Genomic DNA, 57,671 nt, shown 5'->3' with positions numbered 1-57,671 from the left:
GCTGCTGTAAACTTAAGTCACATTGAGCAACACCAAAGTGCGCCCAAGAAAGCTCTTTGTTCTCCTTGAGCACTCCCATGTAGTGTATTTTGGCTGCTTTATAGTCTGCTCTAGAAAGTAGCGATTCCCCAATTGCCTTTAGGCATAAATTGCGATATTGGGGATATTTGTTCATGATGCTTTTGGCTTCTTTTTCCATCTTTTCATAATTGTCGTTGTTTCGACTTTCATACACAGACGAAAAGATGCTCTTTTGTTTCTTTATACGGTCTAGTCTTCGATGCAACGTTGATGGCGTGAAGGGTTTCACCATATAGCTGTCAGGTCTGTGTTCTAGGGCGCTCGCCACGCTATCATAACCTGTGTCTGCGGTGATCATGATGAAAATATTGGAGTGGCTGAGCAGATTGTTTTTTCTAGATATTTCTAACACTTGTTGACCGTTAATTTGGCCACCAAGGTTATAATCAGAAAGAATAATATCAAAGCTTTTCGCTTCCATGCGTTTAAGCGCGCTTTGCCCAGAGGCTTCAAGTTCTATGTTTGTATAGCCTAAAGAAAGCATCATAGATTTCAGCATTAGGCGCATTTCATTCATGTCTTCAATAATTAAGACGGTCTTCTTGCTGACATCTTCTTTGACCGCTTTGGCATTTTTTGTGGGTGTACCTGTCACAGATTAACTTTCCCTAGCTTGAGTGCTTACAAAACAACGTGAATATTTACAAAAAGTTACAAGCGGCGTTTTATACCACGTTTTAGGGGAGCTACAAAGCACTTTAGTTCAGTAAAGTTGGAAAATTAAGGGTCTTAAACCTGTTCATTATTTAATGCACTATATTTGCTGTGAGAACAAAAATATCCATGTATCCCAATTCGCCATTTATGGGCTTTATCGCCTGTGCGCTATGGAAGAATTTACGGTCGTTCAGGACAACAAATTCGCCATGATCAAAGTTATGGCTCATTAATGCTGGACTGTTTTCTGTTAGGTGAACATTGATATTACCGCCTTCAATATTATGGCGCTGCATGACGTAAATACCGATTCTATCAAAGCCATCTTGGTGGATACCTTCAGGGGCGACTTCTGCACTTTTATGATCGGCAAAAATACGTAATTGGTGTACCTCAATTGGCGTACCATCAGACACACTGGCCATTTGCTGAAAATAGTGAAATAACTCAATAAATGCTGGGTCGCACGCAGTCTTGTCATCTATTTCTTCATATTGACGCACAACATTGCCTTGAAAATGATTAATGCTTTCATCTTGTACAAACGCTTTTGCTGGAAGGCGCTGTAGCGAACCGTGTTCTACCGTAAAACGTGAATAGCGACGTAAGCGAAACGTGCCATCAGCATATGGATTGGGTGGTAACTGTTCAAAGGAAGGAGTTAGGTGGTTAACGCTTTCAGGGCTAAGTTGGCCAAGTTCAAGATAAAAAGGCTCTGTAATGAGTTTATTCGTCATCATGGGGTAGTCCTCATGCTAATCGTCGGCAGATCGTGCACAACGTTATTTATTGTTATTCGCTTTGTGGGCGATTTTTTTAGTGTAGCCCTAACGTGAGAAAAACGCTGGGAATGATATGTAAAAATTAATGTTAGGGATGCTTTATGTCTGTCAAAGCCGCTTCACCAAGGTTGCTGGTAGACGGTTCTGCAGTATTAGGGGATACGACTTTAGTCTTATGGGTCTCGTTTTGTATTGACCTTACTTTGTTGTCGTTAAACACTAGAAAATAAAAATAACAATTAAAATAAGGGATGATGATGGCTTATTTCCGATTTGGTGGAGCATTAGGGCTTTTGGCTCTGTTTGTTTTTGGTTTCTTGCAAGGCTCTATACCGCAATACTTTGCTTTAGTTGGCATTATCTTATCCGTCTGCTTACTTATTCCGAATTTTGTAAGTGATCGTAATCGCTCTCATCCCAGATCTAATGAATCGCATGAAAAAGGTAAGACATCTGAGAATGCACTGTCAGAGATGAGTCAGAAAGTGACTCATGCAACCTCTAAAATGGCGATGGGAGCCGCGGAAGTTTCTTACTTTGTTGATACCTTAAGTAAAGACATTCACTTCACTAGTGATGACAGCGAGCAGATCACGCAAGCCGTTGTCACCCTTTCAGAAACGGGGTTAACCTTATCAACCAATCTGGGCCAACTGGCTGTCACCATGACTGAAACCGCTAAATCTAGCCATATTGCCCAAAATGCTCTGTCGCAAAGTGCCGAGCAAATACATGAGCTGACCGAAAAGGTACAAACTGCCAGTGAACAGCTGGCTCTATTAACCAAAAGTGCTGATGACATAGACAGTATCACCGCTGTGATAAAAGCCGTTTCAGAACAAACCAATCTATTGGCGCTTAATGCGGCTATTGAGGCAGCACGTGCAGGTGAGCAGGGCCGAGGTTTTGCGGTGGTGGCTGATGAAGTGCGATCATTAGCGGGAAAAAGTGCCGATGCCTCAGAACAGATTTCACGATTATTGACCGATGTTCGTCAAAATAGCCAACGAACAAACCTTGAAATGTCGTCATTAAAAGAACTAACAGAATCTCTATCGTCGACGCTCTTAGGGGAAACTCAGCGTTTTATATCGTTAACAAAAGAGGTGCAGCATGCTTCTTTAGTACTGTCTGAAGTGGAGAGTGCAGGTGAAGAACTAGGGACGGCGAGTACTCAGATCAACGGGTCTATTTCTCGTATTAGTCACTCTTTGCATGATATTTCAGTGCGCAGTGATCAATTAACAAAAGAAGCGGCAGGCCTAAGTAATGGTGCAGAAGTCGTTTTTCGGGAATTAGATAAAGTAAATGATTCTTTGTTTTTCTCCACATTGCTTAATGAAGCCAAAGCAGCAGCGCACGCTATTGGCCGTCTATTTGAAGAGGCGATTGAAAAAGGTGAATTGACTCAGCAAGCCGTGTTTTCCAGAGATTATCAACCTATTAGTAATACGAATCCACAAAAGTACAGTACATCTTATGATGCATTTAGTGATCAGTTTTTCCCTACGGTGCAAGAGGCCTTATTAGAAAAATATCAGCAAGTCATGTTTGCAGGGGCGGTGGATGTGAATGGTTACTTCCCGACCCATAACAACAAATTTAATCAGCCATTAACTGGTGATTATGAAAAAGATTTAGTGAACAACCGTTCTAAGCGTATTTTTAATGATGCGACTGGTAGCCGATGTGGCGCTCATACAGACAGCTTCTTACTGCAAACCTATAAACGCGATACCGGTGAAATCCTCCACGACCTCTCTGTGCCTATTTTTGTAAATGGAAAACACTGGGGTGGTTTTAGAATGGGATTTAAGCCTGAGCCTTGAGGCTTATAGGCTCTTTAAAATCGGCCGATAAATACACCGCGATAGGCGCAATGAAGTTCGTTGCTCGCGATGGATAACCCGGGTGTCTGATAAAGCACTTCTAGGTCGCTGTTTGCGTCTGGGAATGGCACGCTAAGCGGTGAATCATCATTATAGAATACGATCCAGAATGTATTTGAGTGATCAGAAGGCGTGAGTGTGAGCGCAATAAAGCGACGTTGATCGTCAGCCCAATTTTCGATCGTCATTGCTTCGCTGTGTTCGTTGAGCCAGTGAATCTTGTCTGCTGATGTATGCTGATAAAGCGGGTCGTCTTCTAAGCGTATTTCCGCCAAGATCGGGTAGGTTTTGCGCAAGGTTATCAAGGTTGATATGGTGTCTTGAATGGCTTTTCTAGCATCCGTTATTTCGCTGTTAGCGTCCTGCCAATGCTGCCAAGTGATCTCGTTATCTTGGCAATAAGCGTTGTTATTGCCTTGCTGTGTATGAGACAACTCGTCACCACCCAAAATATGCGGAGTGCCTTGGCTCAACAATAATGTTGCCATATAGCAAAGCTGCTGATTTAGGCGTTTTTCTTGAATCGCTTTATCATCTGTTTCACCTTCCGCGCCAAAGTTCTGGCTAATATTATCGCCATGGCCATCCCGATTTTCTTCCATATTGGCGAGGTTGTGACGGTGATGATAAGACACTAAGTCTTTCATTGTATAGCCGTCATGGTAGGTGATGTAATTGACCGAATTAAGCGCGCTTTTTTGGCCTTTATGAAAGTAGTCTCTTGATCCCATTAGGCGAGTAGCGAATTCAGGAACGGAGCCACGGTCACCACGCCAAAAACGGCGAACAGTATCCCGATATTGATCGTTACATTCCAGAAAACCTCGTGGAAATTGCCCTACTTGATAGCCATTTGGACCAATATCCCAAGGTTCCATTACCAAGCAGGTTTCGCTTAAAACAGGGTCTTGCAGAATGGCTTGCAGCAAGGGGGCTTTTGCTGAAAATTCATGGTTAGTTCGGCCTAGGTCAACGCCTAGATCAAAGCGGAAACCATCCACACCCATTATCTCAACCCAATAACGCATACTGTCGCAAATCAAACGGATGCTTGTGGGGTTATAAGTATCAACACAATTGCCACAGCCAGTGTAATTCAGATATTGTCCGTCTTTATGTCGATAATACCGAGCATTGTCTAAACCTCGATAACATACGCTAGATTGGTCAAGTTCGCTTTCCGCTGTGTGGTTGTAAACCACGTCTAAAATCACTTCAAAACCCGCTTGTCTAAGTCCGTCTATCATTTGTTGGAATTCAGTAATAGGGTCTTTTATTGCGTAACTGGGCTCCACTGCAAAAAAGCTAATCGGGTTATATCCCCAATAATTGTTGAGCCCTAATTGCTGAAGATGACGCTCTGTCATAAAGCTAAAGCATGGCATCAGCTGGATGGTGGTGATATTTAGATTTTTTAAATGCTCGATACCAGCCGAGGAGATAACGCCTAAATAAGTCCCTTGTAGTTCGCTTTCAATCGGCAGGTTTTTGCTGAATCCTTTGACATGCAATTCGTACAAGGCGCGGCTAGAAGGGGTGACATTGACGCGAGCAGGGCGCTCCGGCAGCGGTTTGATATTTCGTACAATGGATTTAGGTACGCAATGGGCGGAATCGCTTTGGTGTACTTGGCCCTCTTTGGTGATCGCGGCTTGGTCTTCGTGCCAGATAAGCTTTGCGCTAAGCGCTTTCGCGTAAGGATCAATCAGTAGCTTTTGTTCATTGTATAGCAGCTGCTGTTCTGGTTTGAAGTCACCTTTGGCTCGTAGCCCATACTGTTGACCTTCCTTTAAGCCAAGCACTTCCATGTGCCAAATACCTTTGTGCTTATTGATAAATGGTATTGGCTCTTGTTCTTTGCCATCTGGGTCAAATAAGCATAGATACAGTTGATGAGCATCTTCAGACACAACAGCGAAATTAACGCCATGCTCCGTGACCGTTGCACCTAAAGGAAAAGAAGAGCCATTGGAAACTTGGTACGCTTGGTTCATGAAGACCTCTAGATGCTATTTGGGTTACGGTTGCTTGGTGTTGCTTTTACGATTCGCCCAGCCATTTTAACAGTACGCCAGAAAGTGGTGGTACTTGCAGCTCAATGCTTTGATCACGACCGTGGCTAACAGAAAACTCGGTGTTGTACTCTTTAATTTGAGCATAACCACTGCCAGTGTAGTGCGTATCATCAGTATCCATAATAACTTGATAGCGACCAGCTCTAGGAACGCCAATACGGTAGTTACCATGTGGGGTCGGGGTAAAGTTAATGATAGCAACAGTATGCTCTTCACTGTCTTTTGCTTTACGAGCAAAGGCTAAAATACTGTTGGCACTGTCGTCGTAGCTGATCCACTCGAAACCATGGTGAGAGTGATCGTACTGTAGGCTTGGCTCATTTTGGTACAGGTGGTTCAAGTCTTTCGACAAGGATTGTTGGGCTTTATGAAAATCAATATCCAACAAGTGCCAATCCAAAGAGCGTTCATGGCTCCATTCTTGGCCTTGAGCGAATTCATTCCCCATAAAATTGAGCTTTTTGCCTGGGTGAAAATACATATAAGCCGAGAAAGCGCGCAAGTTGGCGAATTTTTGCCAAGCATCGCCGGGCATTTTTGCAATCATCGACCCCTTACCATGGACGACTTCATCGTGAGAAATAGGCAAAACAAACTGTTCATCGTAGGCATAAACCATACTAAAGCTGAGCTCGCCTTGATGGTGTTGACGATAAATTGGGTCTCTTTTTATATAGGTAAGAGAGTCGTTCATCCAGCCCATATTCCATTTAAAGCCAAAACCTAATCCATTCATGTAAGTAGGCTTAGAGACACCCGGAAACGCTGTGGATTCTTCAGCTACTGTAAAGCAGCGAGGATGATTTAAATACACGGTTTCATTTAAACGACGTAAAAAATCAATGGCTTCGTAATTGTGGTTACCACCGTCTTTGTTTGGAATCCATTCGCCGTCTTCACGGGAATAGTCGAGATAGAGCATGGACGCAACGGCATCGACACGTAAGCCATCAATATGGAATTCCTCAAGCCAGTACACGGCATTACTGATGAGATAATTCACGACATGGTCTTTACCAAAATCGTAAATTAAAGAGTTCCATTCAGGGTGCCAGCCTTTTTTAGGGTCTGGGTATTCGTATTGTTTGGAGCCATCAAAGTTCGCTAAACCGTGGCTATCGGCAGGAAAATGAGCGGGAACCCAGTCCATAATCACACCGATATTGGCTTGGTGCAGCGCATCGACTAGGGCTTTAAAGTCTTCAGGTGTACCAAATCGAGAGGTAACCGCGTACAAACCGACGGGCTGATAGCCCCATGAACCATCAAATGGGTATTCAGTAATCGGTAAAAGCTCAACATGGGTGTAGCCCATTTCTTTAACATAAGGCACCAGCTGGTCTTTGATTTCAAGATACGTCAGCGGCTGATTGTCACCACTGCGACGCCATGAACCAATGTGCAGCTCATAGATACTCATGGGTTTTTCGTAAATGTCTTCAATTTTACGGTTTACCCAAGCGTGATCTTGCCAAGCGTGTTTATCATCAAAGCAAGTGACGCTGGCAAACGACGGGAACTGTTCGATGCGTTGTGCATAAGGGTCACTACGATGTGGAAGAACGTCACCGTTTTTGGAGCGAATTTCGAATTTGTAGCGAGCGCCATGGTTCACATCAGGAATAAATAAGCGCCACACACCATCGCCATTACTCGACATTGGATGAATTCGACCATCCCAAGCATTAAAGTCCCCCACCACAGAGACTGAGCGCGCTGCAGGAGCATAAACGGCAAACCGTGTTCCTTGGATAGTAATTTGGTCATTCACTTTAGCGCCAGCACGAATAGCACCTTGGCTTTTGTATAAGCTGGCTTGATGGTGTTCTGGGTCTACAAAGGTGGTGTTAGGAAATTGATAAGGATCAACGAGGGTGTATACGCTGCCATCTTTGTAGGTGATTTCGAGACGATAATGAAAGCGTGTGGTGGTTTTTGGCCATTCAGCCAGAAAGAGGCCTTGATTATCGGTCTCGCTCATTTTGGCAAGCTCTTTGTCTGAATCGATAGCCAATACTCGTATAGAGGCGGCTTCTGGCTGCCAGACGATTAACGATAAACCTTTCTTAGAAGGCGTCTCTTGTAGTCCCAAACAGCCAAATGGGTCTGAACATCGAGTGTTCAGTACATCATTTGTTAGGGCGTTTTTGATTAGATCCATTCACTTCTCCAGCAAGAGTGAGCGTATTAACTCGATGAGTGTTGGTGCTGATGACTGTGAAGCTTGCTCACTGCCCAACGCAAATATTGGTTTACTTTGTTCGGTGTTATTTGTGCGAACTCATCTAGAGCCGCCTCGACCCTGCTGTCCTCTGGATGTTCTGCTTGGTGTTGCTTGGCATGATCCAGAGCGGCTTGGGAAACAAGAACCGGTAAGTTTATTTCTTGCTCAAATTTACAATTTTTATGTTGCTGGCAGAATCGTATGAAGGCGTACAGCCCTTCAAAAATAAGACTCTTATACCAGCTCGGATGAATATCGGACGTCAGTGTTTCTATTAAAAGGGCGAAGGTGTCTTCACCGGGAGTCATTGAACTTAGAGTGCGTTTACAGTCTAGCGCGGTGTTACTTTGCACATCGCCAAAGACGATCGTATTGGCATTACTTAAACTTTCCCAGAGTTGCAACAGCATGGATTCTGGTAACTTGGTAATCATGCCTTGTTCTGAGCGCCAATCGAACCAATCCACATCCTTCATTTTACTCTGCGCATCGGTCGTATTGTGATAACGCATGGTATTGGCAACATGTGCGAATTCATCGTGCTTTTGTTGTAACACTTGTTTGAGGGCTTCGTAAAGCTCGCTTGGCGAAACCTTTGATAAAGTGTCAAAAACAGGTGCGTCGTCTTCAGGGTCAAATTGCCGCGCGCAAAGCATCGCTAAATTGTGAATACGGATTGTGCGCACACCAGAGAAAAACTCTGGGTGAACCTTAATCAAGGTCCCAGCTATCGCCACCAGTTCATGACAAATCACTAAGCCAATAGGGGACGATGAGACGCTTTTTAGCATGTCTAAAATAACGTCTTGATGCAGCGGTGAACTGATGTCCAGCTCGGTTTCAGGCGTTTCTCCGATGACCAGTAAACGCTGTCGAACGGTAATATCCGCAATATACGTGGCCAAGTCTGTGGAAGGTTTAAGAACCAAAGAATACAAGCGTCGAGCTGAGTGCCAGTCTTCGGCAAGAAGTGCTTGAAAATAAACACTATTTAAGACTTTATAGGCGGTAGCAGCAGGGTTGGAATTAGGTATGGTATTCATCAAGGCCCTGCGAGCGCCCAATTCCATAAGGCAATCAATTGCCTCCGCCATACTTGGAGTGTCAGTCAATCTTGCCAATAGCGTATTGGTTTCGGCTGTTTTTATTTCGGCGGCATCGTAAGGTTTGGGCTTGTCTGATAACGGCCAAGGCGAACCATGAACCGGCAATTTTGCAGATAAGGATTGCTGGTTAGTGGCATTAATAATAATGGATCGACGGTTGCCTGACTTGAACGCATTCTTAGCGGATTGCGGAATAACACGAAACTCTTCATGTTCTCGTTTTTGTAATAAACGGATAAATTCAAACAGTTCATCGCTGCCTTGCATATCACTCATAGCTTCGTCTATGAGTATGCTGAAAACCGCATTGGCTTGGTAATACCAATGCTCGGCAATGATCTTAAGCTCGTTACGAATATGCGCTTGAAAAAGAGCTGGGTCCACTTTTCGGTAGTCTTTGTCTTCGTTCTGAATCCAAGACAGGCATAAGTAGCTTTCGCCATCGATATTAAATGCCTGAGACGTGGCCAAACTATTTAATGCGCGATTTGGACGACCTGTTAAACCTAGCGCCTCAGAGTCGCCAAGGTGTTGATAGGTTTCAACTAACTGATCTGCACTGATGGCTTTAAGTGGGGCAATATCCTCCAGTGTTTGGCATAGACAACCCGCGTTCAGTAGCTTTTGTTTTACTTTGTCATTTTGTGCCAATATCACCATAGAGGTGGTGACTTTGTTTGGGCGATATTGAATACGATGAAGCCCAAGCGGGTCTAGGTCATCCGTAGTTATCAACTCTTCATCAAGCATTTTACCCACTAGAAACAGGCTTTGCGCCCATACTAAGGGCAAGTTGTCATTGGGTAAGCGTTTTTGTGACCCCGGTTTTTCTTTCTCCGCTAAAATACTTTCTTGTGGTACATAATACAGTTCAGGAAGCAGCATTTGGCCGTCTTTTTCGACCATGAGAGACTCAAGCTTATGACGGTAGAAGTTGGCGCTTTCCCAGTCTCTGGCAAACAAACGGTCAATATAAAGGTAAGTAAAGAATAGCGGCCATTCTGATTCGATATGCTCGAAATTAATCAGCTCATCGTGTTCATAATAAATACGGCTTTGGTCTTCCAATTCGGATTGGTGCCCATCTAGCAAGAAGCGTTTACAACCGTATTCACCACCCAGTTTATTAATGATTTCTTTACGTGTGCGGCGGGTGAGTTTTTCATCGTTTACAGCAAAAGCGGGGAAGCCAATAATGCTGAGAATGGCGCTGTCGACTTCTTTGGAACGTGACTCTTTTGGTAATAGAGATTGGAGTACTGAGCCAGCTCGAGCAACCGCATCGGCAAAAGAATGAACCACAGCCCATTCCGGACCATCGTTACCAAACAGATTCAATCCATCCATCGCTTCCATAGCGGCTTTTGCCATGCCTACCGAGCTGGCGTTTATTTCTGCTTTGCCGTTGTTTACTTTATTTCCTCGCTCCCAAATACCGTAATCTGGGGTTCGATAGGTACGGGAAATATAGTAGATAAGGTTTTGAATGAAATTAAACTCATCGCGTGAAAAGATAAGTTTGCTGCCTGCTTTAGTCATTTGGGCAAGCATCAGCAAATAAAAGCTGGTGGCATCAATTTGCAAATGTCCCCAGGCATCGTCTGCAACGGCTTCTAAACCTGTTTTTGTATCGTACTTGGCGTGTAAAGCATCTTTGGGATCAAGGCTGTGTTTGAACGCCTCTACTTTGTGGGATTGACGCATCATGGCGAATAGCAAGCCACGCATCATTTTTACACAGGCAAATTCAAGTTCATGCGCGCGTTTATGTGGGTTAGAGGCGCGTTTATAGGCTAGATGTAAAGCCCAGACTGCCTGAATGCTGTAAACGTTATCTCGCACCCAAGCATCGGTATAGTTGCCGTGATTATTAATGCTAGTACTTGCTGGAAAGAGCCCTGTGACAGGATGCTGGCGGGATAAGATGACCGCTTGAATATGTTGATATAGAGAATCTAGCTTATCTTGGTTGTCAGACGCCATGTTCGATCCTTCAAAAACGTATCGTTAAAGACCTGTTACCCAATCCAAGCGTTGTGAATGGATTCGGTTTAAATCACTATACCCAAACTTAATCGGACTCACCAATAAGTTAAAGCAGTAAAAAGACTTCTTTTTTACATAGCGTATAAAAAAGTGGTGATTTTAACGAAATCCTATTTCTATGCACGATATCAGAGCAACAACTCAAGGCAGTGACTCATTTTAGGTACTGAACTGATGAACAAGTTGTCGAAGCTGACTGGCACATTGTTGCAGGTTATTAACAGATGCTTGAATGTCTTTTGAGTTGTGGTTGGTGTCTTCACAGATAATGGCGATATTTTCGAGTGTCTGATGCACGGTTTGCGAAGATTCAAATTGACGCTCAGCCGCTTGGCTTATGTCGCCATTGAGTTTAGAAATAGACAATACGCCATTGGCAATTTCAGAAAACGCCTGCCCAGCCTGAGAAGTTTGCTCTGCGCCTTGGTTTGCGGTATTGCGAGCAGATCCCATGACTTTCACTGTATCCAGTGTTTGCTGAGTCAGTTGCTCTATTAGGCCGCCAATTTCTGTTGCGGCCAATTGTGAACGTTGTGCAAGTTGGCGTACTTCGTCTGCAACGACAGCAAATCCTCGGCCTTGCTCGCCGGCGCGAGCCGCTTCAATGGCAGCGTTAAGAGCCAGTAAATTTGTTTGATCAGCCACTTCGCTAATAATGCCCAATCGATCGCTAATATGGGTCACGTCTTCTCTTAATTTTTGGATTTGTAATGCCGCTTCACCCACTTCCACAGACAGCTGCTGTATGTCTTGGTTTGCTTTGTTCATTACGCCAAGACCTTGTTTAGAATGTTGGCCAAGTTCTTGGGTAGTGGTATTAGCGCGCTCTGCAATAGAAAGGGTATCTTCTACTGAGGTCATCACACTTTGCATTAACTCTGTTGCTTGACCTGTATTCGATAGCTGTTTAGTAACGCCTTGGGCGGTTTTGGTGGTCGATTTATTGGTTTGATCAACAATACTGTCTAGGGTTTCACTGGAGTGGCTAACGTTACGAACTATGGATTGGAAATCGCTCATCATGCTGTTAAAGGCATGAGCCATTTCTCCCATTTCATCCTTGCCGGTAAACTCGACTCGTTGTGTCAAATCTCCAGAATGTTGTACCGATGTCATCGTTTTACAGAGTGATGTGACGCGACTTGTGACTAGGTGAATAATGTAAAGAGCAGAGCCTCCAACCACTACCGTTAATACACCCACAAGAATGCCATAATCCACCAAAGCAAGCAGAAAGAAATCTATAACAGCGTTCAGCGACGTGGTCGCAATAATGGTTATTTTCCATGGGGCAAAAGTTGACGCTGTGGCGATCATTTTATGTGTAACACTGTTATTGCCTTGGTACTCAAATTCGACTGGCTGATAGCGGTTAGTCGCTAAGGTGGATGCCGATCTTTTTAGTGCATTTTGCAAACTGGTTGGCGGTGTTGTGTTGTTATAGGAAGTAGGTGAGCTTAGAAGTGATTGGCTACCTTGATCCATTATCCAAAGGCTTTGCTGGTCTCCATATCTAATGGATGACAATAGTGTCAAGGCTTGTTGTTTAGCCTGGCTTTCTGTGAGTTCACCTGATTGTTGTTTTTCATAAAACGGCTGTATGGTGGTGTTGACGATTTTTAATATATCTTGAGTTCGATCTTTACGAGCATCCACATGACTGTTAAACAAGGACGTGAGTGAAACAAGAATAAGAGCGGCTGTTCCCATAGACATTAAGCCAATAATTGCCCATAGCTTATAACGAATTTTGATATCATTAACACGTTCCAGCATGCCTGCTCCGAATAGGTGAAATATTTAGATTAGTTTTAGTAGACCGAACCAGAGCTCAGATACAGTTTCTGCTCATTTAGGGAATGAATTGAATAGATAAACACGTAAAAACATTTTCCACAGACTAGATGTTTTTATGCAAATTGCCTAGTCAATAAAATTGAGCTGGATCAATATTTTGTTATTTAGAAAGTAATTTTCAATTAAGAGATTAGGTTGGCAATATTGTGTGGAGTTACTTATCGGTATTTCTCGTATCCTTTTTTTCGGCAACGATTTTGCCTATGGGATCAGAAGGGATATTACTTTATTATGCGAATGATACGACTTTATCCATATTCCTATTATGGGGGGTAGCCAGTCTAGGTAATACCTTAGGTGGCTTAACTAACTGGTTAATCGGGCGTTATTTAATTCGTTTTGAAGGGGCTAAGTGGTTCCCAATAAGTGCTGCCTCTCGTCAGAAAGCCGAGCATTTTTTCAATCGTTATGGCATGGTTAGTTTATTGTTTACTTGGCTTCCTATTGTGGGTGATGGGATTGCATTAGTATCAGGTGTGTTAAGAACGCCTATTTGGTATTTTTTACCCTTGGTTTTTATTGGCAAAGCAGCTCGTTATGCCTTAGTTTTGTGGGGTCAACACTTACTGTTTGCCTGATAATTCATAACTGGATTATTCAGCTGAACGTAAGCGAAAGCCTAAATAAAGTACATGGAGAATAGAATTATGGAAACATCCCAGAAAATACTTGTTGTTGCTATTGCCGGCTTGTCGCTTGGTGCTTGCTCATCAGTGGATGAAAAGAACACTTTCATGGCATATAACGACTTACAAGATAAGGTAATTGCTCATGACGAGCAATGGCAGGCAATTCAACCTAAATTAGATCGAATCGATGCCTTAGAAGCGGAACTTGCGGCATTGAAACAAGGGAATGCCGGTGACATGGAAGAGGTTGCACCTAAAGAAAACCTCATTTCGGATCAAAGCATGGCCGCTGTGAATGTGGCCCCAGCAGTAACGCCCACTTCAGAGACAGATGACACCGGCATGACGACAAGCGTTGCCATGGAAAGTTCTGCTGCCCCTGTTGTTTCCGCTCCGGTCGCTTCGGCACCAGTAGCGATGTCTAAATCAGAATACGGTGTTCAGGTTGCCGCTTATCTTAAAAAAGAAGACGCTATTACTGGCTGGCAAGCTATGCAAAAAAAATCTCCTACGTCGTTTCAAGGTTTAACTCCTCTAATTAATGAAAAAGAGGTGAATGGTCGAATGATGTATCAAGTCAAAGTAGGGCCATTTAATAGTAAGTCGTTTAGTTCGGATTTTTGCATGATGCTAAAAGAAAAGGGCGGAGACTGCTTGCTGACTCAATACAATGGACAAACGTTTAGCGTAAATTAATTGAGAGCCAAATGATGTTCGGGTAAACAAGCGGTGAATTGAAGCTGCTCTGAACTCATGTTTTACCGTTTATTTTAAAGTTGTCACTGTATGAATTTTGAAGAGTATTCTCAGATAGTTAAAGGTTTTGAACATCAAGCTGGCTTGTCATTAACAAGCCATTTTGATGACGTATGTAAGGCGCAGGATGCGTTAATTGCGCAGATCGTTGCTAAGGGCGCCACCATCGCTGGCTGGAAGATAGTTAACAAAGATGGGGTGATTATTCTTTCTCCCATTTTTGATTTCCAAGTATTTTCTTGCATGGGAGAGAAAATTTCTCACCAAGCGATTCGTGGTACAGAGCTAGAAGTGTGTTTTCAAGTGTCCGTTCCTGATACGGTGGATAGCGTCGAAAATCTTGTTGCATCACTGGATCCCTTGGCTGCGGTGGAACTGATTCGCGGTGAGATTCATCCCTCAAATCATTCGGCCTGCGACTTTTATTTTAACTACGGTGTCTTTGTTTCCTCTAAAGCGGTTGGCGCAAGCTTGACGTTTGAAGGTGGTAGCAATGACTACACTTTTTCAGCTGACATAGATGCACTCGTGGCTGAGAAAAAAGACATCGTAACGCAAGGGATACTTCAGTGCGTTCAACGTGGTTATGGTAATAAAGACTACTTTTTTATTACGGGAACCCTAAATGGACTAGTGGCTGTCGCGGATTCTTTAGGTGAGAATTGTGTTACCAATCAGGGTGATAAGCTGATTTGTTTTGATGTGATTTAACCTATATTGATATCGCAATAGGTAATGGGAATGCAGAGAAATCTGCATTCCCATTTTTGTTTTACGCTGAAGCTTTTGCGTTAATGCTTAATGCCATGGCTTCGGCGATTTTGATGCCGTCGATCGCTGCCGACATGATACCGCCTGCATAGCCTGCGCCTTCACCGGCTGGATACAAGCCTTTGGTGTTAATGCTTTCTAGGCTTTCGCTATCGCGTTTGATGTTGATTGGTGCAGAGGTACGAGTTTCTACGCCAGTCAATAATGCATCGTCAAATGCGAAACCACGAATTTTCTTATTGAAGGCTGGAATTGCTTCGCGTATCGCTTCAATACAAAAGTCAGGTAAGGCATCGGCTAAGTTTGTTAATTTAATGCCTGGTTTAAAAGACGGCTCGACCGTACCCAATTTTTCAGGTGTTTCATTCCGTAAAAAGGCGCCAACGGTTTGTGCTGGCGCATCGTAGTTGCTTCCACCCAATTCATAAGCCAAGCTTTCTAACTTGCGTTGGAATTCGATGCCTGCAAGTGGGCCGCCAGGGTAATCAGAAGGATCAATGCCTACGACAATGGCACTGTTTGCATTGCGTTCGTTACGAGAATATTGGCTCATACCGTTGGTCACAACGCGATTTTCTTCCGACGTCGCAGCAACCACAGTGCCGCCAGGGCACATGCAAAAACTGTAAACAGAACGGCCATTTTTACAGTGGTGAACCAGTTTGTAATCTGCTGCACCAAGAATCTCATTGCCAGCATTTGGGCCAAAGCGTGCTTTATCGATGGCGGATTGCTCATGTTCAATACGAAAGCCAACAGAGAAAGGTTTGGCTTCGATGTATACGCCTTTGTTGTGAAGCATTTCGAATGTGTCGCGAGCACTGTGGCCAATAGCGATGGCAATGTGTTTAGAGTGCAGTTGCTCACCATCAGCAAGTGTCACACCAGTAATCTGACCATCTTCAATATGCAGATCATCTACACGGCAGCTAAAACGAATTTCACCGCCAAGCTCAATAATCTGTGCACGCATTTTTTCGACCATGGCCACCAGTTTGAAAGTACCAATGTGAGGCTTACTGACGTAGAGGATTTCGTCTGGCGCACCCGCCGCAACAAATTCATTAAGGACTTTGCGGCTGTATTGTTTTGGATCTTTTACTTGGCTATAAAGTTTACCGTCAGAGAAAGTCCCCGCACCACCTTCACCAAACTGTACGTTAGATTCGGTGTTTAGAATTTTCTTACGCCAAAAACCAAAAGTGTCTTTGGTGCGTTCGCGCACTTCTTTGCCGCGCTCTAGTACGATTGGCTTGTATCCCATTTGTGCCAAAACCAAAGCCGCTAGCAAGCCACAAGGGCCAAAGCCGATAATAATCGGGCGTTCAGTTAAAGTCGCTGGTGCTTGTGCCACTGGATGGTATTCTAGATCTGGAGTGACTTTTACTTGCTGGTGTTCAGCGAATTGGCTGAGCAAAGCGTCGTTACACGTTGTTTCAACATCTAGAGTGTAGATCAACATGATGTTGGTTTTTTTACGTGCATCGTAACCACGTCGAAAGACATTAAAGCTAACTAGCTTGTCGGCTGTTATTTCAAGCATAGCTAAAATAGCGTTTTCTAATGCGCTGGCATCGTGATCAAGAGGAAGTTGGATATTGGAAAGTCGTATCATAGGAATCAATAATTAGAATGCTGGGTCAATGGCTAATAGCGTGGATAATACGATATTTTCGTTTAAAAAGCTGATAAAAATGAGCGATTAGGTTAAGGGATTTTCGACAATAGCTGCAAGCGAGGCAAAGAAGGTGGGTTTATGGTGATTCGTCCCTGTGGGGCTGCATTAGGTGCATTTGTTGATGACGTAAGTTTAGCGACACTAAACGCTGAGGTGTTTAAAGTGCTTTATAAGGCTTTTTTACAGTACAGAGTCTTGTTTTTTCGCGACCAAAGCTTGTCCCCAGAGCAGCACTTAGCGTTAGGAAAGCGCTTTGGTGAGCTTGAGCCTGCCCATCCATTTTTTCCACATTTAGCGCAACATGATCAAGTTGTCATCATTGAAACCAGTCCCGGTAATCCGCCTGGGGAGAGCTTTTGGCACACCGATATGACATGGCAAGCCATACCGCCTAAATGTTCTATTTTACACGCACAGTACGTTCCGCCCGTTGGGGGTGACACGCTTTGGTGTGACATGGCTGCGGTATTTGCAGACTTATCGAACGAAGAGCAAAACCACTTACGTACACTAAACACCATACATGCATTACATGCGTTTGAAGGCAGCCGCTACGATGCGGTAGATGCAAATGGGCAAAGCCGTGTAGCACAAAAGTCTCAGGCTTATCCGCCGATTGTGCGACCGATGGTGACGCGTCACCCCGAAACTGGGGATGAGGTGTTGTTTATCAATGAACAATTCACGCGTTCGGTGCAAGAATGGGAAGACGCGCAGAGCCAAGCGTTATTAGATCGGCTTTTTGCGATTGCCCGACAAGATAGGTTTCATGTTCGACTTAAATGGCAAGCAGGTACCGTTGCCATTTGGGATAATCGAGTGACGCAGCATTTTGCGGTGACGGATTATGGAGATCAACCCCGAAGGTTGCATCGGGTAACGGTGCAGGGTCTTCCTGATTGATCAAGAAGACCCTGAATTGTTTAGCGAAGGTTAACAGCGATGTCTTCGTCAAAACCTAACATGATGTTTAGGTTTTGTACGGCTGCACCAGAGGCGCCTTTGCCAAGGTTATCCAGTTTGGCAACCAGTATGCCGGATGTATTGCTTGGCTCACTTAATACAGACAATTCGATTTGGTTGGTATCTTCAAGTCCATGAGGAGTCAAAAATGGCGCTGCGCTATCAGCAATAGCATTCAGCTCATTAACCGTCACAAAGCGATCACCGGCGTATACTTCTGCCAGTTTCGCTTGTAGTTGCGCCATGGTGACACCGTCTTTCAGATGGATAGGCAAAAAGGTCAGCATGCCTTGGCGGAAGTTGCCCACGCTTGGTACGAAAATCGGTGCATTATCCAATCCAGACCATTTTTTCATTTCGGCTAAATGCTTGTGATTGAAACTCAAACCGTAGGCACCAAAAACCGGCACCTCGTTACCGCTTTCAAAGCGGTCAATTAGCGCGTTACCGCCACCACTGTAACCAGATACAGCGTTGATTGAGTAATCATAAGATGCAGATAACAACCCAGCTTCAATCAATGGTTTCAATAGCAAGATCGCACCTGTTGGGTAACAACCAGGGTTAGAGACAAATTGCGCGCCTTTGATTTTCTCGCGTTGCGTGACGTCCAGTTCTGGCAACCCGTATACCCAACCTTCAGCAACACGGTGAACAGAGCTGGCGTCCAGAATACGACAACCTTCTTCTTTTGCTAACACAACGCTGTCTTTTGCTGCGTCATCAGGCAGACAAAGTACCGTTACATCGGCTTCTTTCATCAGGCGGCGCTTTTCTTCTACGTCGCGTTTTTTATCCGGATCGATACTGATGATTTCAATGTGCGGGTGCTTTACAAGGCGGTCTTTTACTTGAAGGCCGGTAGTACCTGTTTCGCCATCAATAAATACTTTTTTCACAGCGTAATTCCTTACTGGGTGTCTTGTCTCAAAGTAAAAGCAGGCCGTTTATACGCATGATCTGCTTTTCTATCGAATAATTAAGAAGAATTCTATGGTTATAAATAGTGTAATGCATCAGGGTGCGACTGAATAGTTGATAAAAACGCTTAATCTTTAAAAAGTTTGTTTTGGCACTATTGTACTGACTGTCTTGGTCATGCTCTCACGACAGGTTACACTTTCACCTTACCCATTTTACCCTGTATTTTTATGAAGAAGTCTGACAAAAAAATCGATAACGCATTAAGAGGCGCCTTGACCAATGTATGCGAAACGGCGCTTGGTAACGTGGAGGGATTTGTTTGGTTAACGCACTTAGTTAATTACAATGCATTTCCTAATTCGCTAAAGATCGTTTGTGTTTTCGAAACCGATGAGGCCTTGTCTAAAGCCATTGACGCTAAGCAGGATGACTATTTTTACCAACTTATTAAGCGTGAGCTAAGCGCGGTGGATATCAGTCATCACAAATTACGTCAGCAGCTTAGCTTTGACACAGAAGAAGCCTGCGAGCGCTCCCATGGTGGAAAATGGAATGAACGACTTGCCAAGCTGCAATCGAGAGAGTTATTGCATTAATCGGCTTGTTTTTGAATGTCTTCCATGGCTTTTTTAAGTTGTGGATTCTTTTCTTCTAAATATTTTTTTAGTCGATCAATAAAGACTTTGTTTTCATGGGAGGGGACGCCGATTTGATGGGCATCGGCGACTTCTACCATAGACACTTTGTCATGCTGGCTAAAGACATCGATCATTTGCTCTGCTTTGTGATGAGCAATGCCCAGCGCCTCAAAGGCCGATCGCCCCATCCGTAAGCTACTGTCAAAGTTTTCACGAATAATGTCCCGACAACCTGATGCCCATAAATCGTAAACGTGATTGTTGTCGAAAGCCCTCGCTATGATGTGTACGTCTGGATGACTTTCTCGTACGTATTTGACGAGTTTGGTGATTTGCTCAGGATCATCAATAGCAATGATTAACAAGGATGCTTCATCTATACCGGCGGCATGCAGCAAGTCGGGTCTAGTGGCATCGCCAAAATAGTTTTTCACGCCAAATTTTTCTAGGGCTCTTAGTCGCTTAACGCTGAAGTCAATCACGGTAGAGTGGTAACCCGCTAATCTCAGCAGATTGTCTATTGTGCTGCCCATTCGCCCAGAACCGGCAATGATGATTTTATTATCATCAGGCATTTCTTCGTCATGGGTGCCCGCTGTTTGGTCTGAGGCATAACGTGGCGCGATGATGCGATCATAAATAATGAATAATATGGGGGTAAGCAGCATCGAAAGAGCCACGACTAGTAGCAACACATCGGCCACTTCTTGCGAAATCACGGCATTGCTGACAGTAAAAGACAGCAATACAAAACCAAATTCACCTGCTTGAGCGAGGCCGAGGGCAAACAGCCATTTGTTCGAGCCACGAATGTGAAACAGGCGCCCTAAGATAAACAGCGTGGTCGCTTTTAAGAAAATGAGCCCCATGGTTAGACCAAGAATAGAGGCGAAATCACTAAACAATAGAGAAAAATTAATGCCCGCGCCGACGGTCATGAAGAAGAGCCCGAGCAACAAGCCTTTAAATGGCGCGATATCACTTTCTAACTCATGGCGATAGGGTGAGTTCGCCAACACCACTCCCGCTAAAAAGGTGCCAAGGGCTGGAGACAAACCAACCAAAGACATGAGTAAAGTCGTGCCTATCACAAACATTAATGCGGTTGCGGTAAACAGCTCTCTTAATTGGGCCACTGAAATAAAACGGAAAATAGGTGTGGCTAAGAAACTACCGCCTAAAACCACAATCCCAATAGCGCCTATAGTGACGAGAGCCGTTTGCCATGCTTCTAAGTCATCTACCAAAGAGACAGAGTGACTATCACCTTGAGATGCGGCTGCCGCATCGCTTAAAGAAGCGATTAACTCTGGTGTCGCGAGTAGGGGAATAAAAGCCAATATGGGAATAACGACGATATCTTGAGCGAGTAAAACCGCAAACGAAGATTGACCTCCATCTGACTTCATCAAGCCTTTTTCGGTCAAGGTTTGGATCACAATGGCGGTAGAAGAAAGAGCGAGAACCAAACCAATAGCTAAACTGGTACGCCATTCATGGTCTAAAAACATTCCTATACTCGTAATTAAAAGGGCGGTTAGCGCAACTTGTCCGCCCCCTAAACCGAGTAATTTAGATTTTAACTCCCATAATTTTTTGGGATTCAACTCAAGACCAACAATGAACAACATTAAGACGACGCCTAGTTCGGCAAAATGCTGAATGGAAACGATATCCACTTGGAGCAGCGTCAACAGCGGGCTGATGATAATACCAGCTAATAAATAGCCTAAAACAGAACCTAAGCCAAGCCGCGATGCAATCGGGACAGAAATGACTCCCGCAACCAGAAAAATAAAGGTTAACAGTAAGGCATCAGTCATTCATCGTTTCCTTATTATGCTTTCAATAAGAGGATGCTCTTATCTCTATCAGGTGTTAGCGCTATTCGGTTGGCTGCATATCGCACACCGCTTGAGCGAATTGCTCAACGCTATTCCAATTAGTAAATTCCATATTGGTAGAAGGGTCAGTGGGTCCTTTAGTCATCCACATAATAAAGCGAATCATATTGCGATCTATGAAACTGTATTTTTGATAGTTCAGTTTACCTGCAAATACGCCTTGAACAGTGGGCTTCCAATTTAATTGTGCTAAGAATTTAATAATATACGGGTTAGTCGCGGGCTGGCATTTCTCTGGTTTACGAGCCACCAGATTGACGGTGAAAAAAGCACTCAGTTTACTTTCAAGCAGTGCTTTATTTTGCTCAATAAAATCCGCAACGCTTTTTTGGTGTTTACCATAGCGAATACTGGCACCGATTACGATTTTGTCATGGCTTGCTAGGGTGTCAGTTGTTACTTCGTCGACAGGTAAAAGCGTGACCGAATGATCTTGGCTCTCGATGATGGCTTGTATTTTTTTGCTGATCTTAGTGGTGTGGCCGTCTGTAGTGGAGTAAATCAATAGAGTATTAGACATGAAGATTCAGAAAAACTGCCTCAGTTAGAGTGGGGTAAAAATGAATTGAGGCCTTGTTATAAACACTCAGCGGCTTGCTGTAAAGGGTAGTGACATGGCTGGAGGCTTTTAAATTGTAGAAAACATAAAAAGCGAGCTGTTAAATACAGCCCGCTTTCTGTTTATCTGTATGACTCTGTACTAGATGTTACTCGGCAGAGCTGTGCTTTCTCGCGCGGATATCAGATTGCGCACTGCGATAGAACTTTTCTTGTGGCTTGGATTTAGTCACTTGATCGTCATCGCCGTCTTCATTGCGAAGTAACAAGAAGTCAGCGACGCGTTGTTCGTCAATCTGGTTTGCTTTTACAGCCGCTTTTATGGCGCAGCCTGGCTCACCTTCGTGGCGGCAGTCACTGAAGCGACAGTGCTTTTCTAGGGCAATTATATCGGCAAAGTTGGCAATGGTCGTGCCATCAAATTCGCTCAGTTGTAACTCACGCATACTGTCAGTATCTAGCAAAATAGCGCCAGAAGGCATGATTTTCAATGAGCCGGAAGTGCCAATGTTTACTGGTGACTTCGTGCTATCGCTGGTTTTCATCAGGGTATTGATTAGTGCTGACTTACCTGAGCCGACCGCGCCCAATAGAGCGATGGTTTTTCCTTTTTTAAGGAACGGCGATAAGCAAGTTAAGCTTTCCGAATCTAAGGCGTTAACTGTTTCTACGATGAGTAAAGGGTCCAGCTTTTCTACTTGTGCGCGTTTTTCCATTACGTCATCACAGGTATCTGCTTTCGTCAGGATAACAACAGCGTCAGCTTGTGCATCATGAGTCAGTTCTAGATAGCGTTTGATTAAAGCGAGATTGAAATCTTGGTTTAATGCGCAAATTAAAAATACAGTGTCTATATTTGAAGCGATATTTTCAAATGTAGAGCTCGATTCTAAAAGACGTAAGAAGTTGTTATCTGTATCGGCAACAATCCAGTCACCAACTGCCATATTTGGCATATCCGAATGGTCTTCTAAAGTAAAAAAACCAGACTCAGTAACAAGCTCGTAGTGACTGCCTGTTTTAGCGCAGATACGTGCAATACGGTTAGATTCTAAATCATCCAATGATAACTGTTGTTGGAAGTAAGCTTGCCAGCCTAGATCCAATAAAGTAAACGTGGAATCCATTGATATTACCCCAAGCGAAATACGCCATCGTAAATTAGAAGCAATGCGCTTCAATTAGTACAACCAAACATTAACTATTATGTTGATGTTCTAGCCAAAAATTACACAAAACACCAATGCATTACATTGCATATATAAAAGGTGTTACCTCTGCGAGATTAGCACAGTGGGAGTAAGCTACAAACAGAAATATTACCCTTATAAAAAAGGCGTATTCAAGCCTCTATAATATTGCTACCCAAGCAAAAAAATGTCGCAACGGGATAATCAATTAAACACTATTAAAGGCTATGGATTCGCTTTAACCACGCATTTCTTCGGCACTTGTTGAGTGATGCAATGAATGTTTCCACCACCTAATAATATATTGCGCGCGTAAACGCCGACGATCTGATAATCAGGAAACGCTGATTGCAGAATTTGTTGTGCCTGTTTGTCTGTACTAACGCCAAAGGTCGGAAAGACAATATGATTATTGGTTATTAAAAAGTTGGCATAAGACGCAGCCAGACGTTCTCCTGCCTGACGGTTCATTGAATCACTCTCTACTAGGTTTTTGGCTTCATCTTCTGAAACGAAAAGCGGCCCTGGTAGTGGAAGTTTAATAATCTCTAAAGCGCGACCTTTTGCATCATGACTTTGGCTAAGCACGTTCAGTGCCGCTTTGCTGATTGCATACTGTGGGTCGCTTGGGTCATCACAATCGGTTAGCGCAACAACACCAGGGCGGATGACATGCATGATGTTATCAACGTGACCATTGGTTTCATCGTTATAAAGGCCGTCTTTAAGCCAGATGATTTTTTCAACATTCAAATAAGTCTTTAGTAAGCCTTCAATGTCGTCTTTGCTTAAATTTGGGTTGCGGCTCGGGTGTAGCAAACATTCTTCAGTGGTATAAAGCGTGCCTTCACCGTCCACATGGATCGAGCCGCCTTCTAATATAAGAGGAACACAGTAGACGTCGTCTTCCGTAATGGCCGCCATTTTCTCTGCGACAGCGTTATCTTGCTGCCAAGAGTCGTATAAACCATCGAGTTCGCCACCCCATGCATTAAACTCCCAGCTATTGGCGCGACGTTCACCCTTGTCATTAACAAGGTAAGTTGCGCCTATATCACGCATCCAGCAATCATCTGATGGAATTTCAATGACGCGGATGTGGCTTGGTAATGCAGTGCGAGCCTCATCAAAATGCTTGGCGTCAACAATAAAAGTCACATCGGTTGCTTGAGCAATGGCGTTGGCCACCGCAACAAATTCAGCCTGAGCAGGTTTGCCGCTATCTCGCCAATTGTCCTCACGGGTTGGCCACGCCATCCAGACTTGCTCTTGTGGCTCGTGTTCCGCAGGCATACGAAACCCATCTAGTTTTGGGGTGGTAGAAAGCGACTGGCTCATAGGGAATCCTTCGTTAAACTTGATACCTTTTTTAGGATAAAGGTTTTCGCCAATTCTATGGTAGAGACGCAAACATTCAAGTGGATTTTTGTCTATTTTGCTGAGATTAGGCTGTGAGGGCCACATTTCTTCCGTCTTTACAATTGCTCGACGGAAAGGCTTACCGAGAGATTTTGTAAAAAATACTAGTTAGGTCGCTATAAAAGCCTCTTGGTTTTGCTGGTTAAATTTATTATTTTCTTATTTATCAATTAGTTATGATTTTTTTGAAAAACTGGCACGGCCTTCGCAATAGTCTAAGGGAATCAACAGCAAAGCCCGAACATAGTGAGCTGAGCTGATTGAGTTAATTAGTGAGTCGTCAGGCAATTTTGCTGAACGTACTCAATATCTTAGAAGTTAAATGGAGGTTATTGTTATGGCGATTAAACGTACTTTACTAAACACAGCATTGGTTCTTGTAACAGCAGCAACACTAGCAGCTTGCGGTCAAGATTCAGAAGACAACAATAAAGTAGAAGATGCAATGTCTAGTGCAGGTGATGCAGTCGAGCAAACTATGGATAACGCAAGTGAAGCCTTAGACAATGCTGGTAATGCAGTGGAAGACACTATGACAGATACAGGCAATGCAATGGAAGACACTATGACAGACACGGGTAATGCGATTGAAGATACCTGTGAAGACGTGAAAGAAGGCGTAGACGCAGCGAATACAAATTGCTAATCCTGCCAGCCACCAATAAGTCAGAGATGTCTTATTGGTGGCTTAATGATAGTGAAAGGCTTTAGGTTAATAAGCGTCAGATACTTACAATTCTTGAACGTATTCGTATTTATCTAGCTTGTTATAGAGCGTTTTGATGCTAATACCAAGTTGATTGGCTGTATCAGTTCGGTTGCCATCGTTATTTTTGAGCGTTTTTAAGATGGCAATTTTTTCGATGTCATCAAGGCGCATTCCAATAGGAATGCCGGATGTTTTACTGTTTTCAGCTTGGTCATTAAGCGCATTTGTAATTAGGTGTTCTGGGAGAATGGTTTGATCTGCCAAAATATAAGCGCGCTCGATAGCGTGTTTTAATTCGCGGACATTACCTGGCCAAGAATATTGGCTGATTTTTTCGAGACTGGAGGCGGAAAGTTGCTTTTGTTGACCATCTTGAGCGTTTCGGTAAGCCAAAAAGTGTTGTGCCAGACCGCAGGCGTCACCTTCTCTGTCTCTTAATGGTGGCGACATAATAGGGAATTGCGCAAGGCGAAAATACAGATCTTCACGGAAGACATCATCACGGATGGCATCGCTCAATATGCGATTGGTTGCGGCGACAATTCGAACATTGGTTTTTTTGACTTGTTGAGCGCCAACCGGTTTGTATTCACCACTTTCAAGGACTCGTAGCAGTTTTACTTGATACTCAAAAGGCATTTCAGTGACTTCATCCAAAAACAATGTGCCACCTTCAGCTTGTTCAAATACACCTTGGTGATCTTTATGAGCGCCTGTGAAAGCCCCTTTAACGTGACCAAACAGTTCGCTATCAATCAGTTCTGGACTTAGTGCGCCGCAGTTTATCGCAACAAATGGACCGTCTGCACGGTGACTTACTACATGCAGAGTATTAGCAATAAGTTCTTTACCTGTGCCGCTTTCACCAATAATAAATGCGTTGGTGTTTGTGTTAGCGACTTTACGAATGGTGCGGTAAAGAGAGTGCATAGCAGATGAAGACCCGACCAATAGGCCAAATTGATCTAGATAGCTGGCTTGGGGGTTATCGTATTGCTGCGGCACACTTAGCTCGTTGAATACTTCGTTAAGTGAAGATTCAACGGACTTAACATTGAATGGCGCTCGGTAGTGAAAACCAGCGCCTTTTTGAATAAGCTGATCCAGCATAGGTGCAGGTTCACCTTTACTGAAAAAAAGAAACTCGGTTTGAGAAAGCAGTGGATGATCAACTAGCCCTTGTAGTGAGTCGCTATCAGCAGAGCTCACTTCAATAATGGCGACATCACATTGGCTAATGGCAAGTTGTTGCAGCCAGCATTCTTCTTGATAGCTGACGTTCAATTCATATTGTTGAACGCCTTTTAGCGCTAGCAGGTCTGAAGCCAATAATGGATCTTGAACATGCAAAAAAAGCTTTGGTAAAGACATTATCGTTTTCCCTGAATGAATAGAGTGCAAATTTGTATGCTCATAAAATCATAGGGCTACTGGTGATCAAAGAGGGCAGCCCATGACTTTTCATGAAACACGGAATTAATCAGCGGTATTTGCACAAAGCTCACCCTTTTTTGAAAGGAGCCAATAGTGATAAACAATAGAGATTTAGCGACAAGGTCACTGTCTGATAAAGACACAGGGTTGATTTATGACATGATCTCTATGTGTTTTGATGGTTTTTTTGCCAACGCGACGTTGTCAGAACGGGTTGATAACACGATTGATAAGCATGGCTTTAAAAAGCTGTCTTATTTGTTTCGCCGCTTGGCTGATCGCTTGCTGTCTTTTGTTGGTAATGTGCTGGAAGACTCAAAGATGATGACCCAAGAGGCGGGTCATATCAGCCGTGAGTATTTGACAGCACTTGGTGCGGCGACAGGACAGAACCTCCTGAGTCTTGTGATGGTGATAAACGAGCGGAGTCTAAAAAGAATTGAGGTATTGCTACGACAACTAGGTGACAAGGTCTTTGCCAATGTTATCGCAGACTATTTGGTCTATTTACGTAGGGGATTGGATACGGTGAAGCAATGGCGAAGCAATGCTAAGGTAATTTAGTCGAGTGCTGGTGATGGCATTGCATGCCGCCCAACGAAAAATGGCCTAACTGTGGTGACAGTTAGGCCATTTTTTTAGATAGATCGTCTATTCGTCCTCTACCACTCTAAAGTCTAGCTTGCCAACTATTGAGCCTTTGTTGTCATGGGTAGGAACGGTAAAGTTCGCATCATTCTTCTCTCTGTTAGGATTGATTGTCGCAATAACCTTGTTATTAACGATCAACTGATAGGTTTCAGAGAAGGTGATGTTCAGGTCTTCTGATTTTGGAGCCTCAAACAAAATATTGTCTTTTAAACGAATGGCTCTGCTTTCCCCTCGAATCCATTGACCGACCAAAGGTTGAGCTTTAAATGATTGGTTATCATGGCTAACGGTCGCTTCAGATAAGAAAATCCGAATGATATCTCCGTTTAAGGCCACTTTTTGGCGATCTTCAACACGTGCATTCAAAGACGCTAGGGTAGAGTTCGTTTTGCTCACATAAGATCGCAGCTGTTGGGTTGCGTCATTTATCTGTTGATAAGACAAGCCGCTCACATTACCTATGCTTGGCAATTGTGGTGCTTTCCCCATGCGATTGGTTAGCTCAGCATAATTGGCTTTAGCCAATGCTTGTTGGGTTCTAAGCTGCTGAGTCAAATTATCAGTCGCACTCACCTTATTAACTGGGGTTGATGTGCTTTCGCTTGATGTATTGTCAGCCGTCGATGAAATAGGTGCGTCATCTGTAGATTGCGCAGAGTCTACCGGCGTGTTGTTGGGTGCGCTTGGTTCGACATTCTCTGTTTTGGAGGACGGTAAATCTTGTAAAATTGGCATCGAGCAGGCACTAAGTAAGAGCACTGCAAGTAAAAGGCCAGAACGAAGTATAAGCATTAACTAATCCTGAGATTAAAGGCGAAAAAATAGGCCACTAAGTATGAGGTATGGCGGGGGTTATGTCGAGAAAAGCGTAAGAGACAAGCAAAATACTTGCCTCTTACGTGAGTTTATTGCTGAGATTGATTCCACAGGATGCATTCGTCCAGTGTAACGCCTTGTCCGCCAAAAATATCCAAGGCACTACCAATGGTCAAATCAACTTTTCCTGAGGACAATTCACTGACCCGTTTAAGGTCAGATAAAGAGCGAGCCCCGCCAGCGTAGGTCACGGCCACCGGGCAGCCTTGACCAAGCAGTCGAACCAAATCTTCGTCAATGCCCGCTTGCAAACCTTCTACGTCGGCTGCGTGAATCAGAAATTCGTCACAATGATTGGCTAATTCAATGAGGTTTTCATGGTTTACTTGAGTAGACGTAATTGTTTGCCAGCGATCTGTGGCAATGTACCAGCCGTCTTTAGTGCGGCGGCAGCTTAAATCTAAAACCAGTCTATCTGTACCCGTTTCGCGTTTGATTTTATCTAGTCGGTCCCAGGAGAACTCACCATTTTCAAACAAATACGAGGTAACAATAACGTGAGAAGCGCCAGCTTCTAGATAGCTTGCTGCATTACTGCTGGTAACGCCTCCGCCAAATTGTAAACCGTTCGGGTAGGCACGTAATGCGCTCAGCGCTTCTTCTTGGTTGCCTTTGCCTAAAGCAATAACATGGCCGCCAAGTAAGTTATGTTCTTTGTACATGAGGGCATAATGTTCGGCGTTAAATTCGCTGATAAAGTTTTCAGTGGCGCCTTTGTCATTCAGACTGCCTCCTATGATTTGCTTAACCTTGCCTTGGTGTAGATCGATACAAGGACGGAACTGGGTCACAAAAAACTCCTATTAGGTCTCAAATTAGTCAGCGATTGTAACCGATAATGTACAGAGAAACGATGCGCCAAAGCAAACACTTCTTAAGCCTGTTACAATGGGCGATTAAAATAGATATTTAGATAGAATTAAGCAATCTTATGCTGCAAATCACTCGCGCCGTTGCCATCCCAGATCACGAAATAGAATTAACCGCTATCCGAGCACAAGGGGCTGGTGGTCAAAACGTCAATAAAGTCTCTTCCGCTATCCATCTAAGATTTAATGTGGCGGCATCGTCGCTGCCTGAATTTTATAAAGAGCGTTTGTTGGCATTAAACGACTCTCGATTAACGAAAGAGGGCGATATTGTGCTTAAGGCACAACAACACCGCACTCAGGAGTTGAATCGAGAAGACGCGTTAGCAAGACTTAAAGCGCTTATTCTTGAAGCGGTTCGTGTACAAAAAGCACGTAGACCGACCAAGCCAACACGCTCTTCACAGAAAAAGCGTGTGGATCAGAAAAAGCAAAAAGGCCAGATCAAAAGCTTGCGACGCAGTAATTGGGATTAATTACTTGGTCGCTTGACTGCAATAATGCCTCTGCCTTTCGTGTTTTCGTTACTCCAAATTTGTCATTTTTTTGTTTTTGTCATCTTTTTTACTACTTATTCCTTTCACTCTCTTTATCTTGATCTAACGCAATGTTTCAAATCAAAACAGCACTCATAATCTGGCCTTATAGTAAGCCTTGAAATTTTTTGAGGCTTCGGTGGGCGTTGGATAATAAGAGCACCGCGTAAAGCAAAGTGTCTGCGATCGCCTTTTTTTCTCAATCAAATGAATGGGTTGAAGCTATATGATTAACGAAGCTGTAGTGGATTTATCGCGATTTCAGTTTGCTTTCACTGCTCTGTACCACTATTTGTTTGTCCCTTTAACACTAGGGATGGCGTTCTTATTGGCAATCATGGAGTCTGTCTATGTAATTACTGGTAAGCAAGTCTACAAAGACATGGTGAAGTTCTGGGGAAAGTTATTTGGTATTAACTTTGCGCTGGGTGTAACAACGGGTTTGACAATGGAGTTCCAGTTCGGAACAAACTGGTCTTACTACTCTCATTATGTTGGTGATATTTTTGGCGCGCCTTTGGCCATTGAAGGCTTGATGGCTTTCTTCCTTGAGTCCACATTGGTTGGTTTATTTTTCTTTGGCTGGGATCGCCTGAGTAAAGTGAAGCATTTAATGGTGACTTGGGGTGTTGCGCTAGGTTCTAACTTATCAGCTTTGTGGATCTTGATTGCCAATGGTTGGATGCAGAACCCAGTAGGGTCTGAGTTCAACTACGAAACCATGAGAATGGAATTGGTGGACTTCGGTGCTTTGCTGTTTAACCCAGTTGCCCAAGTAAAATTTGTTCACACAGTATCAGCAGGCTACACAACAGGGGCGATTTTTGTTCTTGTTATTTCAAGCTACTACTTATTGAAAGGCCGTGACCTTGCGTTTGCTCGTCGCTCTTTCGCCATCGCTTCTGCGTTTGGTTTGGCGTCTATCCTAAGTGTTATCTTGCTAGGTGACGAGTCTGGTTACGAGCTTGGTGAAGTGCAAAAAGTAAAATTGGCTGCGGTAGAAGCAGAGTGGGAAACACAGGCTGCGCCTGCTGACTTCACGCTGATCGGCTTCCCAAACCAAGAGCTTCAAGAAACCGAATTTGCCATCAAGATTCCTGGTCTAATGGGCTTGATTGCGACCCGTTCTCTAGACAAAGAAGTAGAAGGTATCAAAGAGCTGAAAGAGCATAACCGCCAACGTATTATCAATGGTATTTATGCAAACCAGCTGCTTGAAAAGCTACGTAATGGTTCTACCGATCCATTAGTGAAAGAAAACTTCGACAAAGTAAAAGACGATCTTGGTTACGGTTTGTTGGTAACAGCATTCAACGAAGACATGAACAAAGTGACATCTGAAGAGATCGATCAAGCGGTTGAATACTCTATTCCGCAGGTTGCGCCATTGTTCTTTGCATTCCGCATCATGGTCGGCTGTGGCTTCGTAATGCTGTTTGTCTTCGCTGCTGCTTTTTACCAAAACGCGCGTCGTCGCATTGGTCAAAGCCGTTTGTTCCTGAAATTTATCGTAATCTGTTTGCCACTTCCTTGGATTGCCAATGAAGCAGGTTGGTTTGTTGCGGAATACGGTCGTCAGCCTTGGGCTATTGGTGAAATATTACCGGTTCATGTTGCGGTCTCTAGCTTAACAGCAACAGAGATCTGGATCAGCCTTGCAGGCTTCGGGCTTCTTTACACAGCGTTCCTAATTGCTGAGATGTACTTAATGATTCGCTTTGCGAAACAAGGCCCTTCTAGCTTGCATACTGGACGTTACGCACTTGAACAAGAAACGGCTCAGCTAAAACAAGGGGTGTAAGATGGATTACGAATTATTAAAAGTGATTTGGTGGGTGTTGATCGGTGTTCTACTGATTGGCTTCTCCGTGACAGACGGTTTTGACATGGGCGTTGGTAGCTTGTTGAAAGTGATCGGTGGTACGGATTCAGAACGCCGTATTATGATCAACTCGATTGCCCCTCACTGGGACGGCAACCAAGTTTGGTTTATTACCGCGGGCGGTGCGTTATTTGCTGCTTGGCCTGTGGTGTATGCGACAGCGTTCTCTGGTTTCTACTTTGCTATGTTGTTGGTTTTGGCGGCGCTATTCTTTCGCCCAATTGGTTTTGACTACCGTTCAAAACTAGAAAATACCAAATGGCGTACAAGCTGGGACTGGGGGATCACTTTTGGTTCAGCGGTTCCGCCAATCATTTTCGGTGTAGCGTTTGGTAACTTATTACAAGGCGTGCCATTCGAATTTGATCAATATATGCGTGCCACTTACACCGGTTCTTTCTTTGCTCTGCTAAACCCATTTGCGATTCTTTGTGGTTTGGTAAGCTTGCTAATGCTAATGACGCAAGGCGGTGCTTGGTTACAAATGAAAACAGACGATGCCTTGCTGGAAAAAGCCAGCCGTATCACTGCCATTACTGGTGCGTTAGCGGCTGTGTTGTTCATCTTAGCGGGTGTGTGGTTGGCTTACGGTATTGATGGTTATGTCTTAACCAGCGCTGTCGATGGCAACGCAGTGATAACACCTTTGATGAAAACAGCAGAAGTTCAACCTGGCGCATGGTTAGCAAACTACGACAAAGTGCCTGCCCTTATGTTGGCTCCGATTGTTGGTATTGCTGGTATGTTAGTGGCTGCTGTGGCGAGTGTTATGAGAAAAGGCGCTTTGTCTTTCTTGAGTTCATCACTGGGCATTGCTGGCATTATTGTTACAGCGGGTGGGTCAATGTTCCCATTCTTGATGCCGTCTTCAAGTTTTCCAAACATGAGTTTGACCATGTGGGATGCGACTTCAAGTGAAAACACCATGATGATCATGTTTGTGGTGGCTTGTATCTTCGTACCGATTGTTCTGGGTTACACGTTATGGAACTACTTTGTGATGTATGGTCGTCTGACTAAGAAGCACATCGAAGAAAACAATCATTCACTTTACTAGTCATTGATATAGAAGATAGAGCTTTGAACTCTGTCTTCTAGCAATAAATAGAGGAATAAGTTATGTGGTATTTTGCTTGGGTTCTAGGCGTGTTGTTAGCCTGTTCGTTCGGTATTGTTAATGCCGTATGGTTAGAATTTAGCGGCTACGAAGGTGAAGAGGAGCAGAAGTAAGCTTTATGACGCGAGAAAAGGGAACACAAAAGGCCCGTCGAACTGGTCGAATTAAAACACCGGAAACCGTGTTTTTAGGCCAGTTAGCGAATCAGCAGTCATCAAAGTACCGTCTTGCTCAAGGCTTTGGTGTGTTGTTTGCCGTGTCTTTGGTGCTTCAGGCTTGGGCATTCGCTAATGTGTTTTCAGACATGGCGTTGCACCAGTCTTTTTCTCTTTCTCTTTTCGTTATTGGTTTATTTGCTCTATTAATACGCGCCTTGGCGAACTTTGGCCGAGAACGTATTTGCACGAGCGCAAGTCGTGATATTCGTTATGGCTTGCGCAGTAAATTGGTGTCGCACCTTACAAACCTTGGGCCAGCGCGCCTCAGAATAGAAGAAGATGCGGCACTCTCTACTCGTGTTTACGAACAAGTAGACGCGTTAGACGATTTCTTTAGTCGCTATAAACCTCAAGTGTTTATGGTGACCCTCATTCCTTGTGTGATCCTGCTTTCCGTTGTGTCTATTTCATGGATCGCGTTCTTTGTTTTCATGATGACAGCCCCATTGGTCATTATCTTCATGATCTTTGTGGGCCACAAAGCAGCACAAGCCAACCGTCGTCAGTTTAATGTACTGGCCATGTTGTCTAATCAATTCATGGACTTAAGCCAAGGCTTGTCTGAATTAAAACGCCTGAATAGAACCGATGAAGCGCGCGATAGATTATCCAGCAGCGCGAGTGCTTATCAGAAAACCACTATGGGCGTGCTGGTATTGGCGTTTTTATCGACTGCGACACTAGAGCTTTTCGCGTCCTTATCCATTGCCATGATTGCCTTGTATTTAGGGCTTGGCTTATTAGAAGTCTTACCATGGCAAGTGGGCAGCTCCCCCGTTACCTTGACGCAAGCTATGTTTCTTTTGTTGCTTGCGCCGGAATTTTATTTGCCGCTACGTCAGCTTGGTAATGACTACCATGCGAAACAAAAAGCCGAAGCCGCCGCGACAGACTTATTAGAAATTTTAGACGCGCCTTTGCATAACGCTGCTTCGCAACAAAGTGAATCTTCTTGTACCACGCAAGCGAAAAATTCTGCCATCGCTGATCAACTGACATCCATACAGTTTGAAAACCTAAGCTGGTGTGAAGAGGGACGTTATCGACTTGCACCAATTACCGGGACCATTCGCCAAGGGGAACGGGTCTGGTTAAGTGGTGAATCAGGTGTTGGTAAATCCAGTTTGCTGCACCTCTTATTAGGGTTTGAAGACAGCTACGAAGGGACGTTTCTTATCAATAACTTGCCGTTTAGTGAACTGGATCTCGCCTCTTGGCGAGCCAAACTTGCTTGGTTGCCACAAACGCCTGAATGGGTAAACGGCAGCATTCGTCGTAATTTATTGCTCGGGATTCAAACCCCGAGCGAAGACGAGATAAATGCAGCACTGCGAGAAAGCCAATGTGATGACTTTATTCAAGCGCTACCAGCAGGGCTAGAAACGACACTAACCGAGCTAGGCGAGGGACTGTCAGGTGGGCAAATGCAGCGTCTTTCTATTGCCCGAGCTTTATTGTCAAAAGCCGATATGTGGCTGCTCGATGAACCTTGTTCCGGTTTGGATAACGACACAGCACAAGCGGTACTCAATACTGTTAAAACCGCATCCAAAGGAAAAACATTATTGATCGTCAGCCACGATACTCACCCGATTTTATGGGCTGACAAACATTGGACGCTAACAAAAGGAGGTTTGCATGAGCAGTCACGTAAAGAAAACCGCCAAGCTATCGCTTAAGCGCCTTTTATTAGCAAACCCTTGGGGCTTTGTTATTCCCCTGTTAACCGGCATCGCCGCGACCTTAGCGGGCGTTGGGTTATTAGGGCTTTCGGGTTGGTTTATTTCCGCTGCTGGGTTGGCAACCGCCATGGGCGTGGGAATCTTCTTTAACTACCTCACCCCCGGCGCCATTGTTCGAGGGCTTGCGATTCTAAGAACCGCAGGGCGTTATGGTGAACAGGTTACCGCACACAACCACTTATTGGGATTACTGCGGATTTTGCGCCTTTGGGTTTGGGATCAGCGCGTGGCTAAAGACGCTTCGAACCTGCATCAACAAAGCCGAGGGGATTTGCTACAGCGCTTAGTCAGCGACCTTGATCAAATTATTCGTTGGCCTTTAGTCGTCTTTTTACCTTGGGTTTATGCGTTATTGGCTTATGTAGCCGTCTCTATTTTTGCTTACTTTATTTCGCCTGTACTTTTGTGGCCGTTATCTATTGCTGCCTTGTTGCATGTTTTGGTCGTGCCTTATGTGTGTGGTCGCTTTGCGAGCCACGAGGTGCACGTTGGGCAAATATTAGGCGTACATCGGCGCAGTCGTTTTATCAGCTTGTTTTCTGCTTTGATAACTCTGACCATCCGTGGACACTGGGAAGATTACGCGCAACGCCTAGGCGAATTGGATGAACGCCAGCGTCGTATGGAAATACGTATTCAGCAAGCCGTAAGTTTGGGGCGTTTGTTGTCTTACATTGTCACTATTTTGTTACTGGTAAGCTGTATTTATTTGGTTAGCAGCTTTAATGTTGAAACAGGGAAATGGACATTAATAACCACAGTGCAGGGCACTTGGATTGTGGGCTTTGTGCTTTCCATATTAGCCATCAATGAACTGGTCTTGCCACTGGTACAATCTTTTGTTGCACAGGGACAGTCACAAGTTGGCTTACGTCGACTCAACCAACTTCATCATCAACCTGAAGCAATCGTAGAAAAGCCGATCCCACAGATCGAGCAGCTGCTATTCAAACAATGGCGCGGTTATCATGCTCCTAGTGGTCTGGGCAGCCCAGCTACAGACATTAAAGTGAACCATGGTGAATTTGTTTGGATTCGAGGCACAAGTGGCTCAGGAAAATCCACATTACTTGCCTCTATCGCGGGTGATTGTTTATCTTCTGGCGACGCCTTTATTAATAATGAAAAACACCAGATCTACTGCAACCCATCTTACCAAGCCAAGTTAAGCTACTTGCCGCAAGCGCCTTATGTTTTCCAACAGAGCATCGCTGCCAACTTATTGCTTGGTAAAACCAACGCCAGCGACGACGAACTCTGGGCGGTTTTAGACGCCGTGGCTTTGGGTGATTGGGCACGCAGCCTACCAAACGGCTTAGAAACCTTACTCAGCGCACAAGGCCGCAACCTTTCCGGTGGACAGCGTAAACGCCTCGCGTTAGCTCGCCTATTACTCAGAAAGTCCCCAGTCTTGTTGCTAGACGAACCATTCGACGGACTAGACAAAGCCACCATAGAAACTATTTGTCACTCGCTTCAAAACGACTACAAACCAGATATCCTAATCCTCGTTAGTCACGTTGGGAGTCGCCTCGGCGATAACTCAAGAACCATAGAGCTGTAGCTTTTTTTCCCTCCCCTTATGTCTTCCAAGGGGAGGGTTAGGGTGGGGTTGTTCTCTTCTTTGGTTTCCATTCAAACGCTTTGTATTCCCGACCTTTATTCCGCTCTGCTGAGCGGGTAACTTTTGTCCAGATCCACAAAAGTAACCAAAAAGTCTCTTTATCGGGCTATCGCCCAAACGTCTCATTTATTTTGATTAAGATTATTTCTGGCAACACGATTTTTCCCGTAAGGCATGGATTGTTAAGTTGGTGGGAGATAGGTCTTCAAACAATGACCCTGAAACTCCATAAAGTCGCGCAACTTCGTCGCGTCGAACTGACTTCTTGGGTATTAAATTCCCTCCCCTTATGTCTTCCAAGGGGAGGGTTAGGGTGGGGTTGTTCTCTTCTTTGGTTTCCATTCAAACGCTTTGTATTCCCGACCTTTATTCCGCTCTGCTGAGCGGGTAACTTTTGTCTAGCGACACAAAAGTAACCAAAAGGTCGCTTTATCGGGCTATCGCCCAAACGTCTCATTCACTTTGTTTAAGGTAGCGTTTAGCAACACGATTTTTATCGTAAGGCATGGATTGTTAAGTTGGTGGGAGATAGATCCTCAAACAATGACTCTGATACTCCATAAGGTCGCGCAACTTCGTCGCGTCGAACTGACTTCTTGTGTATTAAATTCCCTCCCCTTATGTCTTCCAAGGGGAGGGTTAGGGTGGGGTTGTTCTCTTCTTTGGTTTCCATTCAAACGCTTTGTATTCCCGATCTTTTTTCCGCTCTGCTGAGCGGGTAACTTTTGTCTAGCGACACAAAAGTTACCAAAAGGTCGCTTTATCGGGCTATCGCCCAACGTCTCATTTATGTTTTTTAATATCTGTTTAGCAACACGACTTTTACCGTAAGGCATAGATTGTTTATTTGCTGGGAGATGGATCTTCAAACAATGACCCTGAAACTCCATAAAGTCGCGCAATCAGGATTGCGTCGAACTGACTTCTTGGGTATTAAATTCCCTCCCCTTATGTCTTCCAAGGGAGGGTTAGGGTGGGGTTGTTCTCTTCTTTGGTTTCCATTCAAACGCTTTGTATTCCCGATCTTTTTTCCGCTCTGCTGAGCGGGTAACTTTTGTCTAGCGACACAAAAGTTACCAAAAATTCGCTTTATCGGGCTATCGCCCAAACGTTTCATTTATTTTAATTAAGATTATTTCTGGCAACACGATTTTTATCGTAAGGCATGGATTGTTAATTTGATGGGAGATAGGTCTTCAAACAATGACTTTGAAACTCCATAAGGTCGCGCAACTTCGTCGCGTCGAACGGACTTCTAGAGCGGAGCAGGGTTAAGCACCGTCATTCCCCACAAGGGGACAAACGCCCGCGAAGGCGGGAATCAAGCTCTTATGGTCTAGGGGCTTTGACCCCAGAGTTAATGGTTGAGGGTTCTTGATAAAAAACAAGCAACCTATCAAATTGATATGTTATGGTTCGGGTATGAGAGAAAGCAATGTCATAGTCTTAACATTGGTTTGGGTTCATTAGGAGTAAAACGATGTATCACTATACAGAATGTGGTTTACCAAACGTCTATCTAAAAAACGGTTTTACCATTGAACATATAGACGGTGAAGACTACACCAGCATCGATGATATGAATAACTTGCACGTCGCCATCGCGCAAACAATAGCAGACAGCCATACGCCACTTCGTCCGGCGGAATTTAAGTTTTTACGCATAGAGCTGAATCTATCGCAAAAAATGCTCGGACACCGCTTTGGTGTATCAGAACAAACGATAGCACGTTACGAAAAAGGTCAGTCAGATATTCCTCGAACAACAGATGCTGCACTTCGATCTCTATTCATGGAAAAACTAGAAAAAACCAACTCCGTTAGCTACTTTCTTGACCTACTTTCTGATGCCGAAGCCCAGCAAGCTGCAAAGGAAATATTGTTGGAAGAAGTCGATAATCACTGGGGAGTTGCGGTATAGCTAGACTTAGTGGAATTTGAGTATTTCTAAAGCACTTTCTGCTACAGGTTCAGACACGCCATAAAGTCTGAAAGCAAGTCATTCCCCACAAGGGGGCAAGCGCCCGCGAAGGTGGGAATCCATCTCGCATTGTCTAGGGTAGGGCATCATGAGCGCAGCGTGATGTGCCGCTGAAAGCGGAGCTTTCATTTTCTATGGTAAGTCGCGGCTTCAGCCCGACGCGGAATTCATTTTCCATTCAAACGCTTTTTACTCCCTTTCACTTTTGTATTTTTCTGAAAATATTCACAAAACGATGCACATCTAGAATTATAAAGACTATAAAGTCTTGATAATTCCAATTTATTGTTCAATTACAGATAGTACGTAAATTGGCTTCTTACCAACGGTTCCGAATGTAGCTTTGTAATATTGGTTTTTGAAATGTTATGAATTCAGTGGTGAATAATTGTTAAATTTTGTAATTGGTGTCAGTTAGCACAGTTACAGGGATAAAATTTTCTATTTATAGAATCTGATATAGTTGTGAAATCTAGACTTTAGGAGGTTTTAAAGTGGTAATAGGTAAAACGTACAATGTTGTATTCTCAACAGGTCGTTATGAAATTGAGTATGAAAACTGCGTTAAATGTATCAAAATGACACCGAAATCATATCGTGTTGAGAGAACCGATGGCAGTACAAGGTTGGTAGGCCATGATTCAATTATAAGCCTCGAAGCGGTAGATAGAAAAAATATTCATGCTAATCAGTGATGGTTATGCTATTGCAGCTTCGTCTTTATTCAGAAAGGAAAAATTTCTTTTTTGAGATCATCCTCTGGAAAATAAAAGTTAATATTACGTTTTGCACTGGTAGGAATTAAGTAAGTCTTTTAGTAGAAATTAATAAATACTCATTGCTCAGTGATAATGATTTATAGATTAGAGTAAGATATGCATTCTTTTAAAATATTTTTTATAAGTGAGTTTTTAGCTAATGGAAATATATAATAAGTCAGTCAGCTTTCAATTAACTGAATTGTGGTTTAAATGGTTGGGTTGGTTAAGTGTGTGTGCAGTATTGAATATATCAAAAGAAAAATTAGATTCACAATTAATAGGTGTTGTTTACTGGATCTCAATGTTATTGGTTGCATATACTATCGGTTCTACTTGCATGGATATGTGTATAAAATTAACTAAAAATAAGGAGTCGAAAATAGTCCATGCATTTTTACAAGTTATGATTGTTTTAAATTCAATATTTTTAGTGTTTTTTGCATACACTATTACAGAGATGGTAAAAGCTAGGTTGTAATGTACATACTAAGCGCTAATAAGTTAGTACTAAAAATTTTTGATAATTCTCATTATTATTTTTAACCCATGATTAGGGACTATTTGCTTTAGAGGGAATATGAAAAGGGTTATTCAAGAAGATTCTAGTGGGTGTGGGATTGCGTGCATAGCAATGTTAACTGATACAAAATATAGTATTGTGAAGGAAGTTGCGATAGATATTCTAAATTTAGATGAATATTATGGGTTATATACTTCGGCAAGCAACTTAAAAAACTTGGGAAGTCTTTTCGCCTTGAAATTGGAGGGTATCGAAGAAAATTTAAATCAATTAAGGAACTTCCAGACCTTGCTATCTTGGCTATAAATTACCGGGAATCATTAAAAATTTGGCACTGGCATCTCGGCCGCGCCTGAAGCACTCAGCCGAACCGCACTTAGCATACATCATGCTGGCTCCAAGCCAGCCAATACCGGGTAATTGAACCAATCGTTAGCAGGCATCTATTTGCTTTGCTATTGCTTCGATCTCATCAGACACCTCTTTCATCAGACACCTCTTTCATCAGCATGATCACATGTCTAAGTTGTTCTAACAGTCTAAATATTGCTCTGCGTGCAACAACCGTCATTTCATTTTCAGCATCCTCAAGCGCCATAGGCACTTGTTTAAGAAGCTTATTGATGCCTAAGGCAAAATTAACGCCATACTCGCGGCCAAAACCTCGAAGACGGCTCGCTAGTTTTTTTATAGCCTTCGCGGAATTTATGTAACGTAGTAATATCTTGCTGCTCTAATGTACGGATCTGAACGCAGTGTAACTGCTGGCTTCTACTCGCCTCATAAATACTAATGGCATCATTTTTATTATTCTTATTACCCTCTCGGTATTTTGCCGCAAGGTGTGGAGGAATAAGGTCGACTTTATGACCTGATGATGTAAGGCGCCTAGCCCAATGATGTGCTGAGCCACACGCTTCCTTATAGATCGCTGCATTTGGATATTGAGCAATGATGAGACACATCTTTTTCGCTGTTACTTCTTTATTTAACTTAGCTTTACCGGCTTGATTGAAGACAGCAACTTGGAAAACTTCTTTCGCTAAATCGATACAGATTGTCGTATTATTATTCATGGTATGGCTCCTTTGGTTTGGTCGCCTCTCAATTTATCGGAATTTCGCTGAATTGGGGAGGAGTCCATACCATTGCGATGAGGGAGGCACGACTGTAATCCGCCTTTGAAAGCGGACCAGATCATAAGGCCTGAGGGAATCGCTTGCCTCGAGGGTCAAATCGCGCTACAAAAGAGCAAATGAAGAATCAATATAACGGTGATCAAAGACGATCTGAAGCGGCATAGTCCAGACAGACGCTGGTATTTAGCGAGTTATATAACAGGGAAGTCCTACCATGAAAAAAGCAAACCCCCTATATAGACAACGCAGCCGTTCAACAGTGGGTTATAACCGCAGCTACGCTGCCGTATAACCCTTAATTGTTATATTTTTCTCATGGTTAGGAGTTAACGTGGAAGTAGAGACATCAGATCTGATTGCTATCTGTAGTTTAATTGTTGCGTTTTTGGCGTATAGGCACTCAGTTAAATCATCGCAATCGACATCTGCACAAATGCAGAAAATATCTGAAGAACATTTGAGGCTGTCATCAAATGTCGCGCTGACTGAAGCAAGTCAGAAGTACGTACTGCTACTTAGCGATGTTAATCGCCAGTTTGAAATGATCACAAAGGAACTCGCATATCCTGCACTAGTTGCAAGCAGAAGTATCGGCGAGTGTTTTGATAAATATGATAATGGAAGTAGTGGCCATCCTTACTTGCGGCATTGTTTTCACAAGGCTATAACTCTGGTGAGGGAAGCATACGACCAAGAGCTAACTTATAAGACCAGTCTAAATCTTACAGATAGAATTAGATCTCTCAAATATATAAAAGATGACGTTCGTCGTTATGAAAAAACAGAACCAGAAAAATCGATATTTTCATTTCTCAAAAAAGAACGTCCACCGCAATCACCTGAAGAAAAAATTAATTCTTCGACTATTTTCTGGGATAGTGTAAGAGAAATTTACACAAGAATTCCAAGTAGTGAGGAGTCTAGCCTTTTCAATGATACCTTGGCTTACCTTGATGAATATCGGAAATTACATGAAATTAAACGAGAACAACTGCAGAAGCTAGAAGAAAAACTAGAGGAAGCTATCAAAGAGAACGCGCTAGAAATGTTTGACATCAGAGATATTCCCAGTCTTGGCCAAAAGTTTTATAGAGTCAAGGGTGACATCGGACGATATCGTGAATTTTACTTTCCTGACTTTCACGGGATTGAGTCAGCGCAAATTTCTGATGGCATAGCATATTCCATTTATGCTGGAAGCATAGCATTTATAGCCTCACAGCATTTCATGTGGGGAAAAATATAACAAACGCGTCAATTAGACGTTCGCTAACTCGCGCCTATTACGCGGGCGTTAAATGTAAGGAGTAAATATGGCAGATTGGTATCAATCAAGAGATGTAGAATCACGATCGTACCAGTGTGGCTTTTGTGGTCATGGCGTAGCCTCTGCGAGAGGATACCTAGATCAGCGCTCACGACAAAGAATCAGAATTTGTCCGCACTGTGAAAAACCGACTTTTTTCGATACAGGAATTCAAGTACCTCAGGTAGCACCGGGAAATGAAGTTAAGCATTTGCCAGAATCTGTTGAACAGTTATACAAAGAAGCTAGAAGCTGTGTTTCGATTCAGGCATATACATCATCTGTACTTTCTTGTAGAAAGCTTCTAATGAATATTGCTGTCTCGCAAGGTGCAGAGGAAGGGAAGAATTTTTTCCATTATGTTGAATATCTCGCAAATAATGGATTCGTACCTCCGAATGGGAGAGGGTGGGTTGATCACATCCGTAAAAGAGGCAACGAAGCAACACATGAAATTGTTGTAATGACTAAGGAAATGGCAGAAGAACTAATCTCATTTGTAGAAATGCTTCTGAAGTTCATCTACGAGTTCCCTGCACAGATCCCCACAGACTAAACATTTAACAAACGCGTCAACTAGGATGCTCGTAAATTCACGCTCATTACGCGGGCGTTGACCCTCACTGGAGTCGTATGAAATTATCGTTAATCGCAGCAGTTTCTGAAAATGGTGTAATAGGCTCAGGCTTAGATATACCTTGGTCTGTTAAAGGTGAGCAGTTGCTGTTTAAAGCTATGACATATAATCAATGGTTAATTGTTGGTAGAAAGACTTTTGAGTCTATGGGGAAGCTCACAAATAGAAAACATGCGGTAATTACTCGCTCTGAGTTAAAATCAGACCCTTTTTAAAATGCCTTTAATAGGGTCTGGCGTTTGGTAGTAAAAATGGAATCAGGTGATTATCCACAGACTTTCTCGTGCCAAATGGCGGTGCGATTACGGCCGGCTTTCTTAGCTTGATACATAGCCAGGTCAGCGTTGTTTAGTAGTTCATCAAACGTTTCAGAGTCTTCTAAAGACGCCAAGCCAATGCTGACTGTTGCGAAGTGCAAAGTGTTTTCAGTACATTGGATCGACTCTTTTTCGACACTTTCCCTAAGCTGTTCAGCCACTAAATGTGACTCTTTTTGGTCTATCATTGGGAGGATAATCACAAACTCTTCTCCACCAAAACGGCCGATATGCCCGATGTTTTTGGCACTCAATATGTTAGTGCAGACATCGACCACGGTCTTGATTACTCTATCTCCTATCTCGTGACCGTATTGATCGTTAACTTGCTTAAAATTATCAATATCAATCATCAATACGCTAAAGGGCAACCCTTCATTCAGGCACTTTTGATAACCGATTTGCGCCTTTTCCAAAATAGCACGGCGATTATAAGTACCCGTTAACGCATCGGTCGTGGCGAGTTTTTTGAGTTCTTTTTCTATCTTTTTTTGTTCTTCAATACGTTGCGTTAGTCGCTGAAATTTCAAGCGGGCTCTTCTTCGTATCGCCCAACCAATTAAAGCCAATAGAAACACTACGCTAACAATCACAGTGGCGATAAACTGATAGTCTTTCGCGAAGGACCAATTATCGGTTGAGTCTAAGTTGATCCAATATCGATAGATATCACGCTTCTGCTGTGCCGTAATACTGTCTAAGCCTTTTTGCATGATGGACAACAAGGGTGCCCAATCGTCTCGTACTGCGAAACGTAAATTCCATTCAAAGCCGGACTCGCCTATCACTTTAAGATTGGTTAGGCCATTCTTCTCAATATAGTAAATAGCCGCCGCATTAGAAGCGACGATCGCATCCGCTGATCCATAAGACACCATGCGCAGACCTGTCTCGACATCAGGGACTGCTATTGTATCCAGTTGAGGGTAATGTTCTTGTAGGTGTTCATAAGAGGCGTAATCCCGAATGCCGGCGACTTTTTTGCCTTCGAGCGCTGCGATGCCTTCTCCTACGAATTCATTGCGAACGATGATGACTGCCGGTAGCCGTATATAGGGCCGAGTAAACTGCATATATTTGCTACGCTCTGGCGTTTTTTCCGCAGCGCCCCACATATCGACTTTGCGCGAGCGTGCTTGGGCGACAACTTCACTCCAGTCTTCCAGCTGCACTATCTCCAGCTTGAGACCAAAATTAAATTGTTGATCAATTATTCGAATAAAATCCGCAGTAATGCCTTGGTATTCATTCTTCTCATTGAAAAATTCAACTGGCGGATAGTTGGGTGCAGGAGCAAAGTGAATAACAGGTTGATCCGCCAACCACTGTCGCTCTTCGGGGGTTAATATATCTTGTCCATATACTATCCCAGTCATACTGAGTAGAAGCAGATACAAACCTGAGAACAAGCTTCTAGTCGAAAATGAGCTTCTCTTCATAATATCCCTATTAATAAGGCGTTTGCGGGCCAAGATATGAGCATTGAATTACTGTTTCTTATACTAATTCAATGATCCCTCATTGACCATCCTAGAAATGCTAATCGTTCTAAATGTGAGATTATTAGGGTCAGAGTAAAGTTAAACCCAGATAGGCTAAGCCTTAAGAACACGAAAAGCTCTACGAACAGACATAGATTTATCCTTTGATTCTCCGTCTTAAAAAATTCCATTCTCTAAAATTTCATTGACTTTCATTCGTTCTTTATATAGAACGTTCTATATAAAGAACAATTTGAGAAGCATGATGAATAAACCCATTCTCGGCTCGTTGGGTCGAAATATACAAAAAATGCGTATGGCAAAGGGGCTGTCTTTGTCTCAGCTGGCGCTGGATGCTGGGCTGGCGAAGTCGAATTTGTCTCGCATCGAGCAAGGTGAGGGTAATCCAACTATCGAGACGATTTGGCGTTTGGCGGTGCAGCTGGATGTCCCGTTTGGGGATTTGGTTGCCAGTTTGGAGTCGACCTTGGGTGAAAATGGTGTCCAGGTACGATTGATTGATCAAGGTGAGGACGACCCTCGGGTTGATGTGTATTGGATGTCTTGTGCACCACACACGATTAAGCAATCAGAGCCGCATATTGCTGGGACGACCGAAACCATTACTTTAATCAGTGGTGAGTTGTTGGCGGGGGAAAGTAATGACTTGCGCCAGTTAGAGATCGGCAAGGCGCATACGTTTGCGGCCGACGTTGAACACAGTTATCAAACGGGCGATTCATGGGCAACCTTGATGATGGTCATTACCTATTCCAAACCGCATGACGCTAAACAGGATGTTTTATTATGAGTACAGCGACACAAACCCTTGCAGGAGCACCTTGGAAGCAGGGTGTTAAAGACGCGATTCCACTACTGGGTGGTTATATCCCAGTAGCCATTTCATTTGGTCTGATTTCCGTTCAGTCTGGCTTTAGCGTATTAGAGACTATTCTCATTTCAGCCTTTATTTACGCTGGTGCGTCACAGTTTCTGTTTGTTGCTATGGCGGCTTCTGGGGCCCCTTTATGGCTGGTGGTCATTATGACGCTGTTGATTAATGCTCGGCACGTTGTTTATGGGCCAAATCTCTCGCCTTATTTAAACCAAGATAAGAAGTGGTTGCCATTAATGCATGGTTTGACAGATCAAATTTTTGCGCTGGCTCATGCCCGTCTGCCGCAGCTTCCAGATCAGGCGCGCATAGGTTGGTATACAGGCGCAGCGGTGTTGGCGTGGCTAAGTTGGGTTTTAGGTACCGCATTGGGGGCGATTGCAGGGGGAGAATTGACGCAACGCTGGCCATTAATCAATGATGTTTTACCGTTTGCATTGCCCGCTTTGTTTTTCGTTTTAATTGTGCCTCGTTGCAATAATCGCTTGTGGTCACTCACGATTGCGATGTCTGTTGTGACTGCAGTTATTCTGAAGGTGCTAGGTTACCCGAATGTCGCTATTCCATTAGCGGCTATGAGCGGTGCAGTGCTGTTTTACGCACTTAAAAACCAACGTATTTTGGGAGGGCAGTAAGCATGGGGATGTCTATGTGGTTGGCGCTGGTCAGCATTGCTATTGGCACGTATTTAATTCGTCTTTTACCGTACATTTGGATGAAGCGAAGCTTGGCGAAGAGACAAACAGAGGATGGCATCGGATCCATGCCGACGTGGTTAACCATTTTAGGCCCAACGATGATTGCTGCCATGTTTGGTACTTCTTTAGTGCCGACTCACCCTGACATTTTGGCTTGGTTAGCGACAGGCGTTGGGGTATTGGTTACCTATGGCGTGTGGACGCGTACTCACTCTATGGGCTTGCCCATTTTATGTGGCGTTGTGGCATTTGGTGTGATGACCTTGGTGTTTTAGTTCTTTTTCAATAAAAAAGAGCTGCGAAACTCGTTTGTCACATTGCTGGTTTAAGATGCCTGTTTTTCTTAACCAGAAATGGGAGATGGTGATGTCTTTTAAAGCGCTTTTAGCCAGTACATGTGTTTTATGTACGGTTGCTCTGCCAGTTTACGCGAGTGATGTTCATCAAGGAGAGGTGGTTGCGGTGACGCTCAGCGAGTTACACCCAACGCAGCCAGCGGTTGGCTACGATCAGATAATGTATAAGTTGGGTCGTTTCCAATTTGACCGTAAAAAAATGTTTGATGAAATATGTGAAGCGAATGGGCAGAAAGGCGTTGCTTCTGTTGCTGAGAGAGCTCACCCAAATATCCCGACCTCCTTTCAGTGTGATGAGGAAGTTGGCAGCAATAAGAAGGATATGAAAACCATCGTTGTGGCGCCGAATGGAGAGTATTACCTGACTGATGGTCACCATACGTTTAATGCGTTTTATCAAATGCCAGAAGGCGGTGCGGATTTCCGCGTTAATGTTGTTGTGGCGAAAGACTACAGTGACTTAAAAGACATGGCGCAGTTTTGGCAAGCAATGAAAGAAGACGGCAATGTTTGGTTGTATGGTGCGAAAGGGGAGGCCATTGTTGCAGACCAGCTGCCTAAGCATCTTGGTATTAATAACTTTGCCAACGATCGTTATCGTTCTTTGATGTATTTTTCTCGCGATGTTGGCTGGAATAAGCCAAAGAACCCAGTGCCATTTTTAGAATTTTATTGGTCTAGAGAGTTACGCCAAAAAGTAGATGTAAACACGTTTGATCTAAATTCGATGGAAGGTTATGCCGCGGCCATTAAAGCAACCAGTAACGCGATTTTAGCGATGAATATGTCTAACGTTGGTGGCTCTAATCATTCTGTAAAAGAGATGGGGCAGTTTAGCGAGTTTAAGCAAAAAGGCCTGGATAAACTACTGAAGAAAGGCGGTAAGGTTGATTATATGCTGCGCTATAAAACCAGTGCTTCTGGTAATGGCTTAAGCTATGACTTATCGGTAAAACATGCACCCACTTTAAAAATGTTGGATGCCACCACGCTCGCTGCGAATGTGAGTTATAACGATTACCCAGCCGTTAGCCAAGATGGTGACATTAATGCCATTGTAGAGATTCCAGCAGGTACATCGGCGAAATGGGAATTGAGCAAAGACAACGATAACCAAATTATTTGGGAATACAAAAACAACAAGCCGCGTATCGTTAACTACCTTGGTTATCCGGCAAACTATGGTTCTATTCCTCGTACGGCCTTGCCTAAAGAGTTTGGTGGTGATGGCGATCCACTGGATGTGATTATCTTGGGTCAATCTGTACCGCGTGGAGAAGTGGTTCCTGTACGTCTGATTGCGGTGATGAAGATGATCGATGATGGTGAACAGGATGATAAGTTAGTGGGTGTGTTGACGAATGAGTCGCCATTTTCTGGTGTGACGAGCTTACAGCAACTCAATGCGGATTATCCAAATGTTACCGATTTATTAGCGACTTGGTTCTCCAGTTATAAAGGAGCGGATGGCGGTATCGAGATAAGTGGTTGGGGCGATGAAAAAGCGGCTCAAGCTATTTTGAAAGCAGCACAAGAGCATTTTTAATCTATCTAAGCAGAGTATTGTGTGATCAATACTCTGCTTTTTTAATCGCTTACGCGGATAATTTGCCTACCTACTATACGGTTTTTTATTGACGTTTATATCAATATCTTTGCTAAATTCATTCGCAGCACCCATATCATCTTGCTTCTATACCCTGTACATTGGTCATTCGACCTGTTCATTTTTTAAGGTCTTTTATTGGCTAATTAAAACGCCTATCAGTGTTATTCCCTGCAATGTGGCGTTCAAATAGGAGTGCTAGATGCAAGTTACGTTTTCCGTTCAAATCGATTCCTTTAAGAAAATTAGCAAGATTCCAAACGCGTGGTCTGACGAAGATTATCGTGCTCTTTTGAGCATTATGGATTTCGAGGATGACGTAGAGAAGATGGATGCCGCAGAGCTGCGCGAGATGTGCATGATGTCACTTAATGACCTTGAGCCTGCGGATGCAGCAAAGGCTGTAATGACGCATTTATTTCCAGAGCTGGCGGAAGGCAAAATAGACCAAGTCAGTCACGACATGATGGATGATCGTTCTTGGGAGGAATACCCAGATTGCCTGCTTCATGAGCGCTTTTTCAATGCATATGGTTTATTACGTGAAGCCTTCAATGGCACCTTTGCGAAGCCAACAGGCGTTGAGCTTGCGATAACCGTCACGGCGGGACATGCTGAAGACATGGCGATATTTGATGAGTCCTTGCATGCTTCTGTTGTACGCTTGTTAGCCAATGGGCAGGGCGACGATGCTCTGATCAATCGTTTATACGAAGACCAAATCAAAGGCACGGACTTTCCTGAAGCGCCAGGTCTTGTTTGGCAGCTTAAACAAGTGGCGGACGAAGGGAAAACTCGACAATTTAGTTTGGTGAGTTCTTATTTTTGGATGGAGAACTTCGAGCTGGTGGAAAGTTTCGAAGCGGAATCGCATGCGGATGTGGAAGAATAGCTTAGTGACGAGAGTTAAATCTGACTAACTAAGACAACAAAAGCGGATCAAGTGATCCGCTTTTTGCTTTTCTAGGTTGGCAACTCTTCAGGATTTCGATTTAATCGAGCTTTGTTAATAAAAGTACTTGATCACGAGGTTACTATGACCAGTTCTCCTATCCAAATCGTTTGTCAAAGCTGCAGGACAAAAAACCGAGTGCCGAAAGACAAGCTTGGCAATAAACCTCTTTGTGGCAAGTGTAAAAAGCCCGTTCTTTCAACACAGCCCATAATGGGCGGTGATAATAATTTTAGACGCTACATCACAGACAATGACTTACCTGTGGTCGTTGATTTTTGGGCGTCTTGGTGTGGGCCGTGTCAGCAATTCGCGCCTATTTTCGAGCAAGTCGCGAGCGAGATGTCGACAAAAGCTTGCTTCTTGAAGCTGGATACTGAGCACAACCAAACCACGGCGGGGGGTTATAATATTCGTTCTATTCCGACTCTAATGATCTTTCATCATGGCAAAGAAGTGGCTCGTTTATCCGGCGCGCTACCAAAAGCACAATTCCAACAATGGTTAGCGCAGAACTTGCCGGTGGTTTGATGCAAGCAGGGCATTAAATGCTGGTATCAAAGTGCATTTCTACAAACTTCTCGTATAACGCTTCTTCGGTTTCGCGTCTGTCTGGGTCTGGTTTGACACAGTCGATCGGGCAGACGGCAACACAGGTGGGTTGGTCGTAATGACCAACGCATTCTGTGCATTTATCTGGGTCAATGACATAAATCTTCGCGCCCATGGTGATGGCCTCGTTCGGGCATTCGGGCTCGCACATGTCGCAGTTTATGCAGCGGTCGTTGATTAATAGTGCCATTGCCTTGCCTCTATGCCGTCGTAGTAGCGTGAGGTTGGCGTGTAGTCTGTCCTTGCGATAGATTTCTCATCAGGATGCCCATAGAAGCATCGATGCCTTGTGGGCAAGGGATAGACACCACGTGGCCGCTGCCTTTGGCAACGTCGATAGGGCGACCTTGTTTGTCGTTGAGTTCGCTTAATTGAAAGGTGACATTGCCTTTCGGCGTCATCAATTCTAAAGAATCACCCACACTGAAGCGGTTTTTCACTTCGATAGTGAGAGAGTCATCATGGCTCGCGATGACTTCACCAACAAACTGTTGTTGTTCGCTGATGGAGTTACCGGTTTCATAATTTTGCAAATCCACATGACGATGGCGTTGTAAGAAACCATCGGTATAACCTCGGTTGGCGAGGTTTTCTAAGCTGCTCATTAGACCTTTATCAAAGTGCTTGCCTGCCACGGCGTCATCAATGGCTTGGCGATAGATTTGTGCGGTTCTGGCGCAATAGTAAAAGGACTTGGTACGGCCTTCGATTTTCAATGAATGCACGCCCATTTTGACTAAGCGCTCTACATGCTGAATGGCGCGTAAGTCTTTCGAGTTCATGATGTAAGTGCCGTGCTCGTCTTCAAACGCGGGCATGTATTCGTCTGGACGACCACGTTCTTGCAGTAAAAAGAGCTGATCTGTTGGTTCTTGGATTTGCACTGAAGCGTTACTGCTGGCAATGATCTGACCTGTTTCGTCTTGTGTCGCTTCGTGGGCATTGTATTCCCAACGACAAGCATTGGTGCAAGCGCCTTGGTTTGGGTCACGCTTGTTCATGTAACCAGACAATAAACAACGACCAGAATACGCCATGCATAACGCACCATGCACAAAGACTTCCAATTCCATATCGGGCACTTTTAGGCGGATTTCTTCTATCTCGTCCAAGGACAATTCACGAGACAAAATGACGCGGGAAATACCTTGTTGTTGCCAGAATTTCACCGTTGCCCAGTTTACCGCATTCGCCTGTACCGAGAGGTGAATGGCTTGATCTGGGAAGGCTTCGCGAACCATCATGATTAAGCCTGGATCAGACATGATAAGCGCATCTGGCTTTAGATCAATGACAGGTGCTAAGTCTTGCAAGTAGGTTTTTAGTTTGGCGTTGTGAGGCGCAATGTTACTGACCACGTAAAGCTTTTTGCCGAGTTCATGGGCTTCATTAATGCCAATCCCCAGCTTTTCCAAATCAAATTCATTATTGCGCACTCGCAGCGAGTAACGTGGTTGTCCAGCGTAAACGGCGTCTGCGCCATAGGCGAAGGCATAACGAAGGTTTTTTAATGAACCAGCTGGAGAGAGCAATTCTGGCTTAAAGATTTGTTGCTTAGACATGAGGTGCACCGATAGATCAAAACGGGCGGAGTTTACCTAGCCAATGGTTCAACTCAAGAGAGGAGAGGGGCGTTTAATCGCTTAAATGGCGAGTCTTTGATCTGGGTCAAAATACTTATCTGTATTGGGGCGTTTGGGGCTGCTCAAACGAGCAAGACCCCCTCCCAGCCTCCCCCTTAGCAGGGGGAGGAGCTAAGGGCACGTACTAGTTCCTTCCCCTTATCAGGGGGAGCTAAGGGCACGTTCTAGTTCCTTCCCCTTATTAAGGGGAAGGTTAGGATGGGGTTGTTACTAGTCTGCAAATTCACTACCTCCCAGCCTTCCCCTTAGCAGGGGGAGCTAAGGGCATGTTCTAGTTCCTTCCCCTTATTAAGGGGAAGGTTAGGATGGGGTTGTTACCTTGGCTGGTTTTATTCTCTCACTTTTGTTGATTAGAAGTCGTACGCGGCAGAAAGGTAAACACGACGACGTTCACCGACGAATGAACCAATCTTTTCAGTGAATCCACTGACAGCGTATTCTTTATCAAACAGGTTTTTGATGTTTAGCTGGAATCGCCAATCTTGCCATTGTGTCTGCCAAGACATGTCGTAAACCGTGTAAGGTTTTACAGTTTGACCCTGGCGGTTGATCTGGTCACTAACGAAGTCGGCTCCAAAGGCAATAGAAGAATCTATGCTAGGGAAGTCGTAGCGAGTCCATAAGCCGAGTTGGTGATAAGGTGTGTTAGCAAAACGGTCTCCGTTAGCGTATTGAATGCCGTCGTTGGCTTCTTTTACGAGGGTGTCATTGTAGGCGTAACTCACATTAGCGACCCAGCGAGGCGTTATGTCTGCCATGATATCGAGTTCAACGCCTTGACTGCGCACCTTACCAAATGACACCAGCAAGTCGCTGTTATTTGGGTCTTCTTGCAAGATGTTTTCACGGGTGATGTGGTACGCAGCAAGGTTAACGTTTAAGCGATTGTTAAACCAATAGCTGCGTACGCCAGCTTCAAATTGTTGGCTTTCTTCTGGGTCGAACAGACTGTCGTTGGCTGATTTTTGTTGGTCGGCTGCGTCTTGTGGCACAAAGCCAGTTGAAACAGACACATAAGGCTTCCAGTTTTCATTGATTCGATAGGTAGCTCCAACACGGCTGGAGTAGCCTGTGTCGTTGTAGTTTGCTTTTGTGAACCCTGTTTTTAGTTTGTAACCATCGTATTTTTCTTCGATACGATCTATTCGTGCTCCAGCAAGCAAATCTAGGCGATCGGTGACTTTCCATTGATCTTGAATGTATAAGCCAATTTGATCCGTTGTGGTGCTTTCATTTGTTTGGAGAGCCATGTCATAGGCACTGATATCGTCTTGGTCATAAATAGGATTGCTTAGACTTAGCTCGGCAACACCTTTGGTAGTTTTGAGATAAAGAAAATCGTTTTTCTGATGGAAATAATCACTCCCGACTAACACGGTATGATCGTCCAATTCGGCGATTAAGTTGCCTGCGAAAGTAATACCTTCACGAGAACGGGCTTGGTCACGAAATTCTCGTTTCACTTTATCGCTATTGGTCGTATCAAGGCCTTTAGACTCATGGTATTTCTGATTTTCGGTGTTTTCGAAATAGCGAACGGAGACATTACTGTCCAGCCATGAGTTGATGCTGTGGTCTAGGCGAGCCTGAAAGACTTGTGCGTCCAGCTCTTGGTAATCACTTTTTTCGTTATTATTCCAAGAAGTATCCGCTAAGAAGTTACCATCGTCATCGGTTGGAATGCCGCGTAAACGTGCTCCAGAAATGTATTGATGAATGTCTGTGTACTGAACGGTAAGCGTGTTGTTTTCATCCATGTCCCAAGCGTAACCAAGATCTATAATCTGGTTTTCTTCTTCCACATTGTTACGGTATGAATCTTGTCCGTCTGAGTAAATGCCAATACGGTAGCGTTGTGAGGCATCTTCATTAGCTGGGCCAGATGATTCCACGCTGCCGCTTAAAAAGTCTTTATTGCCAGCGCTGACTTTGAGGGTGTTTTTCTGCTCATATGTCGGCTTTTTGGTTACATAGTTAACGACACCGCCAGGTTCACCCGCACCGTAGATTGCACCAGATGGGCCCTTGAGGACCTGTATTTGCTCAATAGTAAAGAGTTGTGGAATGGAAAAATCACCGAATGGGTCGCCTTTAAGGCCGTCGTAGAGCACTTCGTCTTGGCTAAAGCCGCGTAAGGTCACAGTGGACACATTGTTTTGTGACATACCGGAAATGGATCGATACAGGTCGGTGATTTGTCGTGCAGCTTGGTCTTGAATGAGAGCTTCTGTTACGACTTGAATGGATTGAGGCGTTTCATCAATGGGTGTTGCTGTTCGAGTAGCTAGCTCTGCTTCATCTTCTTTGTAATAAGATAGGGCACGGCCTTGCACCTGAAGCGTTTGTAGCTCTATGTTAGATCCATCTTTAATTTGGCTATCTCCATCACTGAGGTAGCTGCCTTGTGTGATGCTATTAGCGGTATTTTCGGCAAAAATCACTGTAGAAAAAGCAAGCGCTCCACATGCTTGCATCATCAGTAAGGTGGTTCTTAATGTCATAGGTAAACCAAGGATAAATGAATAAGCTGCGTATGGTATTGTTTATGATATTCATTTACAAATGAGAATTGATTTACAAAAGATTCAAAATACACCTTGTGTGTTTTTTGTACTAGGTGTTCTCGGTCTTGGGTTAAGAATGTAAGGAATCAAAGAGGGAGGCCAGGGTAAGAGGCAGAACGGCGATTAATATAAGCCGTTCTGCCCGAGGGACTGCTAGGCTTTTTCAGCAGCTAGTCTGGTGGCTTTAATGTAGCCTTGAAGCGTATCTTTTAGCTGAAGGCGTTGTTTTTTGAGCTGTTCTTCTTCTGCTGTCGTTGCTGGAATGATTTCTTGCTCCATTTTTTCGACAGATTTGGTGAGATGGTTGTACTCATCATAGAGTTTTCGGAAATGCGCATCATCCATTTTTAGCTGATGGATATCCTCTTTGAATTCAGGGAATTCGTTTACTAGAGCATGATCTTCAATCGGCATAACTGTCTCCTTTAAGTATTTACTTTAAGTTTAGGTTAGCCTACTTAAGCGGTTTCGCTCTTGATGCTTGTCAGGCTTTCCTTAGTTAGTAATGGCTTTTTATGAAGGAATTTCAATGATGACGCCTGTCGTTTATGGAAGAGTCCATAATTCACTAGGGAATATGCTTATTTTTGACAGAAAACCGCAGTGGTTGGTGCCACTGCGGTTATGGTTTGGGAGAAGCGTTAGAAGTTTAGTTCGATTCTTGGTTTGCTGCTTCGAGAAAGGTCTATTGCAGGTGAGCATAAATAGACACGAGAAGAGGCGATGCCTTCGTTAACCAAATAGTCTTTCAAGTTCTCCGCGCGTTTTTGCGCTAGATTAATTGCCTCATCTCTTGTGTCTTGATCGATAGACACAGGTGGCTTCTCAAGACCTAAATCCAGGTAGCTTGTAATAGCGCAAGCTTTTAGTTGGCTGTCTTTTTTGTCTTTCATGAGCGCCACCAGTTGTTCTAGGAAGGTGTCCTGAGTGTCACTTAACGCTTCGTCTTCCGCTTCGAATATTAACGGCTCGACACGAATTTTAAGTAGCTGATCACCTGCAAACTGCGCGATGCTAATGACATTGGCGTAAGGAATGAAGGTTTGCATCAAGTAAGTGCTAGAAGCAGTATAAAGCGCCTTCTTAACCGGCAAGAACAAGAAATCAGTCCAGCCAAATTCTGGGTTTTCTATGTCACCAGAAAGCGGGATATTCAAATCAATGTTGTTGTCGCTGTCTTTTAATACGCTAACGGCAATGTTTAAAGGGACAGCACCCGCTTTGATTACGGAGTTGCTTTCTTGGCGACCACCTAAATCAAACTCCCTTAAGACGATGTTTGAACTGCCATTTAATACGCCATCTTTAGCATTAAGTTTAAGGTCTAAATCCAATTGCCCAGAATCAATTTGATAACCCAAGATATTGGCAATGTAAGAAGAGAAAGGCGGTAATTCTGCCTCGCGCACCACAACGTCACTGTTTAGCGTGAGTTTGTCGGCGAGAGGCCAAACGGTCGCATCAGCTTGTAATGTAGTGTACTTACCATTGCGCGCTTTAAAAGCAAACGTTGTGCCTTGATCTTTGTTCGTGGTGTCTAGGTTGCGTAGCGATAAGGTTTCTATGTCCAATGCGCGTTTCAGCATGGGAGAAATGCTTTTGTCTTGGAAGTAAAAGCGAGATTTTCCTGTCGTATCGTAGGCGCCGAGAATGACGTAATAAGGCGGTTTAAAGCCTGTGTCTTGTTCGCTCTCAAGTGCGTTTTTGGCGTCTTCAGGTCTTGGTACTTGTGTTTTTTGAGTATTTTTCGTCGGCGCTGTTTGCGGTTCCGCTTCTGTAAACACCAGGTTTTCAATTTGCTGTTGAGCATCCAACATTAAATTAATATCAAGCGCATCTGCGGTGATATTCTTAATGTCTGCGCCATCTTGATTGGCTTTTAGTTGTTCAACTTTAAGGCTATTTAGATGACCAAGCGCGGGTAGCGCAGCTTTGTCATTTTGTGCGCTGATCAGCTCAGAAAAAGTGAAATCCATAACGTTTAATTGCGCTAAGGATGCATCAAAGTCACTGTCTTGTTGCGTAAAAGAAAGGTTGCTGATACCCGCGTTTTTCCACGAAGCAATACGTTTGTTATTGGTTAACTTGCTGTCTAGAGAATCACTGCTGAAATTAAGGTTAATACCTTCTATACGTGGTGATGCTTGGCCTGCTTGATCGACATTAAGTTGATCTGCTGTCAGCGTTGCCGCACCAAGTGAGATGTGCTTCTCATCGCTTTGAGTGGCTTTTAACCCTTTAATATCGATCGACAGTTGAGAGTTCTTTGCTATCAAGCTGTCGCTGTCTTTTTGTAATGCAAGTGTATTCGTTAGGTTGAACGTGTCGTAGTTAGCGGTATTTCCTGCTTGTTGTACAGTAAGTCCATTGCTTTGGATGTCCGCAATTAAAGAAGCTGTAATGGCTTGTGATGAATCCATCGAAAAATTCACTTCGTTTAAAGCCACGCGTAACTGTTTGTTTTGTACAGCAAGGCTGTCTAACGACAAAGCAAGTTCATTTAAATCTAGCGCGGTAGAGGCGACATTAGCTGTTAATCCGTTTTCTTCATCCTGTTTGATATCCAAAGGGGCTTTCAGTGTTAGGCCTTCAAACTCTACTTGTTGCTGCGCTTGGGCAATAAGCGATTTGCCTAGCTGTAAATCTAGGTCACCTGTTGCTGTTAAGCCTAGCTCATTTTGTGTCACATCAAATGGTGTGCTTAGTTTTACGCTATTAAGTTTTGCGTTAAGGTCTGCTTGCGCAAAAGCTGGTATGTCCAGTTGCATATCTAGCTTACCTTTTGCGGTTACGTCCGCATTATTTCGCGAAACATCAAAAGGCACGTTTAGAGCTAGCTTCTCAAATTGTGTTTGCAGCTCTCCTTGGTTAAAGGATGACTGGGTGGATTGCAGATCCAGTGTCCCTTTAAGGTTTAGCTGTTCAGCAGAAACAAAATGAACGTTAGTGTCTGACAGTGCGAGTGTTGTTGACTTTGTAATAGCCTTGTCTTGCTTATTTAATGGCAGATCTAGGTTGTCGATTTGAGCGCTTAATGACAAGTCTTTAATATCAAAAACAGGCGCGTTATTAACGAGTTGTTGAGAAAATTGCAGGTTACCTTCTAGCTCTAGTAGCCCTTTACCTTCATTGTAAGGGGCAGGCATAAAGTGACGAAAGCTTTCTAAGTTAAGGCGCGTATTTTGAATAGAAAGATCCGCGCTGGCTTGCTCTGGTGAGTAATCAAATTGGCTGTCTAAAGACAAGGTGGTGTCATTTAGTAAGGCTGATAGCGCGATGTCACCTTCCCATGTCAGTGCCTGACCGGATAAATCTTCGATGGATAACTGGGAAATGGTCAGCGTGTCGGTTTGCGCTGGAGCATTCAAGTCCGGTTGGCGAGACAGTTTGACTTGGCTGTCTGTGAAGCTGAAAGCCGGAAGCTTTATTGACCAAGGTGTACTGGTGTCTTCTTCGGCTTGTGCTGTGGTATCTGGCTCCGGCTCTTGTTGATCTTCCGGTGTGGCGAATTGCGACGTATTAATGCCGGCCACGATCCAATCTTTTTCTTGTTGCGCAACGACTAGATTAAGGCCGTCGATCTTAGCTTGGGATATATGAACTGTTTTCGTGAAGAGTGGCCATATTTCAACCTCAACGATGGCACGTTTTAACGTGAGCGTGTCTTGGGTCTTATCGTTAATGACAATGTTTTTTAAATCTATTTTAGGCGGAAAAAAATCAACAGAGAGTTTGCCGACAGTGAGATCTTCATTTTGTTCTTGGAAGTAGTTTTTTAGGAAATGCTCCGCAATAAATGGCGTAACAAGCCAAGTTAGGGTGATTAAGCCAGTTAACCCCGCAAATGGATAAAAGACAAAATGTCGAAAATGTCGGCGTGTCATAGAATAAAGTGCCTTTAAAAAATAAGTAATAAGAGAGTAGTTTAAGCGTCTTCGTCTTTTTCTTTTGTAATGTTTGTACTTTCAGTTCGTAAAGGTAAGCGTAATAAATACGTTGTCACACACATGCCAATAAAGACAAGCCCAATCGTGGCCCAAATGCGCGAAACAATAAAGATCGATATGGCCATTCCTGCCCACATGAAAATGATAGCTCGATTTCTGGCTTTTTTGGGGATGCCATCAGAAGATTGCCAGTCGTTGATTATCGGTCCAAAAAATTTATGCTCAATGAGCCAGATGTGGAATCGTTCGGAGGATTTTGAAAAGCACCAAGCTGCCAATAGCACTAAGGGCGTAGTGGGAAGTAAAGGGAGAAAAATACCAATAATGCCAGTGATGAGAGAAAACCATCCTAACATTAAATATAAAATTCGCTTTCCTTGCATAAGCATGCCCACGTAATGGTAAAAGAAAACGGGCGTGAATCAGTCAGCCCGTTTTTATTATGGCGTTA

49 protein-coding genes and 1 pseudogene (2 of these 50 running past the window's edge) are annotated in these 57,671 nt (G+C 43.8%); 26 read left to right on the top strand and 24 right to left on the bottom strand.

The window, feature by feature from the left end:
• Together C1X04_RS12835 and C1X04_RS12830 are read right to left on the bottom strand one after the other, a co-directional pair.
• On the bottom strand, positions 1-676 hold the 5' portion of the coding sequence (locus C1X04_RS12835; RefSeq protein WP_254682265.1) for a response regulator. It extends 572 nt beyond the left edge of the window; 676 of the gene's 1,248 nt are visible here — the first part of the coding sequence; the start codon lies at positions 674-676; the stop codon falls past the left edge of the window.
• 151 nt (positions 677-827) lie between these two features.
• Entirely contained in the window at positions 828-1,478 is a 651-nt protein-coding gene (locus C1X04_RS12830) for a 2OG-Fe dioxygenase family protein (protein WP_137170160.1), read from the bottom strand.
• Positions 1,479-1,621: 143 nt separating this feature from the next.
• Here C1X04_RS12830 and C1X04_RS18790 point away from each other — a divergent pair, with 143 nt between their 5' ends.
• Both C1X04_RS18790 and C1X04_RS12825 read left to right on the top strand, forming a co-directional pair.
• Entirely contained in the window at positions 1,622-1,750 is a 129-nt protein-coding gene (locus C1X04_RS18790) for a hypothetical protein (protein ID WP_281270052.1), read from the top strand.
• 27 nt (positions 1,751-1,777) lie between these two features.
• Positions 1,778-3,349 carry a methyl-accepting chemotaxis protein gene (locus C1X04_RS12825; protein ID WP_137170159.1) on the top strand — a complete coding sequence of 524 codons (1,572 nt, stop codon included), beginning with the start codon at positions 1,778-1,780 and terminating at the stop codon, positions 3,347-3,349.
• 14 nt (positions 3,350-3,363) lie between these two features.
• On the opposite strand, the gene glgX is transcribed toward C1X04_RS12825, so the two are convergent.
• The 4 genes from glgX to C1X04_RS12805 all read right to left on the bottom strand — a co-directional run bounded on the left by glgX (position 3,364) and on the right by C1X04_RS12805 (position 12,636).
• A complete protein-coding gene (gene glgX / locus C1X04_RS12820) occupies positions 3,364-5,403 on the bottom strand; it encodes a glycogen debranching protein GlgX (protein WP_137170158.1) in 2,040 nt (679 codons plus the stop codon).
• Positions 5,404-5,449: 46 nt separating this feature from the next.
• A complete protein-coding gene (gene glgB, locus C1X04_RS12815; RefSeq protein ID WP_137170157.1) occupies positions 5,450-7,645 on the bottom strand; it encodes a 1,4-alpha-glucan branching protein GlgB in 2,196 nt (731 codons plus the stop codon).
• 26 nt (positions 7,646-7,671) lie between these two features.
• The gene (locus C1X04_RS12810; RefSeq protein WP_110573891.1) at positions 7,672-10,797 is read right to left on the bottom strand and encodes a glycoside hydrolase family 15 protein; all 3,126 of its coding nucleotides are present in this window, start codon (positions 10,795-10,797) and stop codon (positions 7,672-7,674) included.
• Positions 10,798-11,019: 222 nt separating this feature from the next.
• Positions 11,020-12,636 (bottom strand): methyl-accepting chemotaxis protein, encoded by a 1,617-nt coding sequence (locus C1X04_RS12805; protein ID WP_137170156.1) that lies wholly within the window; start codon positions 12,634-12,636, stop codon positions 11,020-11,022.
• Between the two features lie 284 nt (positions 12,637-12,920).
• Between C1X04_RS12805 and C1X04_RS12800 the strand changes: the two genes are divergently transcribed.
• The 3 genes from C1X04_RS12800 to C1X04_RS12790 all read left to right on the top strand — a co-directional run bounded on the left by C1X04_RS12800 (position 12,921) and on the right by C1X04_RS12790 (position 14,813).
• The gene (locus C1X04_RS12800; protein WP_254682264.1) at positions 12,921-13,295 is read left to right on the top strand and encodes a YqaA family protein; all 375 of its coding nucleotides are present in this window, start codon (positions 12,921-12,923) and stop codon (positions 13,293-13,295) included.
• A gap of 69 nt (positions 13,296-13,364) precedes the next feature.
• On the top strand, positions 13,365-14,042 hold the full coding sequence (locus C1X04_RS12795) for an SPOR domain-containing protein (RefSeq protein ID WP_137170154.1): 678 nt from the start codon (positions 13,365-13,367) through the stop codon (positions 14,040-14,042).
• 90 nt (positions 14,043-14,132) lie between these two features.
• Positions 14,133-14,813 carry a hypothetical protein gene (locus C1X04_RS12790; protein ID WP_137170153.1) on the top strand — a complete coding sequence of 227 codons (681 nt, stop codon included), beginning with the start codon at positions 14,133-14,135 and terminating at the stop codon, positions 14,811-14,813.
• A gap of 61 nt (positions 14,814-14,874) precedes the next feature.
• Here the strand turns inward: C1X04_RS12790 and C1X04_RS12785 are convergent, their stop codons facing one another.
• On the bottom strand, positions 14,875-16,488 hold the full coding sequence (locus tag C1X04_RS12785) for an NAD(P)/FAD-dependent oxidoreductase (RefSeq protein ID WP_110573881.1): 1,614 nt from the start codon (positions 16,486-16,488) through the stop codon (positions 14,875-14,877).
• Positions 16,489-16,629: 141 nt separating this feature from the next.
• On the opposite strand from C1X04_RS12785, the gene C1X04_RS12780 reads away from it, so the two are divergent.
• Positions 16,630-17,454 (top strand): TauD/TfdA family dioxygenase, encoded by an 825-nt coding sequence (locus C1X04_RS12780; protein ID WP_137170152.1) that lies wholly within the window; start codon positions 16,630-16,632, stop codon positions 17,452-17,454.
• Positions 17,455-17,474: 20 nt separating this feature from the next.
• On the opposite strand, the gene argC is transcribed toward C1X04_RS12780, so the two are convergent.
• Positions 17,475-18,413, bottom strand: coding sequence for an N-acetyl-gamma-glutamyl-phosphate reductase (argC, locus tag C1X04_RS12775; protein ID WP_137170151.1), 939 nt, complete (start codon positions 18,411-18,413; stop codon positions 17,475-17,477).
• Between the two features lie 297 nt (positions 18,414-18,710).
• On the opposite strand from argC, the gene C1X04_RS12770 reads away from it, so the two are divergent.
• On the top strand, positions 18,711-19,034 hold the full coding sequence (locus tag C1X04_RS12770; protein ID WP_254682263.1) for a Fis family transcriptional regulator: 324 nt from the start codon (positions 18,711-18,713) through the stop codon (positions 19,032-19,034).
• On the opposite strand, the gene C1X04_RS12765 is transcribed toward C1X04_RS12770, so the two are convergent.
• The 4 genes from C1X04_RS12765 to aguA all read right to left on the bottom strand — a co-directional run bounded on the left by C1X04_RS12765 (position 19,031) and on the right by aguA (position 24,066).
• Positions 19,031-20,899 (bottom strand): cation:proton antiporter, encoded by a 1,869-nt coding sequence (locus C1X04_RS12765; RefSeq protein WP_137170149.1) that lies wholly within the window; start codon positions 20,897-20,899, stop codon positions 19,031-19,033. The genes C1X04_RS12770 and C1X04_RS12765 overlap by 4 nt on opposite strands.
• Before the next feature lie 61 nt (positions 20,900-20,960).
• The gene (gene hemG / locus C1X04_RS12760) at positions 20,961-21,500 is read right to left on the bottom strand and encodes a menaquinone-dependent protoporphyrinogen IX dehydrogenase (protein WP_137170148.1); all 540 of its coding nucleotides are present in this window, start codon (positions 21,498-21,500) and stop codon (positions 20,961-20,963) included.
• Between the two features lie 187 nt (positions 21,501-21,687).
• On the bottom strand, positions 21,688-22,665 hold the full coding sequence (gene rsgA, locus C1X04_RS12755; RefSeq protein ID WP_137170147.1) for a GTPase RsgA: 978 nt from the start codon (positions 22,663-22,665) through the stop codon (positions 21,688-21,690).
• Positions 22,666-22,953: 288 nt separating this feature from the next.
• Positions 22,954-24,066 carry an agmatine deiminase gene (gene aguA / locus C1X04_RS12750; protein ID WP_137170146.1) on the bottom strand — a complete coding sequence of 371 codons (1,113 nt, stop codon included), beginning with the start codon at positions 24,064-24,066 and terminating at the stop codon, positions 22,954-22,956.
• A 418-nt stretch (positions 24,067-24,484) separates the two neighbouring features.
• On the opposite strand from aguA, the gene C1X04_RS12745 reads away from it, so the two are divergent.
• On the top strand, positions 24,485-24,793 hold the full coding sequence (locus tag C1X04_RS12745) for a hypothetical protein (RefSeq protein ID WP_137170145.1): 309 nt from the start codon (positions 24,485-24,487) through the stop codon (positions 24,791-24,793).
• Between the two features lie 84 nt (positions 24,794-24,877).
• On the opposite strand, the gene C1X04_RS12740 is transcribed toward C1X04_RS12745, so the two are convergent.
• A complete protein-coding gene (locus C1X04_RS12740) occupies positions 24,878-26,227 on the bottom strand; it encodes a sigma-54-dependent Fis family transcriptional regulator (RefSeq protein ID WP_137170144.1) in 1,350 nt (449 codons plus the stop codon).
• Positions 26,228-26,383: 156 nt separating this feature from the next.
• On the opposite strand from C1X04_RS12740, the gene C1X04_RS12735 reads away from it, so the two are divergent.
• Positions 26,384-26,854 carry a hypothetical protein gene (locus C1X04_RS12735; RefSeq protein ID WP_137170143.1) on the top strand — a complete coding sequence of 157 codons (471 nt, stop codon included), beginning with the start codon at positions 26,384-26,386 and terminating at the stop codon, positions 26,852-26,854.
• A gap of 87 nt (positions 26,855-26,941) precedes the next feature.
• On the opposite strand, the gene C1X04_RS12730 is transcribed toward C1X04_RS12735, so the two are convergent.
• Complete coding sequence (locus C1X04_RS12730; RefSeq protein ID WP_137170142.1) at positions 26,942-27,733, bottom strand: hypothetical protein; 792 nt, start codon at positions 27,731-27,733, stop codon at positions 26,942-26,944.
• Between the two features lie 113 nt (positions 27,734-27,846).
• Positions 27,847-28,608 (bottom strand): phosphoribosylformimino-5-aminoimidazole carboxamide ribotide isomerase, encoded by a 762-nt coding sequence (hisA, locus tag C1X04_RS12725; RefSeq protein WP_137170141.1) that lies wholly within the window; start codon positions 28,606-28,608, stop codon positions 27,847-27,849.
• A gap of 140 nt (positions 28,609-28,748) precedes the next feature.
• Between hisA and arfB the strand changes: the two genes are divergently transcribed.
• The 8 genes from arfB to C1X04_RS18895 all read left to right on the top strand — a co-directional run bounded on the left by arfB (position 28,749) and on the right by C1X04_RS18895 (position 39,373).
• Positions 28,749-29,162, top strand: coding sequence for an alternative ribosome rescue aminoacyl-tRNA hydrolase ArfB (gene arfB / locus C1X04_RS12720; RefSeq protein WP_110573859.1), 414 nt, complete (start codon positions 28,749-28,751; stop codon positions 29,160-29,162).
• Between the two features lie 286 nt (positions 29,163-29,448).
• Positions 29,449-31,023 carry a cytochrome ubiquinol oxidase subunit I gene (locus C1X04_RS12715; RefSeq protein ID WP_137170140.1) on the top strand — a complete coding sequence of 525 codons (1,575 nt, stop codon included), beginning with the start codon at positions 29,449-29,451 and terminating at the stop codon, positions 31,021-31,023.
• 1 nt (position 31,024) lies between these two features.
• Positions 31,025-32,161 (top strand): cytochrome d ubiquinol oxidase subunit II, encoded by a 1,137-nt coding sequence (cydB, locus tag C1X04_RS12710; protein WP_137170139.1) that lies wholly within the window; start codon positions 31,025-31,027, stop codon positions 32,159-32,161.
• A 62-nt stretch (positions 32,162-32,223) separates the two neighbouring features.
• On the top strand, positions 32,224-32,334 hold the full coding sequence (cydX, locus tag C1X04_RS12705) for a cytochrome bd-I oxidase subunit CydX (RefSeq protein ID WP_110573853.1): 111 nt from the start codon (positions 32,224-32,226) through the stop codon (positions 32,332-32,334).
• Between the two features lie 5 nt (positions 32,335-32,339).
• Complete coding sequence (gene cydD / locus C1X04_RS12700; RefSeq protein WP_137170138.1) at positions 32,340-34,118, top strand: thiol reductant ABC exporter subunit CydD; 1,779 nt, start codon at positions 32,340-32,342, stop codon at positions 34,116-34,118.
• Complete coding sequence (locus C1X04_RS12695; protein ID WP_137170137.1) at positions 34,078-35,745, top strand: amino acid ABC transporter ATP-binding/permease protein; 1,668 nt, start codon at positions 34,078-34,080, stop codon at positions 35,743-35,745. Before cydD ends, C1X04_RS12695 begins: the two co-directional genes overlap by 41 nt.
• Before the next feature lie 1,540 nt (positions 35,746-37,285).
• On the top strand, positions 37,286-37,726 hold the full coding sequence (locus C1X04_RS12690) for a DNA-binding transcriptional regulator (protein ID WP_137170136.1): 441 nt from the start codon (positions 37,286-37,288) through the stop codon (positions 37,724-37,726).
• A gap of 1,398 nt (positions 37,727-39,124) precedes the next feature.
• Complete coding sequence (locus C1X04_RS18895; RefSeq protein WP_137170134.1) at positions 39,125-39,373, top strand: cysteine peptidase family C39 domain-containing protein; 249 nt, start codon at positions 39,125-39,127, stop codon at positions 39,371-39,373.
• A gap of 332 nt (positions 39,374-39,705) precedes the next feature.
• Here C1X04_RS18895 and C1X04_RS12675 read toward each other — a convergent pair whose 3' ends face one another.
• Positions 39,706-40,143, bottom strand: coding sequence for a transposase (locus C1X04_RS12675; protein WP_137170133.1), 438 nt, complete (start codon positions 40,141-40,143; stop codon positions 39,706-39,708).
• A 394-nt stretch (positions 40,144-40,537) separates the two neighbouring features.
• On the opposite strand from C1X04_RS12675, the gene C1X04_RS12670 reads away from it, so the two are divergent.
• The 3 genes and pseudogenes from C1X04_RS12670 to C1X04_RS12660 all read left to right on the top strand — a co-directional run.
• Positions 40,538-41,452, top strand: a complete 915-nt coding sequence (locus tag C1X04_RS12670) for a hypothetical protein (RefSeq protein WP_137170132.1) — start codon at positions 40,538-40,540, stop codon at positions 41,450-41,452.
• A 67-nt stretch (positions 41,453-41,519) separates the two neighbouring features.
• Positions 41,520-42,068 (top strand): DUF4145 domain-containing protein, encoded by a 549-nt coding sequence (locus tag C1X04_RS12665; protein ID WP_137170131.1) that lies wholly within the window; start codon positions 41,520-41,522, stop codon positions 42,066-42,068.
• Between the two features lie 77 nt (positions 42,069-42,145).
• Positions 42,146-42,340 (top strand): annotated as a pseudogene (locus C1X04_RS12660) (dihydrofolate reductase); the annotation flags it as partial.
• A 74-nt stretch (positions 42,341-42,414) separates the two neighbouring features.
• Here the strand turns inward: C1X04_RS12660 and C1X04_RS12655 are convergent.
• Positions 42,415-43,905 (bottom strand): diguanylate cyclase, encoded by a 1,491-nt coding sequence (locus C1X04_RS12655; RefSeq protein WP_137170130.1) that lies wholly within the window; start codon positions 43,903-43,905, stop codon positions 42,415-42,417.
• Between the two features lie 307 nt (positions 43,906-44,212).
• Here C1X04_RS12655 and C1X04_RS12650 point away from each other — a divergent pair, with 307 nt between their 5' ends.
• The 6 genes from C1X04_RS12650 to trxC all read left to right on the top strand — a co-directional run bounded on the left by C1X04_RS12650 (position 44,213) and on the right by trxC (position 48,985).
• Complete coding sequence (locus tag C1X04_RS12650; protein WP_137170770.1) at positions 44,213-44,758, top strand: helix-turn-helix transcriptional regulator; 546 nt, start codon at positions 44,213-44,215, stop codon at positions 44,756-44,758.
• A complete protein-coding gene (locus C1X04_RS12645; protein WP_137170129.1) occupies positions 44,755-45,477 on the top strand; it encodes an AzlC family ABC transporter permease in 723 nt (240 codons plus the stop codon). Before C1X04_RS12650 ends, C1X04_RS12645 begins: the two co-directional genes overlap by 4 nt.
• Before the next feature lie 2 nt (positions 45,478-45,479).
• Positions 45,480-45,815, top strand: a complete 336-nt coding sequence (locus C1X04_RS12640; protein WP_137170128.1) for an AzlD domain-containing protein — start codon at positions 45,480-45,482, stop codon at positions 45,813-45,815.
• Positions 45,816-45,906: 91 nt separating this feature from the next.
• A complete protein-coding gene (locus tag C1X04_RS18695; RefSeq protein ID WP_254682262.1) occupies positions 45,907-47,442 on the top strand; it encodes a ParB-like protein in 1,536 nt (511 codons plus the stop codon).
• A gap of 262 nt (positions 47,443-47,704) precedes the next feature.
• The gene (locus tag C1X04_RS12630) at positions 47,705-48,394 is read left to right on the top strand and encodes a hypothetical protein (RefSeq protein WP_137170127.1); all 690 of its coding nucleotides are present in this window, start codon (positions 47,705-47,707) and stop codon (positions 48,392-48,394) included.
• 144 nt (positions 48,395-48,538) lie between these two features.
• Entirely contained in the window at positions 48,539-48,985 is a 447-nt protein-coding gene (gene trxC, locus C1X04_RS12625; RefSeq protein ID WP_137170126.1) for a thioredoxin TrxC, read from the top strand.
• A gap of 13 nt (positions 48,986-48,998) precedes the next feature.
• On the opposite strand, the gene C1X04_RS12620 is transcribed toward trxC, so the two are convergent.
• The 7 genes from C1X04_RS12620 to rnt all read right to left on the bottom strand — a co-directional run.
• On the bottom strand, positions 48,999-49,256 hold the full coding sequence (locus C1X04_RS12620) for a YfhL family 4Fe-4S dicluster ferredoxin (protein WP_137170125.1): 258 nt from the start codon (positions 49,254-49,256) through the stop codon (positions 48,999-49,001).
• Between the two features lie 10 nt (positions 49,257-49,266).
• Complete coding sequence (gene yegQ / locus C1X04_RS12615; protein WP_217494970.1) at positions 49,267-50,628, bottom strand: tRNA 5-hydroxyuridine modification protein YegQ; 1,362 nt, start codon at positions 50,626-50,628, stop codon at positions 49,267-49,269.
• Between the two features lie 431 nt (positions 50,629-51,059).
• The gene (locus C1X04_RS12610; RefSeq protein ID WP_137170124.1) at positions 51,060-53,210 is read right to left on the bottom strand and encodes a TonB-dependent siderophore receptor; all 2,151 of its coding nucleotides are present in this window, start codon (positions 53,208-53,210) and stop codon (positions 51,060-51,062) included.
• Positions 53,211-53,426: 216 nt separating this feature from the next.
• Positions 53,427-53,687, bottom strand: a complete 261-nt coding sequence (locus C1X04_RS12605) for a YdcH family protein (protein WP_110573816.1) — start codon at positions 53,685-53,687, stop codon at positions 53,427-53,429.
• 227 nt (positions 53,688-53,914) lie between these two features.
• Positions 53,915-57,157 (bottom strand): DUF748 domain-containing protein, encoded by a 3,243-nt coding sequence (locus tag C1X04_RS12600; RefSeq protein WP_137170123.1) that lies wholly within the window; start codon positions 57,155-57,157, stop codon positions 53,915-53,917.
• A 41-nt stretch (positions 57,158-57,198) separates the two neighbouring features.
• Entirely contained in the window at positions 57,199-57,576 is a 378-nt protein-coding gene (locus C1X04_RS12595; protein ID WP_254682261.1) for a YbaN family protein, read from the bottom strand.
• A gap of 92 nt (positions 57,577-57,668) precedes the next feature.
• Positions 57,669-57,671 carry the 3' end of a ribonuclease T gene (gene rnt / locus C1X04_RS12590; RefSeq protein ID WP_110573812.1) on the bottom strand. It continues 666 nt past the right edge of the window, so only the last 3 of its 669 coding nucleotides appear in the window; its start codon lies beyond the right edge, outside the window — the gene reads right to left on this strand; it ends in the stop codon at positions 57,669-57,671.

It is taken from the genome of Marinomonas sp. FW-1 (assembly GCF_005222245.1).
Taxonomy (GTDB): domain Bacteria; phylum Pseudomonadota; class Gammaproteobacteria; order Pseudomonadales; family Marinomonadaceae; genus Marinomonas; species Marinomonas alcarazii.
The sequence above is the reverse complement of the archived record's forward strand: the minus strand, read 5'-3'. Positions and strand labels throughout refer to the sequence as shown.

Coding starts and splice junctions, on each gene's coding strand:
- C1X04_RS12785 (WP_110573881.1), bottom strand. CDS start 16,488: ATGATACGACTTTCCAATATCCAACTTCCTCTTGATCACGATGCCAGC.
- yegQ (WP_217494970.1), bottom strand. CDS start 50,628: ATGTCTAAGCAACAAATCTTTAAGCCAGAATTGCTCTCTCCAGCTGGT.
- C1X04_RS12690 (WP_137170136.1), top strand. CDS start 37,286: ATGTATCACTATACAGAATGTGGTTTACCAAACGTCTATCTAAAAAAC.
- C1X04_RS12715 (WP_137170140.1), top strand. CDS start 29,449: ATGATTAACGAAGCTGTAGTGGATTTATCGCGATTTCAGTTTGCTTTC.
- C1X04_RS12595 (WP_254682261.1), bottom strand. CDS start 57,576: ATGTTAGGATGGTTTTCTCTCATCACTGGCATTATTGGTATTTTTCTC.
- C1X04_RS12630 (WP_137170127.1), top strand. CDS start 47,705: ATGCAAGTTACGTTTTCCGTTCAAATCGATTCCTTTAAGAAAATTAGC.
- cydB (WP_137170139.1), top strand. CDS start 31,025: ATGGATTACGAATTATTAAAAGTGATTTGGTGGGTGTTGATCGGTGTT.
- C1X04_RS12655 (WP_137170130.1), bottom strand. CDS start 43,905: ATGAAGAGAAGCTCATTTTCGACTAGAAGCTTGTTCTCAGGTTTGTAT.
- arfB (WP_110573859.1), top strand. CDS start 28,749: ATGCTGCAAATCACTCGCGCCGTTGCCATCCCAGATCACGAAATAGAA.
- C1X04_RS12790 (WP_137170153.1), top strand. CDS start 14,133: ATGAATTTTGAAGAGTATTCTCAGATAGTTAAAGGTTTTGAACATCAA.
- rsgA (WP_137170147.1), bottom strand. CDS start 22,665: ATGGATTCCACGTTTACTTTATTGGATCTAGGCTGGCAAGCTTACTTC.
- C1X04_RS12605 (WP_110573816.1), bottom strand. CDS start 53,687: ATGCCGATTGAAGATCATGCTCTAGTAAACGAATTCCCTGAATTCAAA.
- C1X04_RS12830 (WP_137170160.1), bottom strand. CDS start 1,478: ATGATGACGAATAAACTCATTACAGAGCCTTTTTATCTTGAACTTGGC.
- C1X04_RS12640 (WP_137170128.1), top strand. CDS start 45,480: ATGGGGATGTCTATGTGGTTGGCGCTGGTCAGCATTGCTATTGGCACG.
- C1X04_RS12825 (WP_137170159.1), top strand. CDS start 1,778: ATGGCTTATTTCCGATTTGGTGGAGCATTAGGGCTTTTGGCTCTGTTT.
- C1X04_RS18695 (WP_254682262.1), top strand. CDS start 45,907: ATGTCTTTTAAAGCGCTTTTAGCCAGTACATGTGTTTTATGTACGGTT.
- C1X04_RS12800 (WP_254682264.1), top strand. CDS start 12,921: ATGGGATCAGAAGGGATATTACTTTATTATGCGAATGATACGACTTTA.
- C1X04_RS12665 (WP_137170131.1), top strand. CDS start 41,520: ATGGCAGATTGGTATCAATCAAGAGATGTAGAATCACGATCGTACCAG.
- C1X04_RS12620 (WP_137170125.1), bottom strand. CDS start 49,256: ATGGCACTATTAATCAACGACCGCTGCATAAACTGCGACATGTGCGAG.
- cydX (WP_110573853.1), top strand. CDS start 32,224: ATGTGGTATTTTGCTTGGGTTCTAGGCGTGTTGTTAGCCTGTTCGTTC.
- C1X04_RS12695 (WP_137170137.1), top strand. CDS start 34,078: ATGAGCAGTCACGTAAAGAAAACCGCCAAGCTATCGCTTAAGCGCCTT.
- glgB (WP_137170157.1), bottom strand. CDS start 7,645: ATGGATCTAATCAAAAACGCCCTAACAAATGATGTACTGAACACTCGA.
- glgX (WP_137170158.1), bottom strand. CDS start 5,403: ATGAACCAAGCGTACCAAGTTTCCAATGGCTCTTCTTTTCCTTTAGGT.
- C1X04_RS12600 (WP_137170123.1), bottom strand. CDS start 57,157: ATGACACGCCGACATTTTCGACATTTTGTCTTTTATCCATTTGCGGGG.
- cydD (WP_137170138.1), top strand. CDS start 32,340: ATGACGCGAGAAAAGGGAACACAAAAGGCCCGTCGAACTGGTCGAATT.
- C1X04_RS12780 (WP_137170152.1), top strand. CDS start 16,630: ATGGTGATTCGTCCCTGTGGGGCTGCATTAGGTGCATTTGTTGATGAC.
- trxC (WP_137170126.1), top strand. CDS start 48,539: ATGACCAGTTCTCCTATCCAAATCGTTTGTCAAAGCTGCAGGACAAAA.
- C1X04_RS12795 (WP_137170154.1), top strand. CDS start 13,365: ATGGAAACATCCCAGAAAATACTTGTTGTTGCTATTGCCGGCTTGTCG.
- C1X04_RS18790 (WP_281270052.1), top strand. CDS start 1,622: ATGTCTGTCAAAGCCGCTTCACCAAGGTTGCTGGTAGACGGTTCTGCA.
- C1X04_RS12730 (WP_137170142.1), bottom strand. CDS start 27,733: ATGCTTATACTTCGTTCTGGCCTTTTACTTGCAGTGCTCTTACTTAGT.
- hemG (WP_137170148.1), bottom strand. CDS start 21,500: ATGTCTAATACTCTATTGATTTACTCCACTACAGACGGCCACACCACT.
- C1X04_RS12650 (WP_137170770.1), top strand. CDS start 44,213: ATGAATAAACCCATTCTCGGCTCGTTGGGTCGAAATATACAAAAAATG.
- C1X04_RS12740 (WP_137170144.1), bottom strand. CDS start 26,227: ATGTCTTTACCAAAGCTTTTTTTGCATGTTCAAGATCCATTATTGGCT.
- C1X04_RS12765 (WP_137170149.1), bottom strand. CDS start 20,899: ATGACTGATGCCTTACTGTTAACCTTTATTTTTCTGGTTGCGGGAGTC.
- C1X04_RS12675 (WP_137170133.1), bottom strand. CDS start 40,143: ATGAATAATAATACGACAATCTGTATCGATTTAGCGAAAGAAGTTTTC.
- aguA (WP_137170146.1), bottom strand. CDS start 24,066: ATGAGCCAGTCGCTTTCTACCACCCCAAAACTAGATGGGTTTCGTATG.
- C1X04_RS12810 (WP_110573891.1), bottom strand. CDS start 10,797: ATGGCGTCTGACAACCAAGATAAGCTAGATTCTCTATATCAACATATT.
- C1X04_RS12805 (WP_137170156.1), bottom strand. CDS start 12,636: ATGCTGGAACGTGTTAATGATATCAAAATTCGTTATAAGCTATGGGCA.
- C1X04_RS12745 (WP_137170145.1), top strand. CDS start 24,485: ATGGCGATTAAACGTACTTTACTAAACACAGCATTGGTTCTTGTAACA.
- C1X04_RS12645 (WP_137170129.1), top strand. CDS start 44,755: ATGAGTACAGCGACACAAACCCTTGCAGGAGCACCTTGGAAGCAGGGT.
- C1X04_RS12610 (WP_137170124.1), bottom strand. CDS start 53,210: ATGACATTAAGAACCACCTTACTGATGATGCAAGCATGTGGAGCGCTT.
- C1X04_RS18895 (WP_137170134.1), top strand. CDS start 39,125: ATGAAAAGGGTTATTCAAGAAGATTCTAGTGGGTGTGGGATTGCGTGC.